Source organism: Caulobacter sp. GW821-FHT11E11 (assembly GCF_058808315.1).
Genome location: NZ_JBXARO010000008.1, coordinates 1 through 54,927, shown reverse-complemented (window position 1 = coordinate 54,927; position 54,927 = coordinate 1). Strand labels below are relative to the sequence as shown.

The 54,927-nt window shown below is 65.6% G+C and carries 56 protein-coding genes; 33 read left to right on the top strand and 23 right to left on the bottom strand.

The features are described from left to right. The first annotated feature begins 24 nt into the window (after positions 1–24). The gene (locus tag AC1RR5_RS19830) at positions 25–525 is read left to right on the top strand and encodes a helix-turn-helix domain-containing protein (protein ID WP_492924230.1); all 501 of its coding nucleotides are present in this window, start codon (positions 25–27) and stop codon (positions 523–525) included. Here the strand turns inward: AC1RR5_RS19830 and AC1RR5_RS19825 are convergent. Further along, positions 453–2,264: an ATP-binding cassette domain-containing protein gene (locus tag AC1RR5_RS19825; protein ID WP_492924228.1), complete on the bottom strand. Its 1,812-nt coding sequence runs from the start codon at positions 2,262–2,264 to the stop codon at positions 453–455. The two genes, AC1RR5_RS19830 and AC1RR5_RS19825, sit on opposite strands and share 73 nt — an antisense overlap. Before the next feature lie 212 nt (positions 2,265–2,476). Between AC1RR5_RS19825 and AC1RR5_RS19820 the strand changes: the two genes are divergently transcribed. Continuing rightward, entirely contained in the window at positions 2,477–3,145 is a 669-nt protein-coding gene (locus tag AC1RR5_RS19820; protein ID WP_492924226.1) for a GntR family transcriptional regulator, read from the top strand. Between the two features lie 13 nt (positions 3,146–3,158). Here AC1RR5_RS19820 and AC1RR5_RS19815 read toward each other — a convergent pair whose 3' ends face one another. After that, positions 3,159–3,803, bottom strand: a complete 645-nt coding sequence (locus AC1RR5_RS19815) for a GntR family transcriptional regulator (protein WP_492924224.1) — start codon at positions 3,801–3,803, stop codon at positions 3,159–3,161. Between the two features lie 584 nt (positions 3,804–4,387). Here AC1RR5_RS19815 and AC1RR5_RS19810 point away from each other — a divergent pair. Next, positions 4,388–6,811 (top strand): HigA family addiction module antitoxin, encoded by a 2,424-nt coding sequence (locus AC1RR5_RS19810; protein WP_492924222.1) that lies wholly within the window; start codon positions 4,388–4,390, stop codon positions 6,809–6,811. Continuing rightward, a complete protein-coding gene (locus AC1RR5_RS19805; RefSeq protein ID WP_492924220.1) occupies positions 6,808–6,990 on the top strand; it encodes a hypothetical protein in 183 nt (60 codons plus the stop codon). Before AC1RR5_RS19810 ends, AC1RR5_RS19805 begins: the two co-directional genes overlap by 4 nt. Before the next feature lie 21 nt (positions 6,991–7,011). Here AC1RR5_RS19805 and AC1RR5_RS19800 read toward each other — a convergent pair whose 3' ends face one another. The 5 genes from AC1RR5_RS19800 to AC1RR5_RS19780 all read right to left on the bottom strand — a co-directional run bounded on the left by AC1RR5_RS19800 (position 7,012) and on the right by AC1RR5_RS19780 (position 13,908). Then, the gene (locus AC1RR5_RS19800; RefSeq protein ID WP_492924218.1) at positions 7,012–7,683 is read right to left on the bottom strand and encodes a hypothetical protein; all 672 of its coding nucleotides are present in this window, start codon (positions 7,681–7,683) and stop codon (positions 7,012–7,014) included. Next, complete coding sequence (locus AC1RR5_RS19795; protein ID WP_492924216.1) at positions 7,664–10,744, bottom strand: HsdM family class I SAM-dependent methyltransferase; 3,081 nt, start codon at positions 10,742–10,744, stop codon at positions 7,664–7,666. The genes AC1RR5_RS19800 and AC1RR5_RS19795 overlap by 20 nt, the downstream gene beginning before the upstream one ends. Beyond that, positions 10,741–11,274, bottom strand: a complete 534-nt coding sequence (locus AC1RR5_RS19790; RefSeq protein ID WP_492924214.1) for a hypothetical protein — start codon at positions 11,272–11,274, stop codon at positions 10,741–10,743. The genes AC1RR5_RS19795 and AC1RR5_RS19790 overlap by 4 nt, the downstream gene beginning before the upstream one ends. Positions 11,275–11,725: 451 nt before the next feature. After that, complete coding sequence (locus AC1RR5_RS19785; protein ID WP_492924212.1) at positions 11,726–12,667, bottom strand: toll/interleukin-1 receptor domain-containing protein; 942 nt, start codon at positions 12,665–12,667, stop codon at positions 11,726–11,728. 485 nt (positions 12,668–13,152) lie between these two features. Beyond that, a complete protein-coding gene (locus tag AC1RR5_RS19780; protein WP_492924210.1) occupies positions 13,153–13,908 on the bottom strand; it encodes a hypothetical protein in 756 nt (251 codons plus the stop codon). A gap of 768 nt (positions 13,909–14,676) precedes the next feature. Here AC1RR5_RS19780 and AC1RR5_RS19775 point away from each other — a divergent pair. Genes AC1RR5_RS19775 through AC1RR5_RS19765 form a run of 3 tightly spaced genes read left to right on the top strand, consistent with a single transcriptional unit; the run spans position 14,677 to position 15,771 of the window. After that, a complete protein-coding gene (locus tag AC1RR5_RS19775; RefSeq protein WP_492924208.1) occupies positions 14,677–15,159 on the top strand; it encodes an Hsp20 family protein in 483 nt (160 codons plus the stop codon). Positions 15,160–15,170: 11 nt separating this feature from the next. Then, positions 15,171–15,446, top strand: coding sequence for a hypothetical protein (locus AC1RR5_RS19770; RefSeq protein ID WP_492924206.1), 276 nt, complete (start codon positions 15,171–15,173; stop codon positions 15,444–15,446). A gap of 25 nt (positions 15,447–15,471) precedes the next feature. Continuing rightward, the gene (locus AC1RR5_RS19765; protein ID WP_492924204.1) at positions 15,472–15,771 is read left to right on the top strand and encodes a DUF2188 domain-containing protein; all 300 of its coding nucleotides are present in this window, start codon (positions 15,472–15,474) and stop codon (positions 15,769–15,771) included. A gap of 7 nt (positions 15,772–15,778) precedes the next feature. Here AC1RR5_RS19765 and AC1RR5_RS19760 read toward each other — a convergent pair whose 3' ends face one another. After that, positions 15,779–16,141 carry a CZB domain-containing protein gene (locus AC1RR5_RS19760; RefSeq protein WP_492924202.1) on the bottom strand — a complete coding sequence of 121 codons (363 nt, stop codon included), beginning with the start codon at positions 16,139–16,141 and terminating at the stop codon, positions 15,779–15,781. A 310-nt stretch (positions 16,142–16,451) separates the two neighbouring features. Between AC1RR5_RS19760 and AC1RR5_RS19755 the strand changes: the two genes are divergently transcribed. Further along, the gene (locus tag AC1RR5_RS19755; RefSeq protein ID WP_492924200.1) at positions 16,452–16,664 is read left to right on the top strand and encodes a hypothetical protein; all 213 of its coding nucleotides are present in this window, start codon (positions 16,452–16,454) and stop codon (positions 16,662–16,664) included. Positions 16,665–16,859: 195 nt separating this feature from the next. Here the strand turns inward: AC1RR5_RS19755 and AC1RR5_RS19750 are convergent, their stop codons facing one another. The 3 genes from AC1RR5_RS19750 to AC1RR5_RS19740 all read right to left on the bottom strand — a co-directional run bounded on the left by AC1RR5_RS19750 (position 16,860) and on the right by AC1RR5_RS19740 (position 19,147). Further along, entirely contained in the window at positions 16,860–17,531 is a 672-nt protein-coding gene (locus AC1RR5_RS19750) for a response regulator transcription factor (RefSeq protein ID WP_492924198.1), read from the bottom strand. A 76-nt stretch (positions 17,532–17,607) separates the two neighbouring features. Beyond that, a complete protein-coding gene (locus tag AC1RR5_RS19745) occupies positions 17,608–18,627 on the bottom strand; it encodes a FecR family protein (protein WP_492924196.1) in 1,020 nt (339 codons plus the stop codon). Continuing rightward, positions 18,617–19,147, bottom strand: a complete 531-nt coding sequence (locus AC1RR5_RS19740; RefSeq protein ID WP_492924194.1) for an RNA polymerase sigma factor — start codon at positions 19,145–19,147, stop codon at positions 18,617–18,619. The genes AC1RR5_RS19745 and AC1RR5_RS19740 overlap by 11 nt, the downstream gene beginning before the upstream one ends. 431 nt (positions 19,148–19,578) lie before the next feature. Here AC1RR5_RS19740 and AC1RR5_RS19735 point away from each other — a divergent pair, with 431 nt between their 5' ends. From AC1RR5_RS19735 to AC1RR5_RS19725, 3 genes are all read left to right on the top strand, one after another. After that, complete coding sequence (locus AC1RR5_RS19735) at positions 19,579–19,827, top strand: 2-oxoglutarate dehydrogenase E1 subunit family protein (protein ID WP_492924192.1); 249 nt, start codon at positions 19,579–19,581, stop codon at positions 19,825–19,827. 23 nt (positions 19,828–19,850) lie between these two features. After that, complete coding sequence (locus tag AC1RR5_RS19730) at positions 19,851–20,861, top strand: GlxA family transcriptional regulator (protein ID WP_492924190.1); 1,011 nt, start codon at positions 19,851–19,853, stop codon at positions 20,859–20,861. Positions 20,862–21,209: 348 nt separating this feature from the next. Continuing rightward, complete coding sequence (locus AC1RR5_RS19725; RefSeq protein WP_492924188.1) at positions 21,210–24,251, top strand: TonB-dependent receptor; 3,042 nt, start codon at positions 21,210–21,212, stop codon at positions 24,249–24,251. A 58-nt stretch (positions 24,252–24,309) separates the two neighbouring features. Here AC1RR5_RS19725 and AC1RR5_RS19720 read toward each other — a convergent pair whose 3' ends face one another. Continuing rightward, the gene (locus tag AC1RR5_RS19720) at positions 24,310–25,239 is read right to left on the bottom strand and encodes an enoyl-CoA hydratase/isomerase family protein (RefSeq protein ID WP_492924186.1); all 930 of its coding nucleotides are present in this window, start codon (positions 25,237–25,239) and stop codon (positions 24,310–24,312) included. A 304-nt stretch (positions 25,240–25,543) separates the two neighbouring features. On the opposite strand from AC1RR5_RS19720, the gene AC1RR5_RS19715 reads away from it, so the two are divergent. Together AC1RR5_RS19715 and AC1RR5_RS19710 are read left to right on the top strand one after the other, a co-directional pair. Further along, a complete protein-coding gene (locus AC1RR5_RS19715; protein ID WP_492924185.1) occupies positions 25,544–26,839 on the top strand; it encodes an epoxide hydrolase family protein in 1,296 nt (431 codons plus the stop codon). A gap of 11 nt (positions 26,840–26,850) precedes the next feature. Continuing rightward, complete coding sequence (locus tag AC1RR5_RS19710; RefSeq protein ID WP_492924183.1) at positions 26,851–27,801, top strand: alpha/beta fold hydrolase; 951 nt, start codon at positions 26,851–26,853, stop codon at positions 27,799–27,801. Here AC1RR5_RS19710 and AC1RR5_RS19705 read toward each other — a convergent pair. From AC1RR5_RS19705 to AC1RR5_RS19685, 5 genes are read right to left on the bottom strand one after another with little or no spacing between them, the layout of a single operon-like run. After that, positions 27,777–28,592: an SDR family NAD(P)-dependent oxidoreductase gene (locus AC1RR5_RS19705; RefSeq protein WP_492924181.1), complete on the bottom strand. Its 816-nt coding sequence runs from the start codon at positions 28,590–28,592 to the stop codon at positions 27,777–27,779. The two genes, AC1RR5_RS19710 and AC1RR5_RS19705, sit on opposite strands and share 25 nt — an antisense overlap. Positions 28,593–28,619: 27 nt before the next feature. Then, positions 28,620–29,693 carry an NAD(P)H-dependent flavin oxidoreductase gene (locus tag AC1RR5_RS19700; protein WP_492924179.1) on the bottom strand — a complete coding sequence of 358 codons (1,074 nt, stop codon included), beginning with the start codon at positions 29,691–29,693 and terminating at the stop codon, positions 28,620–28,622. Next, positions 29,693–30,301, bottom strand: coding sequence for an ATP-binding protein (locus AC1RR5_RS19695; protein ID WP_492924178.1), 609 nt, complete (start codon positions 30,299–30,301; stop codon positions 29,693–29,695). Before AC1RR5_RS19695 ends, AC1RR5_RS19700 begins: the two co-directional genes overlap by 1 nt. A 36-nt stretch (positions 30,302–30,337) precedes the next feature. Further along, positions 30,338–30,793 carry a helix-turn-helix domain-containing protein gene (locus AC1RR5_RS19690; RefSeq protein ID WP_492924176.1) on the bottom strand — a complete coding sequence of 152 codons (456 nt, stop codon included), beginning with the start codon at positions 30,791–30,793 and terminating at the stop codon, positions 30,338–30,340. Positions 30,794–30,838: 45 nt separating this feature from the next. Next, the gene (locus AC1RR5_RS19685; RefSeq protein WP_492924174.1) at positions 30,839–31,870 is read right to left on the bottom strand and encodes an MBL fold metallo-hydrolase; all 1,032 of its coding nucleotides are present in this window, start codon (positions 31,868–31,870) and stop codon (positions 30,839–30,841) included. A gap of 218 nt (positions 31,871–32,088) precedes the next feature. On the opposite strand from AC1RR5_RS19685, the gene AC1RR5_RS19680 reads away from it, so the two are divergent. The 9 genes from AC1RR5_RS19680 (at position 32,089) to AC1RR5_RS19640 (ending at position 38,687) form a co-directional block, all read left to right on the top strand. Further along, the gene (locus AC1RR5_RS19680) at positions 32,089–32,802 is read left to right on the top strand and encodes an SDR family NAD(P)-dependent oxidoreductase (RefSeq protein ID WP_492924172.1); all 714 of its coding nucleotides are present in this window, start codon (positions 32,089–32,091) and stop codon (positions 32,800–32,802) included. 13 nt (positions 32,803–32,815) lie between these two features. Next, positions 32,816–33,055 carry a tautomerase family protein gene (locus AC1RR5_RS19675; RefSeq protein ID WP_492924170.1) on the top strand — a complete coding sequence of 80 codons (240 nt, stop codon included), beginning with the start codon at positions 32,816–32,818 and terminating at the stop codon, positions 33,053–33,055. Next, complete coding sequence (locus AC1RR5_RS19670) at positions 33,052–33,486, top strand: OsmC family protein (protein ID WP_492924168.1); 435 nt, start codon at positions 33,052–33,054, stop codon at positions 33,484–33,486. The genes AC1RR5_RS19675 and AC1RR5_RS19670 overlap by 4 nt, the downstream gene beginning before the upstream one ends. A 254-nt stretch (positions 33,487–33,740) precedes the next feature. Continuing rightward, complete coding sequence (locus AC1RR5_RS19665) at positions 33,741–34,730, top strand: alpha/beta fold hydrolase (RefSeq protein ID WP_492924166.1); 990 nt, start codon at positions 33,741–33,743, stop codon at positions 34,728–34,730. 20 nt (positions 34,731–34,750) lie between these two features. Continuing rightward, on the top strand, positions 34,751–35,287 hold the full coding sequence (locus AC1RR5_RS19660) for a hypothetical protein (protein WP_492924164.1): 537 nt from the start codon (positions 34,751–34,753) through the stop codon (positions 35,285–35,287). Positions 35,288–35,290: 3 nt separating this feature from the next. Continuing rightward, entirely contained in the window at positions 35,291–35,914 is a 624-nt protein-coding gene (locus AC1RR5_RS19655) for a cysteine hydrolase family protein (protein ID WP_492924162.1), read from the top strand. Continuing rightward, a complete protein-coding gene (locus AC1RR5_RS19650) occupies positions 35,911–36,744 on the top strand; it encodes an enoyl-CoA hydratase/isomerase family protein (protein WP_492924160.1) in 834 nt (277 codons plus the stop codon). The genes AC1RR5_RS19655 and AC1RR5_RS19650 overlap by 4 nt, the downstream gene beginning before the upstream one ends. A gap of 29 nt (positions 36,745–36,773) precedes the next feature. Beyond that, positions 36,774–37,382 carry a VOC family protein gene (locus tag AC1RR5_RS19645; protein ID WP_492924158.1) on the top strand — a complete coding sequence of 203 codons (609 nt, stop codon included), beginning with the start codon at positions 36,774–36,776 and terminating at the stop codon, positions 37,380–37,382. A gap of 24 nt (positions 37,383–37,406) precedes the next feature. Then, a complete protein-coding gene (locus AC1RR5_RS19640; RefSeq protein ID WP_492924156.1) occupies positions 37,407–38,687 on the top strand; it encodes a carbohydrate porin in 1,281 nt (426 codons plus the stop codon). Between the two features lie 35 nt (positions 38,688–38,722). Here the strand turns inward: AC1RR5_RS19640 and AC1RR5_RS19635 are convergent, their stop codons facing one another. Further along, positions 38,723–39,475: an SDR family NAD(P)-dependent oxidoreductase gene (locus tag AC1RR5_RS19635; RefSeq protein WP_492924154.1), complete on the bottom strand. Its 753-nt coding sequence runs from the start codon at positions 39,473–39,475 to the stop codon at positions 38,723–38,725. 83 nt (positions 39,476–39,558) lie between these two features. Then, positions 39,559–40,152 (bottom strand): NADPH-dependent FMN reductase, encoded by a 594-nt coding sequence (locus AC1RR5_RS19630; protein WP_492924152.1) that lies wholly within the window; start codon positions 40,150–40,152, stop codon positions 39,559–39,561. Between the two features lie 510 nt (positions 40,153–40,662). On the opposite strand from AC1RR5_RS19630, the gene AC1RR5_RS19625 reads away from it, so the two are divergent. The 7 genes from AC1RR5_RS19625 to AC1RR5_RS19595 all read left to right on the top strand — a co-directional run bounded on the left by AC1RR5_RS19625 (position 40,663) and on the right by AC1RR5_RS19595 (position 48,734). Next, positions 40,663–43,023 (top strand): TonB-dependent receptor, encoded by a 2,361-nt coding sequence (locus AC1RR5_RS19625; RefSeq protein WP_492924150.1) that lies wholly within the window; start codon positions 40,663–40,665, stop codon positions 43,021–43,023. 4 nt (positions 43,024–43,027) lie between these two features. After that, complete coding sequence (locus AC1RR5_RS19620; RefSeq protein WP_492924148.1) at positions 43,028–44,392, top strand: spinster family MFS transporter; 1,365 nt, start codon at positions 43,028–43,030, stop codon at positions 44,390–44,392. Positions 44,393–44,556: 164 nt separating this feature from the next. Then, positions 44,557–45,537: a helix-turn-helix domain-containing protein gene (locus tag AC1RR5_RS19615; protein WP_492924146.1), complete on the top strand. Its 981-nt coding sequence runs from the start codon at positions 44,557–44,559 to the stop codon at positions 45,535–45,537. A 47-nt stretch (positions 45,538–45,584) separates the two neighbouring features. Further along, positions 45,585–46,832, top strand: coding sequence for a metal-dependent hydrolase family protein (locus tag AC1RR5_RS19610; protein WP_492924144.1), 1,248 nt, complete (start codon positions 45,585–45,587; stop codon positions 46,830–46,832). Then, positions 46,829–47,152 carry an antibiotic biosynthesis monooxygenase family protein gene (locus AC1RR5_RS19605; RefSeq protein ID WP_492924142.1) on the top strand — a complete coding sequence of 108 codons (324 nt, stop codon included), beginning with the start codon at positions 46,829–46,831 and terminating at the stop codon, positions 47,150–47,152. The genes AC1RR5_RS19610 and AC1RR5_RS19605 overlap by 4 nt, the downstream gene beginning before the upstream one ends. 402 nt (positions 47,153–47,554) lie before the next feature. Continuing rightward, positions 47,555–47,821 carry a hypothetical protein gene (locus tag AC1RR5_RS19600; protein ID WP_492924140.1) on the top strand — a complete coding sequence of 89 codons (267 nt, stop codon included), beginning with the start codon at positions 47,555–47,557 and terminating at the stop codon, positions 47,819–47,821. Positions 47,822–48,068: 247 nt separating this feature from the next. Further along, positions 48,069–48,734: a hypothetical protein gene (locus AC1RR5_RS19595; protein WP_492924138.1), complete on the top strand. Its 666-nt coding sequence runs from the start codon at positions 48,069–48,071 to the stop codon at positions 48,732–48,734. A gap of 129 nt (positions 48,735–48,863) precedes the next feature. Here the strand turns inward: AC1RR5_RS19595 and AC1RR5_RS19590 are convergent, their stop codons facing one another. After that, complete coding sequence (locus AC1RR5_RS19590) at positions 48,864–49,448, bottom strand: TetR/AcrR family transcriptional regulator (protein ID WP_492924136.1); 585 nt, start codon at positions 49,446–49,448, stop codon at positions 48,864–48,866. Positions 49,449–49,553: 105 nt separating this feature from the next. On the opposite strand from AC1RR5_RS19590, the gene AC1RR5_RS19585 reads away from it, so the two are divergent. After that, positions 49,554–50,291, top strand: coding sequence for an SDR family NAD(P)-dependent oxidoreductase (locus AC1RR5_RS19585; RefSeq protein ID WP_492924134.1), 738 nt, complete (start codon positions 49,554–49,556; stop codon positions 50,289–50,291). A 136-nt stretch (positions 50,292–50,427) separates the two neighbouring features. Here AC1RR5_RS19585 and AC1RR5_RS19580 read toward each other — a convergent pair whose 3' ends face one another. After that, positions 50,428–50,793, bottom strand: a complete 366-nt coding sequence (locus AC1RR5_RS19580) for a bleomycin resistance protein (protein WP_492924132.1) — start codon at positions 50,791–50,793, stop codon at positions 50,428–50,430. A 122-nt stretch (positions 50,794–50,915) separates the two neighbouring features. Then, complete coding sequence (locus AC1RR5_RS19575) at positions 50,916–51,554, bottom strand: hypothetical protein (RefSeq protein ID WP_492924130.1); 639 nt, start codon at positions 51,552–51,554, stop codon at positions 50,916–50,918. Positions 51,555–51,735: 181 nt separating this feature from the next. Here AC1RR5_RS19575 and AC1RR5_RS19570 point away from each other — a divergent pair, with 181 nt between their 5' ends. Then, positions 51,736–52,248, top strand: coding sequence for a TetR-like C-terminal domain-containing protein (locus tag AC1RR5_RS19570; protein ID WP_492924128.1), 513 nt, complete (start codon positions 51,736–51,738; stop codon positions 52,246–52,248). Positions 52,249–52,850: 602 nt separating this feature from the next. Here the strand turns inward: AC1RR5_RS19570 and AC1RR5_RS19565 are convergent. After that, positions 52,851–53,747: a PTS sugar transporter subunit IIA gene (locus AC1RR5_RS19565; protein ID WP_492924126.1), complete on the bottom strand. Its 897-nt coding sequence runs from the start codon at positions 53,745–53,747 to the stop codon at positions 52,851–52,853. Between the two features lie 432 nt (positions 53,748–54,179). Here AC1RR5_RS19565 and AC1RR5_RS19560 point away from each other — a divergent pair, with 432 nt between their 5' ends. Together AC1RR5_RS19560 and AC1RR5_RS19555 are read left to right on the top strand one after the other, a co-directional pair. After that, a complete protein-coding gene (locus AC1RR5_RS19560) occupies positions 54,180–54,614 on the top strand; it encodes a thermonuclease family protein (protein WP_492924124.1) in 435 nt (144 codons plus the stop codon). A 173-nt stretch (positions 54,615–54,787) separates the two neighbouring features. Then, on the top strand, positions 54,788–54,927 hold a 140-nt coding region (locus AC1RR5_RS19555; protein ID WP_492924767.1), incomplete at its 3' end, for a DnaB-like helicase N-terminal domain-containing protein.

Here is a 54,927-nt window from a genome sequence, read left to right as displayed (position 1 = left end):
GGCGCCAGACACGAGGAATTCCCTATGGACACCCATCTCCACGACGCGCGCGACCCCGTCGACGTCTTCGTCGGCGGCCGGGTCCGCACGCTCCGCAAGGCCCATCGCTGGAGCCAGCAGGGTCTCGCCGCGCGGCTGGGCGTCAGCTTCCAGCAGATCCAGAAATACGAGAAGGGCGCCAACCGGATCAGCGCCTCGATGCTCCATCGCATCGCGGCCCTGTTCAGCCTGCCGGTCGGAGCTCTGTTCGACGGCCTGTCGGATCCTTCCGCTCACGGCGATGCGCCGCCCTACGGCGAAGCAGCGCCGGGCCTCAGCGCGCTGCTGGGCACCGAGGAAGGCCAAAGCCTGGCCGAGATTTTCCTGCGGATGCCCGCGTCGCTGCGCGGTCCTTTGCTCGCCATCGCCCGCGCCATGGCTTCGGCGGCCCCCTTGCTGACCGCCGAAGCCGTTCAACCGGACCAGGCCTCCGTCAGCGAAGCGGCGTCGCCCGCCAAGCCCCGGCTGGCCGTGTCGGCCGTCTGAGCGCGCCATAGCCGGGCGTAGAGACCGCCGGCCGCGAGCAGGGCGGTGTGGTCGCCACGCTCGACGATCCGCCCCTGGTCAAGAACCAGGATCTCGTCGACACTGGCCAAGGCCGACAGGCGATGGGTGACGATCAGGCAGGTGGCCTGGCGCGCCAGACCGGCCATCCCGCTCCACACGGCCTGTTCGGTCCGTGGATCAAGAGCAGCGGTGGCCTCGTCGAAGATCACCAGCCGCGCACCGCGCAACGCCGCCCGGGCGATGGCCACGCGCTGCTTTTCGCCGCCCGAAAGCTTGAGGCCGCGCTCGCCAACCCGACTGTCGAGCCCCTCAGGCAATCGGTCGAGCAGGGGCCCCAGACGGGCGGTCCGCGCCGCCGCCAGGATCGCTGCGCGATCAGCGCCGTCGCGGGCCAGGGCGATATTCTCGGCGATGGTGTCGTTGAGCAAGATGGTGTCCTGGGAGACCAGCGCCACGTTCTGGCGCACCGCCGCCAGCGGCATGTCCGACAACGGCCGGCCATCAAGCCGGATCGTTCCGCTCGACGGTTCGAAGAACCTGAGGATCAGCCGCAGCAACGACGACTTGCCCGCGCCCGAGGGTCCGACGATGGCGATCCGCGCGCCCGGCCTGGCCGCGAAACTAACCTGGTCGAGCACCACCCGTTCGCCAAAGCCGAACGACACCACCTCGAAGCTCAGCGCTGCCGGTCCGTAGGCTTCGGCCTCGTCCGCGGCATCGGCATCGGCATCGGCCATCGCCGGCTCGGCCGGTCGCGCAAGGAGCGCCAAAAGGCGCTCGAGATAGGCTTGGCCCTGGCCGATGTCGCGCACCGCGAAACCTAGCATCTCGATGGGCCGCACCAGCTGCAGCACATAGGTGTTGACCATCACGAAGGCGCCCACGGTCATACGCCCCTGACTGACGGCCAGTCCCGCCAGACTGAGCACCACGCCAAGCGCCAATGCGAAGACCATCGCGACGGCCAGGCCATTTTGCAGACGGCGGTCGAACACCGCCCGCCAGCGCCGCTCGGCGATCGCCAGCAGCATGTCGTGGCGGCGCACATAGCGGGCCTCGGCCTGGTAGGACTTGATCGCCTCGATGTTCATCAGGCCGTCGGCCATCACTCCGCCCACATCGATCTGGGCTGCCGAGACGTCACGGGCGGCCCCCTGGATGCGCGAGAGGCTCCAGGCGAACACCGCCGCATAGGCGATCAAGGCCGCGAACAGGGTGAGCCCCATGGCCGACCCGAGCACCGCGGCCAGCACCCAACCGGCCACCAGGATCTGCACCAGGATCGGCGCCACCGAAATCGCCAGGTGCATGAGGATCAGCCGTGCGCCGGCGACGCCTTCGGACAGGGTCTGCGACAGGCCGCCCGACTTGCCGTCGAGATGGACGCCGAGCGGCAAGGCCAGGAGGTGGGCGAAGGCCTGGTTGTTCAGGCGCCGGATCGCCCGCTGCTCGCCGGTCGCGTAGGCCAGCGCCTGAGCCTGCTCGCAGAGGCGCTGAAAGAGCAGGGCGCCGACATAGGCCAAGAGCGCCAGCGAAACACCCCCCCTCGTCGAGGCCTGATCGACAAGGGCCTTCAGGGCCAGCGGCGCCAGACCGGCCGAAAGTCCGCCCAGGCATACGACCAGGACGGCCGCCCCCAGCCAGAGACGCACCGGCCCGTCGGCGACACGCCGGCCCCAGTCCAGGCCAAGACCGAGCTGGGACCGCCAGGTGCTCATCGAAGGCGACTGAGGTTGGGTCACGTCACGGACGCTATCGCCGCGTGTCCCCTACGACGACGATTATAATCTTCCTCACCGCCAGCCGCAGGGCGCCCATTGATCCGATGCCTGACTATCGAGACGCGAAATGCTAACGCCGGATGTTGCCCATAGGTTGTATTTCGCTTACGCTTAGCCATTGCGCGTGCGGGTAAGCTTAAGGACAAGCGATGGCCCGATATCTCATTGCTCGGGAAATCGCCGGCAAGTCCGCGACCGCTTTCGAGCATCTGCGCCAGCTGGCGCTCGACGGCGAGCTGCCGCTCGGACGGCGCCTGGCGCCTCAGGACCTGGCCAGCTATTTCGGGGTCAGCGCCTCACCAATCCGCGACGCCTTGATGCGGCTGTCGACCGAAGGGCTGATCTCGTGGCGGATGAGCCAGGGCTTTTACGGCAAGCCCTTCGAGGTCGACGAGCAGCGCCAGCTGCTCGAAACCCTGCTGGCGCTGGTCACCAAGGCCCTGACGCTCCTGGTCGAACACCCGCCCGTAGAGATCCTGCGCCCCTTGACAACCCTCGACGTCGCGGACACGACGCCGATCGCGGCGCTGGAAGACCAGCTCGTGGGCCTTGCCGCGGCCAGCGGCAACCTCGTCCTGGCGCAGATCGTACGCTCGCTGCTGGATCGCACTCACCTCCCACGCCAGCTGGACGCGGAAACGTTCCAGGGACCCGATCAGCCGGCCGAGGCCCTGCGCCGGGTCGGCGCCGCGCTGCTGGACAAGGACTTGCCCACCGCCGAGGACGCCGTGTCGCGATTGGTGGCCGGCCGCATCGGCCGCCTGCCGGCGCTGGTCGACCAAGCCAATGCCAGGGGCTTCAGGGCCAGGCTGCTTTAGCCTGAGAGGCGGACTAGTTGGTGCTCGGCGCGTCCTCGCGCTGAAGCATGGCCACCAGGGCTGGAACCCAGCGCTGGCGGCGCTTGTGGTAGGCCGTGATCGCCTTGTCGAGGCCGCCAACGGCACCGCGCGCGGCAAGGTCCTTCAATCCATCGAGTTCAGCCCGAAGATCGGGGATCAGCCGTGGCTCCAGGCGCCGCGCCAGTCGCAAGCGTTCCGTCGTCGCCACGATGGCGCGGGCATATTCTTGATTACAAGCCGCACCGATCGAGGCGAACAGTCGCTCGGTCTCGGCCAGAACGGCTGCATCGTTGGACGGGGCGCCACGCGCCGACGGGGTCTCGCGCCCCTCGCCAAATCCAGGCGCGAGGACCGCAAGCTTCAAGGCGTGGCTGAGTAAGCCCCAGGAAAGGTCATAGAGCGCTCTCAGGCTGGTCTCGGTAACGAGCGGCGCCATGAACCCTTCGTTGGACCGCGCGTCTATGAAACGCTCGCCGGCCAGGCGATGCAGGGCGGCGCGCACAGGGGTTATGCTCCAGAAATAGCGCTCGGCCAGGACCGCCGCGTCGAGACGCTCCCCCGGCCGATAAGCCCCTTCGAGCAGTTGCGCCTTGATCGTGTCATAGGCTTGATCGCTGATTGAAAAACGTCCCACCACCACAGGCGCTCCGGTTCGGATCGACCAGCAGCGACCGCGTACGCCGGCGCGTCCCCACCGATACGATCATGTGGATCCCTTGCGGCCCCCGATCCCCAATCGCAACCTAGAGCTTTAGCCACGCCTCGCCGGACGGGAAGCAATATTTTAAATAAAGGCCAGTCATGGAAATGTCAGGTACTCGACTCTATCGAATTCGCCTCAATCAACGCCCGAACCAGCAGCACACGATCTACAGAATTTCCAAGAACGGGAGATCTTTCACGAGACGAATACAATCGACATCATCGGTGCAACTTCCCACCCCGCTCGAGCGAGCGTCCGAGAGCGACAAGTTCGAAGCCGCCCATGCTGAATGCGCGCTTAGCTCCAGACCAAAGGCTGCCTGTATGTCGCGTAGTGACTCATCGCCGACCTTAGGAAGGTCTGCTTGTTGGTAAGCGTCCACCGTCTGTGTCGATCCGGGTGACGTGACACCTGAAATCAAACCACCGATGCCTTACCGAGAACGACACGATTCCGCATTGACCTATGACGCTGTGCGTTATAGTGACTATGACGCATAACGTCATAGGGTCGTGCTCATGCCTCCTGCCTTCCAGACGCCCGGCCAGATCCTCAATGACGAGTTCATGGAGCCGCAGGGGTTGAGCCAGAACGCCCTCGCGCGGGCCATCGACGTCCCGCCCCGGCGGATCAACGAGATTATCCTAGGTAAGCGGAAGATCACCGCCGACACCGATCTGCGCCTCTGCCGCTACTTCGGCCTGGAGGCTGGCTTCTGGCTCAAGCTTCAGGTCGAAACGGACCTCGGCGCTCAACGCGCTTTGTTGAAAGAGGCCCTTGAGCACCTGCCTTCGGCGGCTGATGGCGATGCGACACGCGGTGGGATCTATGCGCGGCTGGCCGCCCGTCGGCAGGACCGGCCCGAGCTTCAGCAATGCATTCAGGAGGTGTTGGAGCAAATCGAAAGCCAACCCACCACCAGCAGTGCGCCCGGAATGCTTCTTGGCCGGATTCAATCCGGCAAGACACGCGCTTTCATCGGCGTGATTGCCAAGGCCCTCGATCGCAAGTTCGACATCGCGGTTGTGCTGACTAAGGGGACTCGGACGCTGGCGGCCCAGACGGTTGCTCGCCTGAACGCCGACTTCGCTGATGAAATCGACAACGACGAGCTATTGGTGTTCGACATCATGAAGCCGCCGGGCCGTCTGATTAAAGGCGACCTGAAGAAGAAGCTGATCATTGTAGCCAAGAAGCAGCACGACAACCTCGACCGCCTGATCCGCCTGTTCACCGAGGACTACCCGGGCCTGGCCGCCGCCAACGTTCTGCTGATCGACGACGAGGCCGATCTGGCCAGCATCCGGTTCGTTCGCAAGCGCGAGGATGACCGAATTGAACAGGGCGCGGTCGCCGCCCGGCTCGAAACCTTTCGGACGGCCGTGCGGTCTTTGGCCTTCCTGCAGGTCACGGCGACGCCGTTTTCGCTCTACCTTCAGCCCAAGGACTACCCCGACATCGACGGCGAGCCGATCTACAAGCCGATGAAGCCGGCCTTCACGGTGCTCCTGCCTCAGCACGAAGGGTATGTGGGCGGTGACACCTACTTTGGCTTGAAGGATGACAGCGCGATGGAGAACCATCTCTTCGTCGCCGTCACCCCAGAGGAGCAGGACGCGCTTCGCGAGGCCGACAAGCGCCGCATAAAACCCGCCAACGTCCTGAAAACCGCCAAGGCCGCGGGCATCGTCCGCGCCGTCGTCACGTTCGTCGCGGCGGCGTGCATCCGGCAATGGCAACAACGACACGCCGGCGCCCGACCGACCAAGTACGCGATGGTGGTCCACAATGACACCCAGCGATCGGCCCACGACTGGCAGGACGAGGTCGTCAACTGGATCCTGACCGCGATCACCGAGGCCAGCGAGGGCGACGACGCCAGCGTGCGGGAGCTTTTCTCGACCGCCTATGAGGATCTGGCGCGATCGATCGCTGCCGCAGGCGGCCAGATGCCGGATTTCGAGTCCGCGTACGAGATGTTCGTCGAAGCCTTCCAGGGCGAGGAGGTTGTGGTCGAGCGCGTGAACTCGGACGGTGACGTGATGGCCCTGCTCGACGACAAGGCAGAACTACGCCTGCGCACCGCCTTCAACGTTTTCATCGGCGGCAACATCCTGGATCGGGGCATCACCATCCCGAACCTGATCGCCTTCTACTACGGCCGAAACCCTCAGACGACGCAGGCCGATACGGTGCTGCAGCACTCTCGGATGTACGGCAATCGCCCTCGCGCGGACGTCGCGGTGACGCGTCTCTATACGTCGCCTCTGGTCTATGACCGCATGTACAAAATCAACAGCTTCGAGGTCGCGCTACGCGAGGCCTTTGAGCAGCAGGTTCACGATCAGGGCGTCGTCCTGATCCGCGCCGATGAAACCGGCCGGATCCGTCCGTGTGGCCCCGACAAGCTGATGCTCAGCGAGGTCGTTTCGATCCGAGCCGGAAAGATGTACCTGCCGTCCCGGTTCGAAACCGTCGGCGCCAAGGCCGTCGCCGCGAGCGCCGCAGCGGTTGGCAAGCTGATCCCGACCTCGATCGGCTCTGGCGACGGCGACACGACGATTGATCTCGACCTGGCCTTGAAGCTGATCGACGCCGCCCGGCCGGCCTTGGATGTCCCGCCCAGCGCCTTCGACTGGTCGGCCATGTCCGCGCTGTTGAAGTTCTATGCCGGCCGGGCCCAGGACCGCGTCGATCTCGTCGTCGCCCGAAATCGCGGCCTCGATCGTGAGCTGTCGGGGGACAAGTCGGGACGGTCGATCGTCGGCGTCGCCCTGCGCACCAAGCTCGAGCAGGTCCCGCGCCGCCGTCCCGCGCTCGTGATGCTTGAGCAACAGGGTCGGGCGGACCAAGGCTGGTCGGGGGCGCCGTTCTGGTGGCCCGTGCTGGTTGCACCGCTCGATGTCGAGCCCTGCGTCTTCGCGTCGAAGGTGGCGGCATGACCGGGTCTTCCCTTGAGCCTGAACGCGCGCTGCGCCGAACCAAGCCCACGAAGCTGAAAATCAAGGTGCCATGGCTGCTTGAGGCCCAGGGGGAGGGCGCGGTTTCAGTCGTCGCCATGGTGGTGGTGGTTGCGCTGCTGGTTGGCGTCTGCGCGTTTATCGGCAGGCTTCCGTTCTGAGCCGGGTGGCCGGCCTGTCTCTCAGTTGGTCGGCGCCGTGACCGGCGCGGCCTGAACCATGTCGACCAGAATATGCTTGAGGCTGATGGGATGGTGCCCTGACTGGAGAAGTTGGCCTTCGTAGACGGCCAGGGAGCGGGGGTAGGCTCCTAGATCCTTTAACGCCGCCGCCTCGCCGTAGACTTGGCGGATACGGCCGTCGATATGACGTAGGACGTTGGCGGCGGGCTGGGCCAGGACATAGCCCAGCATGAAACCCCACTGGTGCCCGGCGGCGTATTTACCGCTGGCGAAGCGCTCGACACCTTCGGTCACATAGCGCGTGTTCAGCCCGGGATTGTCGGCGCTGACGCGCTTGCACTCGATCGCGACATAGGCGCTCTCATCACCGAACTGATGCATGAACTGGAGCGTAATATCGATACGCCCGAGAATCCCTGGGCCGTCGGACGACATGTCGTCCAGTTCATGCTCTCCGAGCACCTGCAGGTTCGTCAAGCCGAGCTTGCGCTTGATCCGCTTCATCGCCTTGCGGACCACCTGGGTCGTTGGAACCTCGAGCATACCTGGTGACACCGACGCCCTGGCCTCGTCGGCGCCTCGACAGACCAGGTCGAGCACGGTGGCAAGCTGGTCATCGGAGAGCAAAAAGGCCGGATCGCCGTATGGAACATCAGGCGTGAGGAGCGACATCGCGCCTCCGGAACCAATGGTCGGCCAGGATGATGTCGGCGTCGTTCAGCCCCGTGCTGGGGCTCCAGTATCGCGCCTCAGTGGGCTTGAGGATGTAGACATCCCCGTCTCCATAGATCCTCAGTTCGCGCCGTTCGTTCAGATAGGGCGCCGTCTCCCCGGAAAAGGCGCCACGCAACAAGCCCGCTAGGGCGGTCATATCGTCCCGATCCCCCTTCTGAACGGACTGGCGTTCCGGAACAGCACCGGACTTCATCACGAATCGCACGGCCGTCACTCCGGGCACCCCGGCGGCCCAGTCCGTCCGCTTGAGCGGCTGTTCGTAGATTCTTGCCTCCAGGTGCCGCTCACCCTTGGCCCGCAAATAAGCGTTGACCGTGGCGGCAACCTGCTCAGCGTAGCCGGTGATCGTCTCGTCATCGGGCGGCAGGACGAGATCGCCGCGCGCCTTACGGTTCTCGAAAATCATGTGCCGCGCGCGCTCGACACTGCCCGAGGCCAGGACGCGCTCTTCGGCCTCGAGGTCGTAGAGGTCGTAGACGGCCTCATCCAACGCCAGCAGGCGATCCGGGTCATCGGGGCGGGCCGCCGCCTGCCGTTCGGCGGTGATGACCGCCTCGAGCAGGTCGGTGTCGATCTTGGTCAGATCCGGGACCCGTAAGGATAGCAGATCATGCGGCTCGACGGTCGGCCGTTCCAGACCCCAGGTCGGTCCGCCAAACGCAAATTGGAAGGCCGTGAGACTGGAATTCAGGATCCCGGACAGAACCCGCGCAAGACGCGCGTCGGCGTCACGGAAGGAAACGCCGTAGAAGTTTTGCGTATAGAGCACTGCATCGTCGTGGACTGCCGCGCTGAAACGCCCGCGTTGCGCGCCTGTGTCGTTGCCAACCTTCGCACACAGCAGCAACGGCCCCTGGAAAATCCCCTCGCGACGCGGACGATGCAAAGTCTTGTGCGCGAAGGCCGGCAGCTCCGCCTCGCGGAGTCGAAAAGGGGTAAAGACGTCTGGCGTGACCACCTTGAGGCGCTGATAGGCAGCTGGCGGCGTATTGGCGTCGCCCTTGACCTGGAACCCCTGGCCACGATGGTCTGGCTCAGTGCGGCCCAGCGCGTCGAGCACTGCGGCGAAACTGGAAAACTCCGTTTCCAATCGCTCGATCAGCCACCCGTCCCGGACGGTGCCGAAGGTCGCGGCCTTAAGAAACGGCGGCGTACGCAGAACGCGGTCGAGTGGAACCGAGCGAATTTCTCCTGGCCCGACCTGGAAAACGCCCGTCCGACGGAAATCCGGTGTCCAGGGTATGGATCCGACAAGTAGTCGCGCAGGGTCATTGGCCAGTGCGCACCGGGAAAAGAACAGCAAGGCCGGTCCGACTGCGTCCGGAAAAAGCTCCTCGCGCCGCAGGTAGGAGAGATTGACCAGTGCCGCCGGCGACAACTGCTTGAGCACCTCATCGCGCGCCTCGACCGCGTGGATGTCCTTCGAGAAGAACGGCGTGGCCTTCATGATCATGGCGATGCGGCCGTCGTCACCGGCAAGCCTCGCCGCCAAGCGAAGAAAGGCCTGATCCGGGCTACGCCGGGGCCTAAGCGCCTTCTGGTCTCCCCGCCGACGCCGAGCCGAAGTCCCTGCCTGACTCACAAAGGTCCACGGAGGATTGCCGACCACGGCGTCGAACGGCTCTGCCATCAGCGAGGGCGGCAGGGCCTCACTCAGGGAATCGGCCTCGAAGAGGTTCTGGTCGATGAGACGATGGAACTTCAGGTCGGCGACATCCGCGATGGGTTCCTGATCCAGCTCCAGTGCCGCGAGGTAGAGGCTGAACGCGGCGATGCCCAGAGCTGAGCGGTTGATATCGACGCCGAACAACTGGCCATACAGGATCTGCCGGACCACCTTACGAGAGGCGGGTTTGTCGCCGCAGGCCTTCCAAACCAGTCGACGGAAGGCCTCAACTAGGAAGGCGCCCGAGCCGCAAGCCGGATCGATGACACGGGCGTCAGCCGCCAAGCCTTCGAACACGGGATCTAAGGTCAGGTGCACCAGTTCGACTGGCGTGTAGTGAAGGCCTTGAGACTCGGCCTCGTCCGCTGCGCTCGAGCGCGCGAATTGCTGATAGATCGAACTGATCAGATCGACCGGGATGGCGTTGAAGCGGAAATTGAACAGCCGCCCTTGCCCGTGTCGTCCCGGGATCAGGCTGCGCCCTTCGATGAACTCGCGGATCAGCGCGAGATGGCCGGCCGTAAGATAGTCCCGCTCGGCCCCGGGATCATCCATTGGGAACAAATCGCCATTGAACGTGGCGCGCAGCCAATCGAACAGCGCGAACGCGGAGTCCGGGGTAGCGAACATCTGGCTCAGGTCAGCCCGAATGTGCGGCGGCAAGAACGGCTGGGCCAGTCCACGATCAAGCAAGTACCACGTAAAGATACAGCGCCCGATGAAGCGCTGCGCCAGATCGACGGCCAATTGACGCTCGTCGCCATTGTCGGCGGGGGTCAGTTTGGTCAGCTGACGTTCCAGAGCGCTGATTTCGGCCAGCAGTTCACGATCGACGCGATGGCGCCGATCGATTTTCTCGCCGATTCCGCTGGACCAGAACGCGCCGGTCTCAGTTGCCAGACGTCCGCACGTCGCATCCAGCGCCCTAAGGCGCTCGTCGGAATCGACCGCGAACTGCTCGAGCGGCGGCGGCGCTCCCGGCGAAAATGGCCCTGGCGTCGGCGGTGAGGCGTAGCAGTCATAGAGGCGAACCGTGGTGGGAGAGATCACCCACAGGAGCGGTGCAACCCCGATGTTCCAAGCCGCTTCGTGCCAGCCTCGCAATTGCTGGTCGGTGGGTTCGGTGTCGCCGGCGTCCTTGAAAATGCTCGTCGGCGCGCTCTGCGCGGCGAAGACCGCATCGGCGTTAAGGCCCACTCGCTCGTCGTGAAAGAGGGTCCGCAGACGACCCGCGCTCAAGTCCGTGCCAAGCGTCAAGCCTGGCGCGGCGCGGCCGGATCCGACGAGGTAACCGGTAGCCGTCAGCACCCGTGTGAAGGCTTCGCTCGTCATGCCGAACGCCGAAAACGTGATGTGGTCCTAGGCGCCGGGGGCACGACGCGCCGCTCGTCGGTTGGGTTGGCCACGGCGACTGCAGGGAAGAGCTCAAGCTGTCCCTGGGCGGCCGCGGGATCCGGCAGAGCGAAACCTGCTGAGAGGATCAGCAAGTGCGGTTGCAGACTGATGATGATCGCATCGCTCAGGAGCGGACCGGGAGCCTCATCGTCGATAAGCGTCCAGCGCTCCCCCCCCTGCAACGCGAGCGAACGTCCCCAAAGTGCCAAGAAGGACATGCCAAGCAGGTTGCTGCGCAGGCTGTCGAATAGCGGGATGTGCGCCTGTAGTTCGAGATGGAAATGATCGCGCAACATAACGGCGAGACGCAGCAGGAGAATGGTCTGCCAGCTATATTGCGCGGACGAACCTTGGCGCTTGGGTGGGACGTCCGCCGGAATCAGGGCACGACGGCTCGTCCATTCGCGGAGCGTGGGGCCAGTTAGGCCAGTTAGCTCGATGGCGACCCGTGTCGGGACGTAGCGCATTTTTTCCTCAAACTTCGAGTCTCGCTCCCGAACTTTAGAGAGTTCGGGTAACACACCCGACCTTTTCGGTAAACGCTGCGTCACTCTCGGTCGCATGCTGCCGAGGATTGGTGGGTGATGCACGGCACGGCCGTGACGGAGGGTCAGCTTCACAGAAAGGGTGCCGGTCGAAGGTCCAATTCCTCGAGGTCCATCACCGGCCGACCTGGAACTGAGTGAGGAACAGCCCTCTGACGCTGTGGGGAACTTCTAGTTCTTGGAGGCACATCAACGACGGCTCTTGGCGCCGGCTGGCTATTCATAGCCGTCGCGCACGTCGGTGCGGTTGCAGCGCGGGCAGTGAAGTGAACCGGTGCGACGCCGTTCGTCGCGCGCCCGCCGGGATTCTTCCCGGGTGAGCACTTCGGCTTCGAATCGCTCCCCGCAGTTATTGCAGCGGAACCGGCGCCGCTCAGTCATATTCCACCCCGGCGCGTTCCACGAACTGGTTCCAAAGCCATTCGGCCGCCTGCCTGCCTGACAGTTTCGGCGCCTCGTTGCGGCTGCCCCACAGGTTATCCGTGGTGAGAAAGAGGTTGTACTCATCGGCCTCGACGCGGATTCCGCCGTTCGAGCTGTTACCGCTGGCGTGGCGCTCGTAGACGTAACTGATGTCGCCCAGCATGCGCTGGCCTCTGCCATTGTGGACAGTGATGTGCGCTTCACGGTGACTGCGCGAGGCCCGGTTCACCAGCGAGCAGGTGAACGCGGTAGGCGACATTTCCTCGAAGCTCGTGCGCAGGTCGTCGCTCGCCTGAGCCAGTTCGGTGGCGGCAGCGCGGAAATAGTCCCGCAGCGTGGCAAAGGCCTCATCCGCGAATGCGGCGCGCTCGATCGTGTCGAAATCCCGTTTCAGCTTCACGCGCCGGGGAGCGTTGCCTTCGACTGGCGCGGTGGCAGGGGCACTTCGCATGGCTGGTGAAGTGGTAAGGCGACGCAGGCCGGTGACGATGTCGAGGTAGGCGTTGTTGGCGTTGGTCCATTCCGAGACGGGCTTGCCCTCTTTGGGAAGGGCCATGAATTGACGGAACGGCGTTGCAAGCCAGTCGCAGGGCTCGATGATGACCGGGACGATCCGAAGCTTTTCCGCTTGCGCGAGGGCCAGCGCGTGCTCGAATTCCTTCTCGTAGCAATAGTTGGACGCCAGATAATCTGGGCTGAGTAAGGCGAGGAACAGATCGCTGCTCTCAAGCTCCGATCGGATCGCCTCGTCCAGTACCGCGCCGGGCAGAATGGCATGATCGAACCACGCGCTAATCGCCTGATCGCGCTGCAGAACGGCGAGATGCTTGTGAAGCCGTTCGAGCGCCTTCTCGTCTGCGTGCGAATACGAAATGAAGGCGCGCATCGCCATGAACTCTCCTGTGTTGACTCGCCGACAATGCGATAAGCGCGTTCGCGAGGCAAGAAAAGTTCATCATATGTTCCAGGATATGCGACCATATTCCCACGCTCGCTAGGCGCGAAATGAGCCGCTGGGACCGATGAGGTCAACGTCCAACACGGGTTGCTCCCGCCACTGTGCTTGGCGCGCTGAATGTCGTGTTTCTGGAGCGGCGACAACGGCGGCAAATGGCGCTGCGCTGACAGCGACACGGACTCGGGGAGGGCGCCTTGCCGGCGTCGAATGGCGAGTTCCTGCGGTTTCGTGCCCGCGGATGCGGTTTCGCGTCCACGCTGGCTGGCGGGTTCATCGGCGCGGCGTAAGAGCATTGGCGGCTAGCCTGCATCTATGAGTTCAATATCCGGCGAGCCGCGCTGCTTGATTGTTTTGTCGCCGGCCTCCCATCGCCTGGTTCTTGATAACGTGCTGCTCACGCAAGAACCCGCCGATCGCGCTCAGAGCGCTTCCAGAAGTCGCTTGGCGCGCGCGAAGCCCTGGTCGGCCGACTTCGTCAGCCAATAGCGCGCTTTGACGGGATCGACGCCAACCCACTGATCGCCGTCCAGGTACATTTTACCAAGCTGGTATTGCCCGTGCGGATTGCCCTCCTCGGCGGGGGCATAGAGGAAGTCGACCTGCAAGGTCTCGGTGTCGATCAGCCACCAGTCTCGCTTGTTGCTGTGCCAGAGCAGGGCGTGGCGATCGTCCTGCCAGACGAGCTTGCTCGCCGCCGTGTCGATCTTGCCCAGTCCGATCGGCGAGGCGAGGAATGGCGCCCAGCGCGTCTCGCTGTCCTTGGCCGTGACGGTGAAGCCGAGTTCGAGCTGGCGCCCGGTCCGCCACTCGACGCCGACAGCGCGGGTCCTGCTGGCGTTCCATTTGGGCTTGGTCCAGACGCCGTTAAAGCGATGATCGGCGTCCACTACCCTGCGATAGACCGCCTCAAGCGCGTCCAGGTCCCATCCGCGGTCCGCCCCCAGCGCGCGCAAGGCGTGATGCGCCTCGCCTAAATGGCGCGCATGGAGGGTCGGCAGCGCGTTGACTTCCGGATGCTCGCCCAACGGATGTTCATAGCGCAGCACGTCGAACAGGTCTTCGCCCCGGCGCTCCGAGGCCGGGGCGATGAGGATCACCTTGCCAATTCCGTTGGAGGCGACCTTGCCCTTCTGCAGCCGATAGGCGTAAGCCGTCGCCGCCTCGCGGACGCGCAAGCGCGTCCTCGTCGCTGATCGCGGCGTACTCCCCTGAATAGTGGGACTCCACGGCCCGCAAATACTTGCCCATCTTCGATCCTACACCTAGCCGTCCGACGGCTTTGCAAACCCGTAGATTGTCGACAGCTAAGACAGCTGCCCTCGCCGATCGCCCGCACCATCACCTCTCGAACAACTTTGTCACGCCCGTATGTTGACGGCTCTCGAAACGCTTTGCGACGGCATAAGGCGCTACGCGAATGAGGCGGCGGAACGAGTGAACATCTAACAAGGGCGAACAAGGCGGACCTGCGCCAGCCAGGGAATGTCTGGTTCCTGGAGGTGTGCCAGAGTCCGCTCGTGGCGCTCACGAGCCAAGCGGACCGGCCTCTTGTTCGCGAACCTGGCGTTCACGCTCTGCGGCGAGGTCGTCCCAGGTCTGGGCCAGGCGAGCAATGACCTCCCGCATCCTCGCGTCGGGCGCGGACTTTGCCAGGTCCCGGGCCTTCGAAGCCTGATCACGATAGTCGGACGCTGTTTTCATTCCGCAGCGGCTAGCACCTGCGACGCGCGATCACCGCCCAGTAGCCGACGTTAGGAACGAGACAGGCTCGACGGCGGCAAGCCCAAGTACGAGCTGATTTTTTGCCTACCGACGTCTTGACGACTTTTGACGATCGCCTAACTCATCGCGTGCTTGCCGGGCGCCGACAGGGTCCGGCCCCTGGGGCGCGCGGCGTTTGTCCTAGCGCCCCTCATGTCCAACTTGCTTTCGAGGAGATGGAAATGAGCACCGCGTTTGACTTCACACCGCTCTACAGCTCGATGATCGGCGTCGACCGCATGGTCGAGCTGGTCGAGACCGCCCTGCGTAGCGGGGCGAGCGCGAGCTATCCCCCGTACGATATCGAAAAGACCGGCGAAGATGCCTATCGCATCTCTCTGGCGCTCGCCGGCTTCGCTCCGAGCGACCTTGAGATCGTCGCCGAGCCCAACCTTCTGATCATTAAGGGCCAGCGGCCGGCCCGGGAAGGGCAGGGCGCGCGATCCTTCCTGCACCAGGGCCTGACCCAGCGGGCCTTCGAACGGAGGTTCGAGCTGGCCGACTACGTGGTGGTCAAGGACGCCAGCCACGCCCACGGCGTCCTGTCGATCGATCTGGCGCGCGAGGTGCCGGACGCCTTGAAGCCGAGGTCAATTCCCATTGGCGTCGGCACGGCCTTGCGGGCCTTGGACGTCAAGCCTGCCAAGGCCCGCAAGGCCGCCTAGGGAGGCTCGCCATGCGCACGGACTCCCATCTGACCGACCGGGCGCGTCCCTGGCCCGTGCGGCCCGCGGTCGGCTTCCTCCATCCGTTGGAGGTTCTCAAGGACGAGGAGCTCGACCCCGCCGAGAAGCGCGAGATCCTGGCGGCCTGGGCCTCGGACGCCAGCGCTGTGGAGCATCGACCAAGCCAGAGATGGCTCTTGGGAACGCCCGCGCCGGTTCCGCTCAGCGAGGTGTTGTCCGCGCTGAGCCGACTGGACCGCGACCTGGATCGCGACGCGCGCCCTTGAGTTGGGGCGGGCGGCCGGCCAGCTGATGGTCGGCCGCCAAACTCTCCCGCTTTCCTATTCCTACGTTGTGATCATGCCCTGCTTTATCTTTGTCGAGCCGTCGGGCGACGGCTGGATCGTCCGCGGCGATCTCGACGGCGGTCCCCTCGACTTCACCACTGGCGCCCGCGCCGAACAGGCCGCGCGCGACCTTGCCCACCGGTTGGCCGACGCTGGCGAGCCGGTCGTCCTGGAAATCCGTTTGCGCGATGGCGCGCGGGCCGGACGCTTCCTGTTTCCACCCTACGGGGGCGAACCGGGGGCAATCCCTGCGCAGCGCGCCTAGCCGCGGACTAGGCCGCGAGGGAGGAGGCCGCTGTCCGCATCCGGCGCAGCGCCGCCTGCAAGTCGGCGAGCGCTAGGGCGAAGGACGACCCGTTGCGCAGTGCTCTCTGGGCGTCGGTCCATTGCCCGCGATGGATCTGGTCGGCGACCAGGCCAGCCTCTTGGTGGAAGGCGCGATGGGTCTCGAGCAAGCTCAGGAAGGCATGGTTGCCGGCCCAGCGCCTGGCGCCCTCGCCATGCAGCCAGCAACCGGTCGGACAAAGTTTGTCCGAGCGCAGGGCGTTGGGATCAATCGGGTGGCGCTCGGTGACGGCCGCGACGAGCGCTTCGCGGATCTGGGTGTGTTGGTGTGCTTGTTCCTGGAAATCCATGGCCAAACCTCTCGGCTCAATCCAATGGCGGCGTTCTCGCGCAGGATGGTTTCCGGCCGGTTTTCAGGCGGCCTTTTTCCACAGTTTTGATCGAGGTGGGGATGAGCGGCGGTCTCGTCCAACACGCCCACTTCAGGTCAAAAACCTTGAACGACGGTAGCAATCGCCGCGCCGCGCTAGCCTGCCGAGCGGCAGACGCGCTCGATGGCGACCTCTACATCGTTGTCCGCAAAAAAGCTGAAGCGGCGCTGTCGGAACGGGCTTGCCGGCGGGGTGTTGATTTTCGGTCCACCCCACGCAGGAGAGCATCATGGCCGATCAAGCCAACGAACAGAACCGCCAGCCGCAGCAGCAGGATCAGAACCCGCAGCAGCGCTCGCCGCAGCAGCAGAACGAGCAGCGCGACAACCAAGGCCAAAAGACCGGCGAGCGGATCGACACCGATGGTGACGGCCGCACCCGCGACCCGAACGACACCCGTGCGACCGACGACGGCGGCCGTGGCGAGCCCGTTCAGCGCTGACCAGCAGCCGAGCACGTGAGAAAGGCCGGGCAAGACGCCCGGCCTTTTTTCGTTTCTTGAGACCAGTGGCGACCTCTGCGGGTCCCGCGAATCTCTCCGCTCCCGTCGTCTAACGCGATGCAACGCTACGTCGGCTTTCTGGAGCGATTTGAAGTTCCGCCTCTGGCGCAAGGATACCTTTGTTCGCCCTTGATCCTACCAGTACGCGCGGTCTGCGTTTAGGGCGTCTGCCATTCGAACAAGATCTGGAAGGCTCTTGGCGGCCATCTTTCGCATGACCGAACCGCGATGCGCCTTGACCGTAATTTCGCTGATCCGAAGTTCTGCGCCGACCTGCTTGTTCAGCTTGCCGGCTGTCACAAGCCCCATCACTTGACGCTCCCGAGCGGATAGCGTGACAAACCTCGATCGAAGCGTCTCCAGCTGCACGCAGAGGGAGCGGTGTTCGCGATTTGCGTCGATGGCCGCGTTGACGGCGGCCAGGATGGCCTGCTCGCGAAAGGGCTTTTCCACAAAATCCACGGCCCCGGTTTTCATTGCGCGCACGGCCATCGCGACGTCGGCGTCGAAGGCGGTCAGCACCACCGGATAGCGGCGGCCGAGTGCGCATTCGGAGGCCGCGGACGCCTGGGTGTCCAACACCAGGCATCCGGCAATATCCTCATGGGACGTCGCCAGAAAGTCACTGACCTCGTCATAGGTGCGGCAACTCAGCCCGGCCCGCACGAGCAGGTCGCAAAGACGGCTCCTCGTGACCTGGTCGCGATCGACCAGATGCACGATCGCGGCCGCCGGCGCGCCTCCAGACGCCGATATCTGACCAGGGTTCGCGGAAGTTTCGGCGGGGAACGCTTCGAGGCCGCTCATGCTTCATCTCCGATCCAGTGCGCCCTGAAGACGCAGGCGGATCGAAAATCCACATCAGCCTTTCGCGGGTGGGAGATTATTTTTCGAGGACGAGTTCGATGCCGTCCTGCCGCCGGACCGTCCGCAGTCCATGCAGTTCGCCCAACGTCTCCGCGAAGCGCTCGGTTTGGCCGGCCCGGAACTGACCCGATACGTGCAGGGAACCGACCTTGGGGTCGCGGACAATAATTTGGGCTTGAGAGTAGCGATTCATCACCGCGGCGGCCTCGGCCAGCGGTTGATGGTCGAAGTCCACGAGGCCCTTGCGCCAGTCGGCCTCGGTCTGATCCGGCTCGCTGATCGTTTGGACCGACGCCTGGCCACGCCGCTCGACGTACTGCTGACCGGGTTGCAAGTCGATGGGAACAGCGCTCGAGTTCAAACGCGCGACTTCGACGCGCCCCTCCAGCAGCGTCACCGTCAGGACTCCAGCCGCCAAGTCGACGTTGAAGCGGGTGCCGAGGTCAACCACCCGGTGCTCGCCGGCCGTAACCACGAAGGGGCGCGTCTGGTCATGGATGACGCCGAAGGCCGCGCGACCGCGCTTCAACTCGATGGCGCGGACCTTGCCCCCAAATCGGCCGGTGGCGGCGCTGTCGGCGTCCAGGGTCATGGTGCTGCCGTCGGGAAGGGTGAAATCCTTCACCTGGCCGCGGGCGGACACATATTCGACCGCTGAGGTCGGGGCGGGCCCTGGGGGCGCCGAGCCCGAGGATTTCCAAACCGGCGCGAAGAACAGGCTTGTCCCGATGGCGACGAGCACGACCGCCGCGGCCGCAGCCAGCCGCCAGTCAGTCCAGCTCGACGCCCGGGGCGCCCGCGCGTGAGCGCGCATCGCAGCGAGGATTTCATCGTCTCCGGCCTCGGCGAACGCTTCCCAGGCGCGTTCGGCGCTGGCCAGCGCCTGTTGATGGGTGGTGTCCGCCGACAGCCAGGCCGTGAAAAGCGCCTGCTCCTGCGAGGTCAAGCCCTCGGCCCGCCGAGCCACGAAGCAGGCCGCGGCTGCAGCGGGCGGAAGCCTCGCAAGACTGTCTTGCGTGATCGCTTCACGAACCACGGCGTTTTTCCATTTCCAGGCTCAGGTGCTGGACCGCCCTCATGATATGTTTCTCCACCGCGCTCACCGAGATTCCGAGATGCTGCGCGATGTCGCGCTGTTTGCGGCCTTCCAACCTGCACAGGATGAAGATCGTCCGTGTACGTTCGGGTAGCGAAAGCAGGGCCGCCGTGGCCGCGTGCAACTCCTCCTTCCCGGCTAGGACGCGCTCGGGATGGAAATCCTCATCGCCATGCCGCTCCTCGTCCAAGGGAATATGGAGCGCGCTCATGCGCGCCGACCGCCGCCGTGCGCTGTCGGCGATGACGCTGGCGGCCGTCTTCAGCAGATAGCCGCCGATGTGTTCCACCGGCTCGGTGCTGTTGCGGGAAACGATGCGGATGAAGACTTCCTGCACCAAGTCCTCGACGTCGGCCGCGTTGCGAATCCTGCGGTGGAAGTAGTTCGTAAGCCAGCGACGGACGGGGGCATGAGCCCGAGCCAGATCCTCCGCGTTGGTTTCAGCTTCGCCCGGCGACATCGCGCAGCATGGTCTCATAGGAAAGCGGCCCATGACAATTTCGTTTCGCCGGCATCAAGCGACTGTAGAGCTCCGATCATGGCCGTCCGGAAGGGGGCCGATACCAAAGTCTAATTCCAATCCCGGCTCGCCGGCGTCATGCTTCCAGGCGACAGGAGGGGTTTGTCTCGACCACGAGAGTGACTTGAATGGATCTTATCTGCCTGCGCTCAGGACCTAACGCCAAGGCGGGAGGCAACCAGGCGACCGGTCGTTGCCGCCTCGGGACGGCCGACCGCGACGATGCGCTCTGATCGGAGGGTGAGCGTCACACGGCTTGGCTGTATTTGCGCCCTCTATGTCCGTTCCTTCACCCTGAAGGCCATATCGGGCGGTTACGCCCTCAACTACATCGCAACTCGAGATCATCAGCGCGCTGTCCTTCTACCAGGATGGCGACGCGGGGCGTCGAGTTGGCCGGTCGACGTCGCAAGACACGGCTGGGGATTTCGAGGGTGTCCACCGATGAGCCAGACGACCAACCGTCATCTCTTGAGGTAGGTCCGCCCGTTTACGACGGCGCCTACATTGAAAATATGCGGTCGCGATACGAGGAAGACCCGAACTCCGTGCCCGAGGGTTGGCGCAAGTTCTTTGATCAATTCCGAAACGCTACGGGCGATGTGAAGCCGACGAGCTAGGCCCCCGCTGCAGGACAGAGCTTATGCGCGTCGCTATCCTCGCCATTCCGGGCGTCCAGATGCTGAATGTCGCCGGGCCGATGGACGTCTTCTCCACGGCCAACCGCGTCCTTGGGAACCCCGACGCCTATCATGTGCAGGTCGTCGGCCCGACCCTGGATCCGGTGATCGCGCACAACGGGATCCGGTTCCTGCCGGACGCCTCGGTCAAGGAAGAGCTCGACGATCTGGACACCCTGCTGGTCGCCGGCAGCCCGGATATCCGCAAGTACGAAAACCATCCCGAGTTGGTGGGGTGGGTCGCCAAGGCGGGCCGCCGCGTCCGGCGCATAGGTTCGACCTGCACGGCGGCCTTCATCCTGGCGAACGCGGGCCTGCTCGACGGCCGGCGTGTGACGACGCACTGGAACTGCACCAACAGGCTCGGCGAAATGTTCCCCAGGATCACGGTCGAGCCGGACCGCATCTATGTGAAGGACGGCCCGGTCTACACATCAGCGGGTGTGTCGGCCGCGATGGACCTGGCCTTGGCCATGGTCGAGGAAGACCACGGACGTCCTGTGGCCTTGCGCGTCGCCAAGGACCTGATCCTGTTCCTCCAGCGACCAGGGGGGCAATCGCAGTTCAGTGTGCACCTGGCCGCCCAGGCGTCGGAGATCGGGCCGATACGCGACGTGCTCGAGTGGATCCTGTCCAACCTGACCGAGCATCTATCCGTTGAAAGCCTGGCCGATCGTTCCGGCATGAGCGCCCGGAATTTTGGGCGGCTGTTCAAGCGTGAGACGGGAATGACGCCCGGCGACTACGTCGAGGCGGTCCGCGTGGAAGCCGCGCGCCGGATTCTGGAGGAGAGCGACCTGCCGCTGAAGCGGATCGCCAGCTTGTGCGGTTTCGCCGATCAGAGCGGCCTGCGACGCGCGTTCATGCGACGCCTCAATGTCAGCCCCGCGCAATATCGACAACATTTCCGAGCGGAACAGCCCGCTGGAGTCAAAATTCCGCATAAGTCGATGCGCGAGCAGAGCAAGGTCTAACACCAGGCGCGCCAAGCGGACGACATCGCCGAGCGTATGGGTCGACGATCTCGATCAATAGATTTGCAACAAGAACAACGGAGCGCGCCACCTACAAAAAGTCGTCGATGGGCTGCCTGAGGTGGTTTAAAAAATGAGCGCTCGTGCGATCGTTAGACAAGCGCCTGGCAACTCAAAGCGCCGAGTCTTTGCTTGGTCTGGGATGAAATCGAGAGGCGATGCCCGTCAATGTTGAGTTTCGGCAAGTAATCGCCAAGACGGTCGCATCCGTCTGGCGGATGGAACGCTGACCAAGGGGGCGAGCCGGGGGGTCTGGAGCCCCGACCAATCGGGACGGGTGGGGGCGAAATGGCTCGGCCGCTGACAATTGAAGGGTGGGGCGGCGCGCGTTCGGCGCGGCCTGGTCTGGCGGCGTTGGCGTTGGCGTTGATGATGGCGACGCCGGCGTTGGCGCAGCCCCCCAAACCGATCAAGATCGAGGCAGGACCCCTGTCCCGTACACTGCAGGAGATCGCTCGCCAGGGCGGTGTCGAGTTGCTGTTCGACCGCGACGTCTTGGCGGGAAAGCGGTCGAAGAGGATCGAGGGCCGGTTGACGCCCATGGCGGCCTTGCAGGCGGCGCTCGCGGGGACGAACCTGAGGGCCAGGCGCGCCGCCTCGGGGGCGTTGATCGTCGAGGCGGCGGACGCCCCGCCCCTCGCGCGGCCAGACGTCTCGGTCTCCGAGCTGTTGGTGATCGGTCGTCGAAGCCAGAACGCCGACATCCGCCGACAGGAAACGGACATTCAGCCGTACAGCGTCTTCACCGGCAATCAGATCGCTAATGCTCACGTCGATCAGATCGGCCAGTTCTTCGATACCCGGGTCACGTTCCAGACGCGCCCACAAACCGTGGTTTGGGGGTTGGACGGTGAGACCAACTCGCAGATCGGCCTTCGCGGCCTGGGCTCCGACCAGACGCTCGTCCTGATCGACGGGCGGCGCATGCCCGATATTCCCAGGACGACGGTGGGCACCCGGTCGACCCAACCCGACCTCAACGCCATTCCCCTTCATGCGATCGATCGCATCGAGACCCTGACCGGCGCCGCAGGCGGCATTCACGGCTTTGGCGCCCTAGGCGGGGTGGTGAACGTCGTGCTCGCTCACAATCGGCCGGGAGCCGAAGCCCACGTGACCACGGGGCTCAGCACGCGCGGCGACGCGGGCAGGGCGGCCTTCGAGGGGCGGGTGGAATTTCCACTCAACGACGGCGCCACCGATGTGACACTCGACGTCGCCATCTCTCGCTCGCGGCCCCTGCATACGGGGCAGCGCGGCTTCCTGGCGCGGGACCAGCGCGCGGCCTACAGGCTCGATCCGGTCGACGCCGTCGACAACTATCCAGCCAGCGGCAATTCCGTCGTCGTGTATGCGAGCCGGCCTGAAGCCTTGGTCCTAAAGCCGGCATATGGCGGCGCTGCACTGGGAGCGTCCACCACCTTCATTCCCAGTCGCTTCGAGGGTTCCGCAGGGGATCTGGTCGCGGCGCTGTCGAGCCATGCGGGCCAGGTAGATCGCGGCCTGTCGGACGGCGAAGCTGAGAAGGATCTTACCGCGACGCCCAGGATGGGCTCCTTGCTGGTGAACGCCCGTCATCAGTTCGGCCAAGGTTTCGAGGCCTATTTTGACGGCGTCATGCTGTGGGACGAGGGCCGCCGCGCACAGCCCAACTACAGTTCCACCGGCACGCTACGCCTAGCCGGGTCATCGCCGCTCAACCCCTTTGCTCAGGACATCGTCGTCGCTTTTCCGCTGACGGAGCAGAGCGGAGAAAGCACGAGCGGCCTCATGAGTTCGCGGTACATATTCGGCGTGGCCGCGCCCTTGCCCCTGGGGTGGAAAGGCGCCGTGGAGACGATCTGGGGCGAGACGCGATATCGACGCTCGTCGTTCATCCAGCAGAACGCCGTTTCGTCCACCGGCGACGACCTGGATCCCTTCACGAGCTGGAGCGCGTTCGAGACCGCGCTGCACGCCTATCAGTCGACCGGCTCCTTCCGGTTCCAGGCCAAGACGCGCTATAGCGACCAATCGCTGAGGCTGGCGGGGCCGCTTTTCCCGTCGCTCGGACGACCAGCCACACTCACCCTTCTGGCGGAGCGTCGCCGCCAGGCCATCCCCCGATATCAGGTCTTCGCCGAGGGCGATTACGCATCGTACGGCGGCGACGTCGCGCCGCAATCGAGCACCACCACGTCGTTGTACGCCGAACTCCGGTGGCCGATATTCACGGATCAGGCGCCTTTGCCGTGGGTTCGCGGACTGGAGACGCAGCTCGCCGTCCGCACCGACCGCCAGGCTGACGACTTCTACGCCCTTCCCGCGGACCCGGGGTCTGAACATCTCCATGCCACACACTCGGGCGTCTACTACACGGCGGGCGCCAAGGTCTCACCCCGACCTTGGCTCATGCTGCGCGGCAGCTTCGCCACGGGCCAGACACCGCCGGCGCCGGAGGACCTGGTCGCTCAGGATATCGACGGCCTGTTCCGCTACAGTGATCCCAAGCGTGGCGGGACGCAGAACCGGTTCATCTACACGGTCGGCGGATCGCCACTGCTCAAAAATCTGCGCGAGACGACCCTGTCGGTCGGTGCGGTGCTGACCCCGTTCGGCCCTGATGTCCTGCGCCTGTCGCTGGACTACTCACATATCCAGCAGACACGGGGCGTGCAGTTTCTGAACGGGAAGACCAACTTCATTCTCGCGCACGAGGACTATTGGCCTGAGCGGGTGCAACGGGGGCCGCTGACGGACGCGGATCGGGCGCTGGGTTATACGGCGGGTCCTATCACGCGGATCGATGCGACGGCGTTCAACGGGGCGGGCCTGGATGCGAAGACCCTCGACGCGCGGCTCGACGGGTCCGTGGCTCTAGGGGACAGTGCGCTGCATCTCTATGCCGCCACGACCTACAACCTGAGCCATGTCGCCACGGCGCTGTTCCTCCTGAAGACCCAAACCGTGGGGTTCAGCAACGGCCCGCTCGAATGGCGTGCGAACGCCGGCGCCGATTGGTCGGTTGGATCCCTGACCCTCGGCGCCAATCTTCAGTATTACAGCCGCTATCGCCTGGATGTGTCGTCAGTGACCTTCGATCTTTACAACGATCTCCAGGGGGCCAAATACATTCCGGCGCAGTCCTATCTGGACCTGTTCGTCCGCAGGGCCTTCGAGGTCCGCACTGGGGCGATCGACAGGCATGTCCGTGTCGAGCTAGGCGTCAGCAACGTCCTGGACGCTTCCCCGCCACGCGTTCTGTCGCCCGCATACTACGGCGGTGGCTACAGCGCCTTTGGCGATCCGCGACTGCGACGGGTCGAACTGACGGTGAGCGCGCAGTTCTAACGGTCTTGCCAGGCGCGCTTTCTGGGAACTGGTCCTTCGTCGCGCGATCGGCCCGCGCTCAGGGCGTTGGCCGATATTTGGCGGTGTTCTTGTTGAGGTCTCGCTCCAGCGGTCCGTCCTGTTGCAGGCCCTTGGCCACCAGCGCCTTGACCCGCGCCTGGGCGGCGGGGCGTTGAACGGACGTGATGAAGGCGTCCCATCCCTGGCGGATCTCGGCGTCGGGCGGCAGGCTGGCCTCATCGACCAGATGCTTGGTGTCGACGATCGCCTGCTGGTCGAAGCTTGCGATCCGCTTGGCCAGAGCATCGACAAAGCCGTCAAGCTCGGCGTCGGGCAGGGCGCGGTTCACGTAGCCGTAGCGTTCGGCCAGCGCACCGTCGAACGCCTCGGCGCCGATCAGGATCTCCAAGGCGCGTCCACGGCCAACCAGACGGGGCAAGCGCGCCATGGGGCCGCCGCCCGGGACGAAGCCGGCGCCGACCTCGAACTGCGAAATCCAACCCTTTTCTCGGCTGATGAACCGCATGTCGGCGGCCAGGGCGATCTCGCTGCCGATGCCGCTGGCCCGGCCTCGGATCGACACGATGGTCACCGCCTTCAGCCGGGCGAGGCGGACCATGAAGTCGGGCACCGGATGCATGCCGGTGGGGCCTGGCGCCATGCCGGTGGACTGCTCCAGCGGCTTGAGCAGGTCGTAATGGGCCATGAAATAGTCCGGGACGGCGCTGTCGAAAACCACCACCTTGACGTCGGGGTCGGCCTCGATCTGGTCCAGGATCTGCGTCAGACGGCGGACCTCGGCCGGGCCGACGATGTTGAGGGGCGGGCCGTCGAAGGTCACGCGCCAATAGGCCGGGCTCGGCTTGGCCAACTGGATCCGCGCCGCGACGTCGGCCGATGGCGTGCGGGGCGTCTGAGCCAGGCCGTGGGCCGGCCCGCAAAGCACCGCCGAGGCCAGGAGCAGGGCGCAAGCCTTCACCGTGTTCATGATCGTCTCCATGTCCTCTTCGCCGGGGGGCGGGAGCGGCACGATCAGAACCAAGGATCGACGGGCAATCCATTGGACGAAGGTGTCGGCGAGACCATGGTAGGGGCCGGCCACCTGCGCGCCGACAGATTCGGCCCTCGACCTGGTCGGCGACTTTCGCATGGGAAAGGGGGGCGCGCGGCGAGCGCGGGACGATACCTTGGTCTCCTCGATACCATGGTCCAATAGCCAGGCGTCGGTTCCGCTCGACATGCTCTGCCGCGACGTGAGCACGCCGTCCCGGCGGCCTAGCGGGAGACCCGTCATGCAACCCCAACCCCTGTCCTCCACGCGGAGGGACGTCCTGGCGGCTTCGGCCGCGATCACCGCCGTGGGCCTGGCGGCGACCGCCGCGAAGGCCGCCGCGCCCGCGACCGGCGGCGCGGCGATCCGCCCGTTCAAGATCCACATTCCGGAGGCGGCGCTGGTCGACACCAAGCGGCGCCTGAAGGCCACGCGCTGGCCGGAGAGGGAGACCGTCAACGACACCTCCCAAGGGGTGCGGCTGGCGACCATCCAGGCGCTCACGCGCTACTGGGCCGACGAGTACGACTGGCGCAAGTGCGAGGATTATCTCAACAACCTGCCCAACTTCCTGACCGAGATCGACGGTCTGGACATCCACTTCCTGCACGTCCGCTCCAAGCACGAAAACGCGCTGCCGATCATCATCACCCACGGCTGGCCGGGCTCGATCATCGAGCAGTTGAAGATCATCGACCCCCTGACCAACCCCACCGCCCACGGCGGAACCGAGGCCGACGCCTTCCACGTCGTGATCCCCTCGTTGCCGGGGCACGGATTCTCGGCGAAACCGACGACCACCGGCTGGGATCCGATCCGCATCGCCAAGGCCTGGGCCGAGCTGATGGACCGCCTGGGCTACGCGCGCTACGTCGCGCAAGGCGGCGACTGGGGCAACGCGGTCACCGAACAGATGGCCTTGCAGCGGCCGCCCGGCTTGGCCGGCATCCACACCAACATGCCCGCCACCGTGCCCGATGACGTCGCCAAGGCCCTGCAGTTTGGCGAGCCGCCGCCGGCCGGCCTGTCGGCCGACGAGCGCAAGGCTTTCGACCAGCTGGCCTATTTCTACAAGCACGGCCTGGGCTACGCCAACGAGATGGCCAATCGGCCCCAGACGCTCTACGCGCTGGCGGACTCGCCGGCCGGCCTGGCGGCCTGGATGCTCGACCACGACGAACTGAGCTACGAGCTGATCGCCCGGGTGTTCGACGGGCGGCAGGAGGGGCTGTCCAAGGAGGACGTGGTCGACAACGTCGCCCTCTACTGGCTGACCAACACCGCCGTCTCCTCGGCGCGCCTCTACTGGGAAAGCAAGCTGGCCTTCTTCGCCCCCAAGGGCGTGGCCATCCCGGTCGCCGTCAGCGCCTTCCCCGATGAGCTCTACCAAGCTCCCAGGAGCTGGGCCGAGCGGGCCTATCCCAAGCTGCTCGACTATCGGCGCCACGACAAGGGCGGCCACTTCGCCGCTTGGGAGCAACCCCAGGCCCTGACCCAGGACCTGCGCACCGCGTTCCGATCGCTGCGCCAGGCCTAGGCGCGGCTCCGATGGTGGACGAGCCCCCCGCGTTCACCCTGCCGTCGACCTCCGCGAGCGTGCGCTATCGCCGCGTGATGGTCGACGGCCTGAGCGTTTTCTACCGCGAGGCCGGGCCGAGGGGCGCGCCGACCATCGTCCTGCTCCACGGATTTCCGTCGTCGTCGCGAATGTTCGACGCATTGATCCCGCTGCTGTCTGTTTCACACCATGTCATCGCCCCCGACTATCCGGGATTCGGCCACAGCGACGCGCCGCCGCCCGGCGCCTACGACTACAGCTTCGACCAACTTGCGCTGACGGTCGGCGACCTGCTCGACGTGCTGGGCGTCGAGCGATACGCCCTCTACCTGCAGGACTACGGCGGGCCGGTCGGCTTTCGCCTGATGATGGCCCGGCCCGACCGCCTCGACGCGCTGGTGATCCAGAACGCCAACGCCTACCGCGAAGGGCTGGGCGCGAAATGGCGCGGCATCGCCCGCTACTGGGCCGATCCGGTCGCGCACCAGGACCAGCTGGAGGCCTTCGTCTCGCTGGATAGCGCGCGGCGGCGCCACGTCGCCGGCAGTCCTCACCCCGAGCGCTATAATCCCGACAGCTGGACCGACGAGTTCGCCGCGCTGTCGCGCCCCGGCGCCCGGGAGATCCAGGCCCGCCTGCTCTACGACTATCGCACTAACGTCGCGGCCTATCCGACCTGGCAGTCGTGGCTCCGCGTCCACAGGCCGCCGACCCTGGTGCTCTGGGGGCGGTACGATCCGTCCTTCATCGTCGCCGGGGCCTTGGCCTACCGGCGAGATCTGCCAGAGGCGCAGATCCACCTGCTCGACGCGGGGCACTTCGCGCTCGACGAAAAGCTCGACGAGATCGCCGGGCGGATGATCGCGTTCCTGGGCACCCTGCCCGAAGAGAACGGGGCGCCCGGCATCGGAACGGCTCAGGCGCGCGGCGAGACCTCGTAGCGGGGCGCGGGCCTCGATCGCGACAGGTCGGGCATCATCGCCTGGCGGGCGTCCTCGTAGGCCTGCCAGGCGGCGGCGTCGATCAGCGACGGGATGGTGACGAACTCTCCTTGGTCCAAGCCCGCCAGAGCGGCGTCGACGGCGTCGTCGACCGACATGACGATCTCGGGGGGCAGATGCTCGACCGGTTGGCCGGCGATCGCCCAGAAATCGCTGGCTACCGCCCCGGGCGCCACCACCTGGATGCGGATGTTCTGGTCCTGCAGCTCGTGCTTCATCGACTGGGAGAGGGCCAGGACGAAGGCCTTGCTGGCCCCGTAGACGCCGTTGAGGATCTCCGGCGCGATCGCCACGATCGAGGCCATGTTGATGATCGTCCCCCCGCCGCGGGCCACGAAGCCGGGGGCGGCCGCGTAGTTCAGGCGCATGAGCGCCTCGACGTTCAGCGCGACCATCGCGCTCATGGCGGACACATCGGCCTTGAGCAGCGGGCTGGCCGAGCCCACGCCGGCGTTGTTGACCAGCAGGGTGATCGCCGGATCCTGGCGCAGGCGATCCTCCACCATCGCCAGGCCCTCGGAGCGGCCAAGGTCGGCGGCGAGGACTTCGACGGCGCGGCCGGTCTCCTGGACGATCTCATCGGCCAGCGCCTCGAGGCGATCCTGGCCGCGCGCCACCAGGATCAGGTCGTGACCGCGCCGCGCCAGCCGGCGGGCATAGGCCGCGCCCATGCCCGACGAGGCGCCGGTGACGAGGGCGACGCCGGGGCGGGGCGTGGAGGATGTGGACATTGGAAGGCTCCTGTCTCTGTTGCGGGTCTAGCCAAGCGGCGAGGCCTGACGGGCCAGGTCGAGCTCACGCGCCAGGGTCGCGACCAGTTCGGCGGCGGGCAGCACCCGGGCCAGGGGCGCGCCCTGTCCGGCCCACTGGGCGCCGTAGCCGCCGTCGCCGTGCGCCCGCGCCGCTGCGGCCAACGCTTTTCCGGCATCGTAGGCGATCGGATAGTCGGGCGGCGCCAGTCCGGCCAGGGCGGAGCCCAGCCGGGTGAAGCCGTTGGGCAGGCAGCGCGCCGGCCGTCCCGAGAGCAGGGCGGTCATCTCGGTCGCCAGGGCCGCAGGGCTGAAGAGGGCGGCGCGATAGGCCGGATCGGCGCCCGACTCCGGGCAGGCGACGAAGGCGGTGCCCAGCTGCGCGGCCACCGCGCCCAACTGAAGGACTGCTGCCAGGCCCGCGCCGTCCATCACGCCGCCGGCGGCGATCACGGGGACGTTGATCCGACCGACCAGGAGGCGGGTCAAGGCCATGACGCCGAGCCGTGCGTCGCGGGCGTTCGGATCGAACGCGCCGCGGTGACCGCCGGCTTCGTAACCCTGGGCCACGACGGCGTCGACGCCGGCCGACACGGCCTGCTGGGCCTCGTCCAGGGTGGTGGCCGTGGACAGAAGCACGATCCCTGCCGCCTTTAGGCGGTCGATCGTGCGCGCCGGTGGAAGTCCGAAGTGGAAGCTGACGACCTTGGGCCGGGTTTCGACCAGCAGGGTCAGCATGTCCGGATCGTCGAAGAAACTGGTGTAGATCTCGCCGATCGTCGTTGGCGGCTCGACGCCGAACCTGGCGAAGGCCGGCCGCAAGGCGTCCAGCCAGGCCTGCTCCCGCGCCGTGTCGGGAACGGCGTGGCGATGACAGAAGACGTTGACGTTGAAGGGGCGCGCCGTGGCCAGGCGGACCTCCTGGATCATCCGCCGAGCGATCGCGGCGTCGACGGCGCCCACGGCGATCGAGCCCAGGCCGCCGGCCTCGCTGACCGTCGCCGCCAGTCGAGGCGTCGAAGTCCCGGCCATCGGCGCCTGGATGATCGGCAGGACGACGCCGATCCTTTCCAGCAGCGTCATCACAACACCTCCATGGGCGCGCGCAACCGAACCCGGCAGCCGCGCTTGGTGATGCGCCAAGCCACCGAACCGCCCAGTTCGCCGACGAGCGCGTGGACGAGACCAATGCCTCGCCCCGGATGCAGCGGCGCGCTGGCGCAGCCGTCGTCATGGACTACGCAGACGATGTCGCCGCCGTCGCGCGCCATCTCGACCGAGATCGTTCCGCCCCGACCGGCCAGTCCGTGCCGCGCGGCGTTGCGGACCAATTCGACGATGATCAGGCACAGCCGCCAGGCGCGGCCCGAGGCCAGCCACAGCTCCTCGGCCCGGATGGCCAGGTGGACCCGCCGTTCGGCGAGCGAGGCGCGCGACAAGGCCGCGCACACCGTCCCGACATAGTCGGCGAGATTGGCTTGCTCGCCGATCGGCGGCAGCAACGCCCGGTGGGCCTCGGCGTGCGCGCGCAGGCGGTCGGCCGCCCTGCGAAGCGCCGCCCGCGCCGGGGCTTCGGGGGCTTCGGCGGCGACCAAGACCAAGCTGGCGATGGCCTCGGTATATTCGTTGCAGACCCGGTGGCTGACTTCTTCCAAGAAATGCAGCGGGACGGTTTCGCTCTCGGCGCGCATGTTCGAACTCCTGGCCATGCTCGGCCTTGGGCGCGGTCAGCCCGCGACCTTGCCGCCCCGCCGCCAGACCTTCGGGGTGCATCCGACGATGTCGTGAAAGACCCGGCTGAAATGGGCTTGGTCGGCGAAGCCCGCGCCCAGGGCGATGGCGCAGAGGTCCTCGCCCGAGGTCTCCATGGCACGCTGGGCGAAGGCGACGCGGCGCATCCGAATGTACTGGGCCGGAGGTGATCCGAACGATGTTCGAAAGCCGCGCGAAAAATGGCTGGCGCTGAGCCCGGTCATCGCCGCCAGCTCGCCGATGCGCAAGGTTCCGCCAAGGTGGCGCTCGATGTGCTGGCGCACGCGCCGCACCCAATACGGGCTGAGGCCGCCTCGATGGTGGCGCGCCGAACGGCCGACGTGGTCGTTGTCGGCGCGGGGCGGCGTGGCGACAAGGTTCGGGAAGGGCGTGCGCCCAGCGTGGGCCCAGGCGGCCTGGAGTCCGATCATGATGGCCTCGGAAAAAGGATCTGCGTCGCGGCGCGCCGCCAGGCTTCAGTCGATGCGCAGGCTCTGCTCCATCGCGTAGCACTGGTCCCAGATGTAGACGTCGTAGCCGCCCAGGCGTGATTGCCACTTGGGCGAGACGGTGTTGACGCACTGGACGACGACCCGGTCGATATAGTTGTCGAAGCCGGCCCAGGGATTGCCCGCGTCGGCGGGATTGGTCTCGGCACCGAACTTGGTGGTCTGGAGCGCCGTGCCGGCGGCGGCCTTCACGTCGTTCATGAACTCCAGCTGGGTGCGGACGTCGGCGTGGGTGCCCACGCGCGACACGTGGCCGCCGACCAGGGTCTCGAACGGGACCTTGTCGATCTCGGCCACCTGGTTGAAGTAGCCGCGCACGTCCTGGGCCAGGGCCCAGCGTCGCCACGGCATCCAGCCGGGGAACACCACGTCGATGACCATCAGCACCTTCTGCCTGGGCGCGTAGATGAAGATGTTGCCCGGCTCGTGCGCGACGCCGTGGTAGCTCAATTCGAGGACCTGGCCGCCCACCTTCAGCGTGTAGCTGTCCTTGAAGGTCACGGTCGGAAGCGGCCGATTGGGATCCTTGGCCGCGATCAGCAGGCGCTTGGTCTCTTCCTGGGCGATGATGATCGGATGCCCGCCCAGTCCCGCCGCGCCGCCGATGTGGTCGATGTGCGAATGACTGTAGATGAGATGGGTGATCGGCTTGTCGGAGACCTCGGCGATGGCCGCCTTGAGGTGCGCCGAATAGGACGGCGGGGCGTCGACCACTACGACGCCGGTCTCATAGACCAGGAACATCGACTGATAGGCGCCCTCGGTGACCATGTAGAGGCCCTGGCCGAGGTCCTGGATGCGATAGCCCTTGGCCGGGTCTACCGGCGACCCCTTCGCGCCTTCGGGCAGGTCCAGGTACTTGTCGACCCGCGCCCCGATCGGGGCCAGCAGGGGCATGTGCTCATAGGGCGCGCCGGCCTGGCCGGGCGGGGCCTGATCGGCGGCCCGCGCCTGGCCGAGCGCCCCGAGGGCGAGAGCCGCGGCCGCCAGCCTGCCCACCGAGCGCGCGCCATGCCACTTTGAAGTGAAGCCAAGGTTGTTTGACATATGAACCTGCCGTCTTCATGCATCGCCATGACCTGGCGTCCTGGAGGGGAATGAAAATCCGGCTTTGGCCAAGTTGATATTGGACCTTGGTATCGGCGACACCATCGTATGGATTGTCGGATCGCGGTGATGCGGCGCTCATTCTTCGAAACAGGAAGATGAGGTCCGCCATGAACCATTCGCCGAAAGTCGCCGTCATCACGGGCGCGTCCCAAGGCATCGGCGCCAGTCTGGTCGAGGTCTATCGCCAGGCCGGATACAGCGTCGTCGCCAATTCCCGTTCGATCAAGCCGTCGCGCGATCCCGGTGTCTGGGCCGTCGCCGGCGACATCTCCGACCCGGACGTGGCTGCGCGTGTGATCGCCCAGGCGATGGAGCGGTTCGGCCGCGTCGACACCCTGGTCAACAACGCCGGCGTCTTCACCGCCAAGCCGTTCACCGAGTTCACGGCGCAGGACTGGGCCGTCAACATCGGCGTCAACCTGGCCAGCTTCTTCCACACCACCCAGGCCGCGATCCGCCACATGGCCGCCCAGGGCGGCGGGCATGTCGTCCAAATCTCCTCCAGCCTGGTCGACCAGCCGATCAGCGGCGTGCCGGCGGTCCTGGCCTCGCTGACCAAGGGCGGTCTGAACGCGGCCACGCGCTCGCTCGCGATCGAATACGCCGACCGCGGCGTGCGCGTGAACGCCGTGTCGCTCGGCGTGATCCGCACGCCCATGCATCCGCCGGAAACGCACGATGCGCTGGCCGGCCTGCACCCGGTGGGCCGCATGGGCGAGATCGGCGACGTGGTCCAGGGCGTCCTCTATCTCGAGAACGCGGCGTTCGTGACCGGCGAGATCCTTCATGTCGACGGCGGCCAGTCCGCCGGCCGCTGGTGAGCGAGGCGCCTACATGCCGATCGTCAACATCCTGGTGACCCGCGAGGGAACCGCCCCCGATCGTCCCGCGCCCACCGCCGAGGAGAAGGCCCGCCTGATCCGGGGCGTCAGCGACCTGTTGCTGGAGGTACTGGGCAAGCCGCTGGAGTCCACCTTCGTCACCATCCACGAGGTCGAGTTGGAGAATTGGGGATGGGGAGGGCTTCCGGCCCTCGATTACCGCGCCCGGCGCGCGTCGGGAGACCAGTCATGATCCGCAAGGCCAACGCCGCGTGGCGCGGTTCCGGGCGGGACGGCGAGGGCGACCTGACGACAGCCTCCGGAGTGCTGATGCACAGTCCCTATTCGTACCGCACGCGGTTCGAGGACAACCCCGGGACCAATCCCGAGGAACTGATCGCCGCCGCCCACGCGGGCTGCTTCACGATGGCCCTGGCGTTTCGCCTGCAGGCGGCCGGCCACGTGCCGCGAGCCTTGTCGACCGAGGCGGCCGTCTTTCTGGAGCAGGACGCCGCCGGCTTCGCGATCACCCGGTCGGCCCTGACGCTGCGTGGGGACGTGCCGGGCTTGGACGAGGCGGCGTTCCTGGCGCTGGCGAGGGAGGCCGAACAGACCTGCCCAGTGTCAAGGCTCATCAAGGCCGAGATCGCCTTGGAGGCGCGCCTGGTGCATCTCGATATTTAATGTCGAAGCATCGGTCGTTCCGGAGCGGTCAATACCATGGTGCAATGGAACTATTAGACGCTTTGATATTCAATTTCATAGAACAAGAACTCAAAGAGGTCGCGTCGATGTCTCTAGGAAGCTTTAGATCGACGTCCTGTCCCGCCTGGATGGCGCGCGCGTCCGACAGCCCCGACTAGGGCGGCTGGCTCGCCGCAAAGCGCGTCGGCGGGACATCCCGTCCGGCGGCCTCCCTACCGCAAGGACCCCATGCCATGTCGCCTTCGATCAAGCCCACGCGGCGCGCCTTGCTGAGCGCCGCGGCGATGACGGCCGTCGCCTCGGAGCCCGCCAAGGCCGCCGCGCCAGCCTTGCCGCCGCTGCGGCGCGTCACGGCGGGCGACCTGGAGATCGGCTACGTCGAATGGGGCCCATCCGCGGGTCCCGTGGCCGTCCTGCTCCACGGTTGGCCCTATGACGTCAACGCCTTCGCCGAGGTCGGGCCGATCCTGGCCGCCGCCGGCCTGCGGGTCCTGGCGCCCTATCTGCGCGGGTTCGGGTCCACGCGTTTCCTGTCGGCGGACACGATGCGCAATGGCCAGCCGAGCGCGGTGGCCTCCGACACCAGCGCGATGATGGACGCCCTGGGCGTGCGCAGCGCTGTCCTGGCCGGCTTCGACTGGGGCGCGCGCAGCGCCGACATCATCGCCGCCCTCTGGCCCGAGCGCTGCCGGGGCCTGGTCTCGGTCAGCGGCTACCTGATCGGCGGCCAGGCGGCGGGCGCCAAGCCGCTGGCGCCGGAGGCGGAGCTGCAGTGGTGGTACCAGTTCTACTTCGCGACCGAGCGCGGCCGCGCCGGCTATGAGCAGCACCGCGCCGAGTTCGCCAGGCTGATCTGGCGGCTGGCCTCGCCCAAATGGGCCTTCGACGAGGCGACCTTCGCGCGCTCGGCGGCCGCCTTCGACAATCCCGATCACGTCGCCATCGTCATCCACAACTACCGTTGGCGCCTGGGCCTGGCCCAAGGGGAGGGGCGCTTCGACGCCCTGGAACAGCGCCTGGCCGCCGCCCCCGTGATCGGGGTGCCGACCATCACCCTGGAAGGCGACGCCAACGGCGCGCCCCATCCGCCCCCCACGGCCTACGCCGCCAAGTTCACCGGCCGCTACGCCCACCGTCTGATCGACGGCGGGGTCGGCCACAACCTGCCGCAGGAAGCGCCCCGGGCCTTCGCCCAGGCGATCATCGATCTGGCCCGCGGCTGAACCCTGAAAGGAGCCTCCCCATGGAAGACAACATCATCGTCGACTCCAGTTTCACGGCCGTGATCAACGCGCCGCTCGAAGCCATCGACATCCCGGCTTGGTGCTTCAGCCTGCCCGACAGGGAGTATCAGGGCTGCTCGCCCGCCCACGTCGCGGCCGGCGCGACCACGGCGCCGGACGGCACGCGCATGTCGATCAATGTCGAGGTGATCGGCGGCACGCCGATGGTCCAGCACTACGTCGAAAAGCTCGCCGAGCCGCACCATCTGGTGCTGGAGTCCGTCTCCGACCTGTTCACCCCCGCCGGCCGCACGACCATGGTGGTGATGTGGGAGCTGACCGTCACGCGCATCGACGACCAGCGCAGCGAGTTCACCAACCACGTGAGGACCTGGCCCACGGAGGACTTCAGCGCCTATCTGGACCGGCAGGGCATCCCGTTCGACGTTTTCCGCGCCCAGCGCCAGCCGTTCAGCCTGGCCCACAACGCCGGCGAAACCCCGCTCTTCGCCGCCAGCATCGAGCGCTACGCGCTGGCCCGCGCCTTGAGGGCCTGAGCCATGACCTTCGATGCCAAGACGACGGCCGTCCTGCTGGTCGACCCCTACAACGACTTCCTCAGCGAGGGCGGCAAGACCTGGCCGCGTCTGAAAGCGATCGCCGAGGAGGTGAACCTGCTCGATCACCTGCGCACGGTGGTCGCAGAGGCCCGGGCCGCCGGCCTGCAGATCGTCTTCGTGCCCCACCACCGGTGGGAGCCTGGCGACTACGAGCACTGGCGCCATGCCACGCCCTACCAGCGGGCCGGGGCCCAGCGCCAGATCTTCGCCAAAGGCTCCTGGGGCGGGACGTTCCATGACGACTTCCAGCCGCAAGAGGGCGACATCGTCGCCAAGGAGCACTGGGGATCGAGCGGCTTCGCCAACACCGACCTGGACCTGCGGCTCAAGCAGGCCGGGATCCAGAGCGTGATCCTGATCGGGTTGATCGCCAACACCTGCATCGAGGCCACCGGACGCTTCGCCATGGAGCTGGGCTACGAGGTCACCCTGGTCAAGGACGCGACCTCGGCCTTCACCCCCGAGGCGATGCACTCGGCCCACGAGATCAATGGGCCGACCTATACCCGCGCCATCGTCACGACCGAGGCGCTGGTGGGTCAGCTGCGGGAGATCGCGCGATGACCGGGGCCCGCCACCTGATCGTCGACCGGTCCGAGCCCGGCGTGTGGCGGGTCACCCTCGACAATCCGCCGATCAACATGCTGGCGCCCGCCGGCATCGTCGCGCTGCAGGATCTGGTCACGGAGATCGACGCCGACGCCGGCGCCAAGGTCGTGATCTTCCAATCCGAGGACCCGGACTTCTTCATCGCTCACTTCGACACGGCCAAGGCGGCGGACCTGCCGCCCGGGCCGGGACCCAGCGGCCATTCGCCCTGGATCGACGTCGTCGTCCGCTTGGCCCGCTCGCCGATCGTCAGCATCGCCAAGATCCGTGGCCGCACGCGCGGCGTGGGCAACGAGTTCGTTCTGGCTTGCGACCTGCGCTTCGCCAGTCGGCAGAAGGCGGTCTTCGGCAATCCGGAGGTGGGCGTTGGCCTGCCGCCGGGCGGTGGAGCGCTGGAATGGCTGCCGCGTCTGGTGGGCCGCTCGCGCGCCCTGGAGATCGTGCTGGGCGGCGAGGATTTCGACGCCGATCAGGCCGAGCGCTACGGCTGGATCAACCGCGCCGTCAATGACGAGGCGCTCGACGGCTTCGTCGACGCCCTGGCCGCTCGCTTGGCCTCGTTCGACCGCCAGACCCTCGGCGACCTGAAAGCCCAGGTGAACCGGGTCGGCGTACCGACCGGCGAGGAACTCGAGACCAGCAACCGGATGTTCTTCGAGGCCCTCGGGCGACCGGCCGCCCAGGCGCGGCGCGCCCGGCTGGCCGGACTCGACTACGGCCAGCGCGGCGACTTCGAACTGAACTTCGGCCGATACCTGCCCAGCCTGCGGCCCGACCAAGCCTGACCCGATCGTGCAAGCCCAAGGAGGCTCTGATGTCTGACTTCAAGCTCGAGGTGGTCGTGATCCCGGTGGCGGACGTCGACCGGGCCGACACCTTCTATCGGGGCCTGGGCTGGCGCGTGGACGCCGACATCGCCACGCCCGGCGGCGGCCGGATCCTGCAGTTCACGCCGCCGGGCTCGCCGGCTTCGATCCTGATCGGAACGGGCCTGACGCCGTCCGCGCCTGGCACGGCGCAGTTCCTCCACCTGATCGTTCCGGACATCGAGGCGGCGCGGGCCGAGCTGGTCGCCAAGGGCGTGGACGCCAGCGAGGTCTTCCATGACGCCGGCGGAGGCTACAACCGCTTCGATCCCGCCGTGCGCGCTCGCGGACCCGATCCGGAGCGGCGCACCTACGCCTCCTTCGTCGCCTTCAGCGATCCGGACGGCAACGGCTGGGTGCTGCAGGAGATCACCGCCCGCTTCCCCGGGCGCATCGATTTCGGCGTGACCAGCTTCGGCTCGGTCGCCGACCTGGCCGCCGCGCTGCGACGCGCGGCCGACGCTCACGGGGAGCACGAGAAGGCCAACGGCGGCCCGGACGCCGACTGGCCCGACTGGTACGCGGCCTACATGGCCGCCGAGCAGGCGGGCGGCTGAAGACCCGACGCGGCCGAGCACATCATGAAACGCCACGCATGGATCCTGGCCGCGCTGGCTTGCGCGCCCGCCGCCGCCAGAGCCCAAACGTTCGACCCGTCGGCCTACGTCCTGGGCGACTGGGGCGACGCGCGCGCCAGGCTTCATGATCGCGGCGTCGACGTGCGGCTGACTTATGTCAACGAGTTCGCGGCCAATAGCCGGGGCGGGGAGCGCCACACCGCGTCCTATGCCGACCAGATCATGGCCGGCGCGGATTTCGACCTGGAGCGCATGGCCGGCGTCGCCAGCGCCAGCCTGCATGTCACGCTCACCGACCGCAACGGCGTCGACCTCAACGCCAAGGCGGGCCTGGAGACGCTTCTGAGCCCCCAGGAAATCGTCGGATACGGGCGCACCACACGATTGGTGGAGCTCTACTACCAGCAGACGCTCTGGGACGACCGCATGATCGTCAAACTCGGGCGCCTGCCGATGAGCGGCGACATCTTCCCGTTCTCCTGCGAGTTCCAGAACCTGACGTTCTGCGGCGCCGTGCCAGGCTACATCATGCCCAACTGGTTCACCTGGCCCGCCAGCCAGTGGGCGGTGTCGGCCAACACCCGCCTAGGTGACACGCTGCGGCTGGAGACCGCCGTCTACCAGGTCAATCCCAGCTTCACGCGAAACGACCAGGGCCTGGAGCTCGGCAATCCCAGCGGCACGACTGGCGCCCATGCGGTGGCCGAGCTGACCTGGACGCCGCGCCCGAAGGCGCTTGCCGGCGTCTATCGCATCGGCGTCTGGCGCAACACCGGCGCATTCGAGGACCTTCACCGCAATCAGGCCGGCGGCCCGAGCGGTCTGGACGGCGGGGCGCCGCGGAGGCTGAACCATGCCAGCGGCGCCTACCTGATGGCCCAGCAGGCCCTGTGGCGGGACGCGACCGACCCGCGTCGCGACTTCATCGTCTTCGCCAACCTCGTCCGCTCCGATCGGGACGTCTCCTATGTCGGGCGCGTCTGGGAGGGCGGCTTCTTCTGGACCGGACCCCTGGCCTCGCGGCCGCGCGACACCCTAGGCCTGGCCGTGGGGCGGCTGAGCATCAATCCGGCGTCACGCCTGCGCGTGGCGCGGGAAAACCTGCGCCGAGGCGCGAGCACCGCGATCCCGCGCGTCGAATATCCGATCGAGCTGTTCTATGGCTGGAGGGCGACGCCGGTGATCACCTTGCGTCCCAACATCCAATACATTCGCGATCCCGGCGGGGTTTCGACGAGGAGGGACGTCGTCGTCCTCGGCCTGAAGACGACCGCGAACTTCTGAGGCGGCCGAGGTCCGCTCCCCGTACGGAGCTCGACCTACCAGGCGGTGACCCCGCCCTCGATCGGGATATTGGCGCCTGTGACGTAGGAGGCTCGATCGGAGGCGAGGAAGAGAGCCACCTCGACCACTTCCTCAGGACGACCCCAGCGTTTGAGAAGGGTGCGCTGGGCGATTGCTTCGCGGGTCGCATCGTCGAGATCGCCCTCGCGGGTGACGATCGGCCCAGGACTGATGGTGACCGCGCGAATGCCCAGCGGACCGCCCTCCACGGCCAGTTGCCGGGTCAGGCCCGCCACGCCGGCCTTGGCGGCGACGTGAGCGGCCATCGGCGGCTGAGGGGCCCCAATCATCGCCGCCATCGAAGCGACATTGATGATGACGCCGCCGCCGCGCGCGACAAGATGCGGCCACGCGAACTTCGTGACGTGGAAGGCGGTATCGAGCTCCACGGCGATGGTCGCCCGCCAGTCCTCGATGGACATGTCGGCCACGGGCGCGAACCGCGGACCGCCAGCGTTGTTGTAGACGATATCGATCCCGCCGTAGCGGTCGGCCGCCGCCCTGACGAAGGCTTCCGCCTGGCCAGGATCAGTGAGGTCCACCGGGGCGAAGCCCGACATCTCCCCGCCGGCCGCGCGGACGCCGCGCACGGTTTCCTCGTTGTCCTGCGGGCGCAGGTCGCAGCCGACGACCTTCGCGCCCTCCCGGGCGAACGCGAAACAGGCGACCCGTCCTTGGCCGCCAGCCGTGCCGGTGATCAGGGCGACCTTGCCGTCAAGCAATCCCATTGGGCTTTCCTTCGCCACCTTGGCTCGGCCCCGCGAAGACGCCGGCATGGCCAACTATCGAAGACGCAACGGCCGCGCCGCGATCATTTCGCGCCTTGATCGCGTTCACCGCCGACCAATTCCGCCCAGCGCGCAAACGCGCCGATCACGCGCAGCAGGAAGTCGCGCGCGGGCGCCGCGGTCACCCGGCCGTCGCCGTCGAACAGGCTGGCGACCTCGGGAATGTAGGCCTCGGGCTGCTGCATCACCGGCATGTTCAGGAAGACCAGGCTCTGGCGGATGTGATGATTGGCGCCGAACCCGTCCAGCTTGTAGGGCGAGGCGCTGACGACGGCGGCGGGCAAGCCGTCCCAGGGGCTGGGATAGTCAGGCCGCGAGCCGACATCGATCGCATTCTTCAACGCTCCCGGGACCGAGCGATTGTATTCCGGGGTCACGATCAGGACCGCGTCGGACTCGGCGATCTCGCTCCGGAACCTGGCCCAGGCCGGCGGGGGCGTGGCGTCCAGGTCCTCGCTATAGAGTGGCAGGTCGCCGATCTCGACAATCCGACAATCGAGCGTGCTGGGCGCAAGCGCGATCAGGGCGCGCGCGACCTTGCCGCTGTAGGACGCCTTGCGAAGGCTGCCGACGAGAACGGCGACCTTCAGCGGCGGGCGCGATGAGATGGACGTCATGGCTCTTCTCCCAAGGACGCACGCGGCCCTTCGCCTACGCGCTCTTCGGATGGAGCGTCGGGCAGGTCGCCGCCCGGTGAAATTGGACAAAGGTATCGACGATACCTTGGTCTCGACGCATCGATGCGGCCGAGATTTTTGGCGTTTGAGTGTGCGTGTGGCTAGCACCAGTCGATGAAGAGGCGATGGTAATCGTCCGCACCGGCCTCTGAACGCCCGGAACCTGGAGACACGCTAACGTCCGCTTTTGGCGCTACCACGCCGAAGTCGAACGTCATACCGGCGAGAGTTTGGAGCAACGCGGCCGTCGGACCCCGCACAATTGTAAGGCGCCGCTCGCCCTATGCCATTGGGTACTGGTCGTCGACGTGATCTTTTCGCACGATGTTATGACATCCTCGCACGCCGACGCATCCTCCGTATCGGACCGCTTTTCCCTTCTCGATCAATCGCCCATGCGTGATCGCAAAAGAGGGGAAACGCATGGAAAATCAGTCTCGAAAATTCGCTTTGGCGACCGTCAGTGCCCTGGCGCTGCTGCCGACCCTGGCCCTGGCCCAGACGGCTCCGGCCCAGGAGGTGTCGCAGGTCGACGAGGTTGTGGTTACCGCCACCCGCCGCACGACCAATGTGCTCGATGTGCCCGTCGCGGTGTCGACCTATGACGCCAAGGCGCTTCAGCGGGCGGGCCTGGCGGACGTCAAGCGGTTGCAGTCGATCTCACCCAGCCTCAACGTCACCACCACCCAGGGCGACAGCCAGGGCGCTGTCATCCGCGTCCGCGGCGTGGGCACGTCGGGCTCCAACCCTGGCCTGGAATCGGCGACAGGCGTCAGCATCGATGGCGTCTTCCGCAGCCGTTCTAACGTCTCGCTCGGCGACCTGCAGGGTATCGATCGCATCGAATTGCTGCGCGGTCCCCAGGGGACCCTTTTTGGCAAGAACACCACGGCTGGCGTCGTCAACATCCTGACAAAGGCGCCAGCTTTCGTCCCTGGCGGCGAAGCTTCGGCGATGTTCGGCAACTACAGTCTCCAGGAATATGCCGCGTCGGTGACCGGCCCGATCGCCGGCGACTCGCTCGCCGGGCGCCTCGACGTCCTTTACTCGCGCCGCGATGGTTGGCTGAAATCCCGCTACAACAGCCAAACCTACGCCGACCGTCAGCGAGAAGGCATTCGAGGCCAACTCCTCTGGATCCCGAGCGAGGATCTGAAGTTCCGCCTTATCGCCGACTACACCAAGCGCGACGAATCCACCGCCAATCCGCCGACCTATCGGGTCGTGGGGCCGACCGGCGCGCTGATCGGACTCTACGGCCCAACGCCGGTGGCGGAATACGAGCCTAAGAGCGACGCGCCGCAGATCGATAATCTCAGTCCGCGCGTCGATCGCTATGAGGAGATGGGGATTTCCAACGAGGCGACGTGGAAGATTGGTCCCGGAACCCTGACCAGCATCACCGCCTATCGTGTCGCCACCCCAAATCGCAGCTTCGACGTCGAAGGCAGCCCGGCTGACCTGCTGCGCGACATCGACGACGGCGAGCGCTACGAGACGTTCACTCAAGAGGCCCGTTACCAAGGGATCGCTGGAAAGCTCGACTACTTGGTCGGCGCTTTCTACAGCCACGAGAAGATCGAGTCCCGTGACACGGTGAAGACCGCGCCGAACTATGACAGGTATATCGTCGGCCTGCTCGGCGGCGTGAACTACCTGACCATGTTCACCGGCCTGCCGCTGGGCTCCAACTACCAGCCCAATTCCGGCGAGACCGATGTCTTCCACCAGAAGTCTCACAGCTTCGCGGTCTTCACGCACAACAGCTACAAGGTCACCGATCGTCTCACCCTTACCGGCGGTGTCCGCTGGACGACGGAAACCAAGGCGCTCGAGGCCAATCTAAAGAGCACGGGCGATGGCTGTGCGGTCGCGCTCGCCAAATACGGACCCACGCTAGCCGGCATTCCGGCCAGCCTGCAGTCGATCATCTGCGCCACCGCGCAGGATCCACGCTTCGCCGGCGTCTGGACGGGCGATCGCAGCGAGAACGAATGGTCGGGCACGGCCTCTCTCGGCTACAAGTTCGCCGAGCGCCTGAATGGTTATCTCTCCTACTCCAGGGGCTACAAGGGCGGCGGTTACCAGTTTGACCGATCCGGCCTGCTCAACAGCGGTCCCGCCGCCAACCAGCTGTCGTTCGCGCCCGAGTTCGCCGACTCTTACGAAGCTGGTCTAAAGGGCGTCTTCTTCGACGGCGTAGTCCGCGGCAATGCGGCGGTCTACTACACCAAGATCACCGACTATCAGTTCAACTATCTGCGGGTCTTGCCGCTGCAGACGGTTCGGGTGACCGCGAACCTGCCTGAACTCGTCAGCAAGGGCGCGGAGCTGGACGGCAGTTTCCGACCCACGCGCAACCTCACGCTCAGCGGCGCTGTCAGCTACAATGAGACCGCCTATGGCGAGGAAGGCTTCCCGACGGGGCTGACGCAGTTGCAAGGCAACGTCGCGCCTTACGCGCCGCGTTGGACCGCGCAGGGGTCGATCAACTACGAGCGCGAACTGCCGGGTTCGGACCTGCGAGCCTTCGTCTATCTCGACGCCAATTGGCGTTCGAACACCAATCTGAGCTTCTCGGCCACGACCACGCCGATCTATTTCCAAAAGGGCTACGCCTTGGCCAACATGAGGCTTGGCCTGGGCCCGGCGGATGATCGCTGGGGCGTGGAGCTTTGGGCCCGCAACCTCTTGGACAAGCATGCCTGGAGCGGCCTCTACACGGGCACCGCCCAAGCCGGCTCGGTCGAAGGCTTCTTTATCGAGCCGCGCTTCTACGGCGTGACGCTCCGCGCCAAATTCGGGGGCTGACGCCTTGTCCGCCGTCCGTTCTGGCAAGGATGCGAGCCCGGGCGCCGCGCGCGCCTGGGCGCTCTTCCTGCTCTTGCTCATCTACATGTCGAACTACATCGACCGCAGTATCGTCTCGGTTCTGCAGCAGCCTATCAAAACCGAGTTAGGGCTTGCGGATTGGCAGCTCGGCATGTTGGGTGGCACGAGTTTCGCGCTGTTCTATAGCCTGTTAGGGGTGCCGATCGCGCGTCTGGCCGACCGTGGCCGTCGCAAATCGATCATCGTCGCAGCGGTGGCCGTCTGGTCGCTGATGACGGCGCTGTGCGGTTTGGCGCAGAGCTATCTTCAGCTATTCGCCGCGCGGGTCGGAGTCGGCGTGGGAGAAGCCGGCGGCGCGCCGCCGGCTCACGCACTGCTCTCGGATTATTTCCCGCCCGAGCGACGGGCCACGGCCCTGGCGATCTACTCGCTTGGCCTGCCCTTAGGTGCGGTGATCGGCGGAGTAGGGGCGGGGCTGATCGCTCAGCACCACGGCTGGCGCGTCGCCTTTTTCGCGGCCGCCGCGCCGGGACTGCTCCTGGCCATCCTTGCGCACACCACGCTTAAGGAACCAGTGCGTGGCGGCCTTGATCTTCGAGACGCCGCGCCCGAAAGCCAGAGCTGGTTGGAAGTCGCCCGCGCAATCATCGCAAAGCCTTCCATCGTTCATATGATCGCTGGATCGACGCTTGCCGCATTCGCTGGCTATGGGGTCAGCGGCTTCAACGGCGCTTACTTCATGCGGCAGTTTTCGCTGTCGATCGGAGAGACCGGCCTACTGCTTGGGCTGGTCGGGGGGTTATCGGCGACAGTAGGGACTTTGCTTGGCGGCTTGATCGCCGATTGGGCGGGCAAACATGATGCGCGGTGGCGTCTGGGTTGGCCCGCGGTGGGCCTGTTCGTGGCCGCTCCGCTCTACGCATCCGCCTATCTGGCGGGTGAGGCGCGCCTGGCGGCAACTCTGTTGGTGCCGGGAGCTATCCTGCATTACCTGTATCTTGGGCCAAGCTATGCGGTACTGCAAAACCTCTCACCGCCAGCCTCCCGCGCCACGGCGCTGGCGCTCCTCTCGCTGGTCGTCAATTTGATCGGACTAGGCCTGGGTCCGCTCTGTGTCGGAGCCCTGAGTGATCTCCTAGCATCACGTGCTTTCGGAGCGGGAGACTTCAGCGCATGTCGCGCAGCTATTGACCCTGATCTTACGCTTCGCTGCGCGCGGGCCAGCGCGCTCGGCCTTCGCGAAGCGATCCTGCTGACGCTCTCACTCTTCATCTGGGCCAGCCTTCACTTCGCGCTCGCCGCGCGGCGCTTGCCCGAGGATCTCGAACGCCTTGAGGTCGGCTCATGACCCAACCGGCTCTTTCGCCGTCACCAACGCTCGTCCCACGACAGCCGCAGCAACAGCTAAGGCGGTCCCCATTGCACTCTGTTCGACAAGCGTCGGCCTGTTCGTCAGTTTTCTCGAACGGTGATGATGATAGGCTAGGGCGTTGCCCTATCCGGGAGCGGCCCATGAAAACATGGATCGACCAGCACGAACTCGTTCAGCTCGCCAAGGTGCAATCGGGCGATGAAATTCTGCGCGATCTTCATCGTGGCGACGCCAACGACAGCTTCAAGGGTAAAATCGAGTTTGTCCCGGTCGAGGAGGGATTGTTCTGCTCGATCAATACCTGGAGTTCGCAGCAGGAAAGCTCCGACCGCACCGTCGTGCGCAACTCCATCGGCCTGCAGTTCGTCCAGATGGGCCATGTGCGCCAGAGTTTTCGTGGGCATGGTCGCTATCTTCACACAGGCGCGCGGGTCTGTTTGACGACCTTTCCCGCTGAGACCCGCCAGGTGCGGCACTATCGAGCTGGGCTTGATGTAAAGTATATCGGCGCCTGGATCGCGCCCGAGCTCCTGGTCGATAAGTTTGGCCTGTCGGTCGACAGCTTGCCCGAACCGCTCGCGGCGTTCTTTAAGGGGGAAGCTTCGGCGCCGTACTCATTGGCCTTGCCGCTGGCCCCTCGCCTTTGGATGGGGCTCGATGAGGTGTTCTCCAACCAATATGCCGGCAAGCTTCGCGACACCTACCTGCGAAGCAAGATGACCGAAATGGTCTGCGAATTGGCGGCATCCCTCGGGCGTATGAACAAGCCCAACCGTCCGGTGGAGGAGAGCGCGCTGTCCTCGCGCGAACAGATGCTCGTCGAGGCGGCGGCTCACGTCTACTTGCGCGAGCTGCGCGATCCGCCTTCGGTGGACGTCCTGGCCGCGCGTATAGGCCTCAACAGGAACAAGCTGACAGCCGGCTTTCGGCTGATGTTCGACTGCACGCCGCACGAATATTCCAAGCGCCATCGCATGGACTGGGCGCGCCGGCTGCTTGACGACAGCGCCTTGTGCATCGGCGAGATTGCTCAGGCTGTCGGCTATGGCTCTCCGTCGGCGTTCAGTCGTGCGTATTCAGACTACTTCGGATTCCCACCGTCGGCGCGCGGCGATCGCTGAAGCGACCGCGCGGCCTCCAAGCTCATTCTAATCAGATAGGACGGACAATGGTCGACATGATCATCCGTAACGCGCGTCTGCTCGACGTCGAAGCTGGCGAACTGCGTGACGGCGCCTCACTCCGCGTCGAAGGCGACCGGATCGTTGAGATCGCCCTGGACGGCGCCGATCTGCGCGGCGGTCCGGACGTGCGGGTTCTCGATGTGGCGGGCAGGACCCTCATGCCAGGGCTTATCGACGCCCACGTCCATGCCGCCATCACCACCATGGACATGGCCGCCATGGGACGGCGCCAGACATCCTGGATCGCCATCGAGACCAAGTTCGTGCTTGAGGGCATGCTCAAGCGTGGGTTCACTACAGTGCGCGACGCTGGCGGCTTGGATGCGGGTATCTCCAACGCCCTGGAGCGGGGGCTGGTCAATGGTCCGCGGGTCTTCCGATCAGGCCGCGTGATCAGCCAGACTGGCGGTCATGGCGACAGCACCGCGGCCAGCGATCATCCCCAGCTGTGCGCCTGCTCAATCCGCAGCACGAGCTTCGCCCATATTGCCGACGGTCCCGACGCAGTGCGCCGCGCCGTGCGCGAGGAGCTCAAAACCGGGGCGCATCAGATTAAGATCATGGCTGGCGGCGGCGTGGCCACGCCGTCCGATCCCATCGACTCTACTCAGTACACCCACGAGGAAATGGCCGCAGCCGTTCACGAGGCTAAGGCCCGCAGGACCTATGTCCTGGCCCACGCCTACATCCCCGAGGCTATCATACAAGCCGTGAAGGTCGGGGTTCGCTCGATCGAGCACGGCAACCTGATCGACGATGAGGCGGCCCGCGCCATCGCCGAAGCGGGCGCCTATCTCGTGCCGACCTTGGTCACCTACGATCAGATCGCCGAGGTCGGACGAGCGATGAGGTTTCCAGAGGTGTCGCTTAAGAAGCTGGGCGATGTTCTCCACGCGGGGGAAGCGGCGCTGGATATCGCGCGCCGCAATGGCGTGAAGATGGGGTTCGGCACCGACCTCCTGGGCGAAACCCACAAGGCTCAATCCAAGGAGTTTCTTCTCCGGGCTAGGGTGCTGAGCAACATCGAGATCATTCGCTCGGCGACGCTCGTCAACGCCGAAATGATGAACCGGGCTGGAGAACTGGGCGTGCTTAAGGTTGGCGCCTTGGCCGATCTCCTGGTGGTCGATGGCGATCCGCTCGCCGACATCTCCGTGTTGACCGGGCAGGGCGAGCGCGTGGTCCTGATCATGCGCGGCGGCCAAATTGTCAAGGACGAGGTGATGGCGTGAAGACCCTGCGCAGCGTCATCGAGTTTCGTGTAGTCCCCGGCCAAGAAGCGGCCTTCGAGCAAGCTTTCGCCGACGCCCAGATGCTGACGCGTCCCGCGGCGATCGACGGATTTTACAGCGCCGATCTGATCCACAGTCTGGAGGACCCGAGCCACTACATGGTTATCGGGTCTTGGGCGACGATGGAGGCCTACGAGCAGTGGCAGACCGTCTCTATAGAAGGCGCTCCGCCCGAGCCGCTGAAAAGGTTAGCCGCGACCCTCGTGGGCCCTCGTCCCGGTAGGCTGTTCGTCCTAGCGCAAACAAGTGGGCCTGCCTGATCAAACGCGTGGCCCGTTGCCTGCGACGCAGCCAGCATGCGCTTGTAGAGGTCGCGGGCTCAGGCCAACATCGCGCCTCGATCGAGCGATCTTGGCTCCTATCCCCGCCAGGCTTTCTCGTTTGGCGCCGCCGGACGCAGGGCGTTTGGTGGCTGCCATACTACGCCGGTCCAGCGCTTTGGTCACAAGCGATGGGGAGGACCGGCAACGCCATGGCGCAGAAAGAGGTCTGCGCCAAGGGCGGCGCGTCCGGCGCGCGCTTTGGCGGCCGGACGCGCGGACGCCCAAGATGGCGGGACCAGCACAGCGCCGTATGATGGGCTAGGACGCCAGACGGAGTGTGCTGATGCTGCCGGCTTTGGCTCGGTTCTCCTAGGCGTCCGCCGACAAGGGCGGCAGGTCGTGGCCCATCTGGGCCGCACCTCCGCCGTGGACAAGATCCGCGCGCTCGAAAACGCGGGCGTAGTCACGTCCCGCCAGCGTAAGGCCTGGGTGAAGCTGCGCAACAAGGTCATGCACGGCAGCCTCGTCTCGCCTTACTCGAGCCAGACCGAAGACGATCGGCTGATGGCGTTGGCCGAGATGATGCACGCTCTCACGCGAGAACTCCTCCGGCGCAGAACCGCCCAGGCACCGGCTAGCGAATCCGGTGACAACGAGGTGAGTTAGGCTTGGACCTTGTTCGGAGGCTGCAGACAGGTGTGAGCTGATGACGCTGGGTTGCCGATGTCGTTTACTCTCCTCGCGTTGAACGTCCAGTCTCTGGAGGTCCGCCAATGTCAGCAATTGGCGCTAGCTGGTCAGTACCTGGACCTAGAGATCGGCGGGGGGGCGAGGCAGCCGCTCACCAGTTGCTGCGAGGCGCAAACCCGGTAGGCTTTACCAAGCCGGCTAGACACTCACTCGCGAGCTTCCAATGGTAGCCAAGCCCGATCTAAACGATCAACACCGCGAACAGTTGATCCGAGAGAACGACCAAGCCTGGAGTCACTACCGGCATCTGTCAGAGACGCAGATGAAATATTTCGACCGCTTCTTTGTCGTTCTGCTCGGCACCATCGGCTTCATCATCAGTATCTTCGAGAAGCTGACCGCTGCTGACCGTCCCGGCCGGTTGCTGCTCGTGTCGCTCCTCCTGCTTTTCGTCTCCATCGTGCTTGTTTCGATCATTCGTAGCGTCAATCGCGAGGGGCATGTCGCCAGGGCGTACGGCGACTTTATGCAAGAAGCCAGCATGACACTCTTCCACAGCGACTCATCTAACCCGACAGTCTGGCGCATCCATCATTGGCTTCCGTCCGATGTTCAGATGGGCATGACGAGTAAAGACGCCGAAATTTTCACAATGATCTTCATTGTCTTCCTATTCGCGCCAGCACAGGCGTTCATCCAGATGCAAATCGGTCTCCGGTTCTGGATGACTCCGCTATTCTATATGCCCGGAGTATTCACGCTGCTCACCATAGCCGCCACTGGCGGGCTAGCGATCAGGACCCGGCAGGGGCGCACGATCCAAAACGCTAAAAGGCCGAAATTGGACTGGCCACCGCAGATCGAACCACCCCCTTCAAGGGTCGACTAGGGTCGATCTCGCACCTGGGCTTGGCACGCTGAATGTCCGGTTTTCGAAGGTGTACCAATGTCAGAAACTGGCGCAAGGTCGCTTTGGAAGCCGCTATCGACCGCCTCTGGGGTTGATCGTCCAAACGGTTCAGGCTCGACGGCGCACAAGAGCCCGTAATCCCATGCTGGCGATCTTCTTCAACTCGCTTCGGCTTGCGCCGCCGCGCGCAGAGACCTTCAGTCCAGAGCGCAGGGTTAGGAGCATCTTGGCGGCGGTTTCGGCGTCCAGCCCCGGCTCGAACTCTCCCGCCGCCACGCCATCGCGTACGCGCTCGGCGAAGGCGGCGATCACCGCCAGGCCGGCCGCGTCGTTCTGGGCGTTGATATCTGTATCCGAGCGGCTGAACTCGACGATGGAGCCGACGCCCAGGCAGCCGGTCTCGACGTCGGCGCTCGAACCCAGCCCCACCAACAGCGCCGCCTCGATCCCCTGGGCCGCGGTCCCCCCGGCCAACGCCTCGCGCATCTGGGTCAGCGAGTTGGCGGCGTAGCGGCGCAGGGCTTCCAGGAACAGCCGGCGCTTGTCGCCGAACGCGCCGTAGAGGCTCTGGCGGGCAATGCCCATGCCTTCCAGGAGGTCGCTGGTTGAGGCGGCCTCATAGCCATGGCGCGCAAACACCTTGATGGCGCTGTCGATCGCCTCGTCTCGGTCGAACTCGGAAGGTCTGGCCATGGCAGCATCGTACCATTCTGGACCGGTGAGTCCAGAATGTTCTTGACCAATCGATCTGGAATGGTTCATGGGTTCTGGACTGATCAGTCAGAAATAGGAATTCCGATGTCCAATACCTTCTCCTCCCCCGCGCCCGCGCTTGTGTTCGGCGGCTCGCGCGGCATGGGCGCCGCCATCGTCCGCCGGCTCGCCGCCGAGGGACGTCCCGTCGCCTTCACCTATGTCAGCTCGCCCGGCAAGGCCGCCGCGCTAGCCGCCGCAATCGAGGCCGACGGCGGGACCGCCCTGCCGATCCAGGCCGACAGCGCCGACGCCCAGGCCGTGCGCGCCGCTGTCGAGACGGCCGTCGCGCGCCTCGGCAAGCTGGGCGTGCTGGTCGTCAATGCCGGCGTGCTGATGGCCGGGACCATCGACCAGTTCGCGGTGGAGGACTTCGACCGCATGTTGGCGGTCAACGTGCGGGGCGTGTTCACGGCCATCCACTACGCCGCGCCGCACCTGCTGGACGGCGGCCGCATCGTCACCATCGGCAGCAACACCGCCGAACGGATCGGCTCGCCCGGGTCCAGCGTCTACGCCATGACCAAGGCCGCCGTAGCCCAACTGGTGCGGGGCGCGTCGCTGGACTTCGCGCCGCGCGCTATCACGGTCAACAATGTCCAGCCTGGTCCCATCGAGACCGACATGACCGCTGACCTGATGGACTACATCACCCCAAAGCTGCCCCTGGGCCGCATTGGCAAGGCCGACGAGATCGCCGACCTGGTCGCCTGGCTGGCCGGTCCGGGCGCGGGCTACATGACCGGCGCCAGCCTGACCATCGACGGCGGCTGGACGGCGTAGAAGGAAAGTTGGCGTACGCGCAAACTCAGGCTCGCCCCAAGGTCGGCGTCTTGGTGGCGAGCCAACGTCAGCAAATGGCGCGACCCGGGCCTTACTCCAGACCATTGGACCGACAGGGCGGGGGAAAGGTCGAGGCTCAGTTGGGCGCTTGAACAAGCCTGATCAGGCTGCCGTCTGGATCCACCATCGCACCAACAAGTCCGCCCCAACTCTCCAGCTTAGGGCGATGAGCAGATGGCCGGCCCTCGGACCTCTCGGGCACACCCGCCGCGAGAATGGCTTCGAAAAGCGGCGCTATGTCTTGCATCCTGAGGCAAGATCCGAAGGCGCTGCCTGCAGGATCGAAGTCTGGAAACAGGAAGAACTCCAGGATCAAATCACCTCGCTTGAGGATCATCCATCCTGCGTCGCGCCAAGTCTCGACAAAACCAAACCCGCCATAGAACCGTGAGGTCACGTCGAAGTCGCGCGACGGGAGGTTAGGGGTTGCGGTGTCGGGCATAGGTGAAGCTCCACGAATACGAGCGGCTTTGGCAATATTGGCGGTCGGCGTCCATGGGGCGCCACGAGTGTCTGAAACGGATCGAGCGCGGAAGAGAGCGCTGGCGCGGCGCCCGCGGGACGTTACGCCGGATCTCTATTGTTGACCTCTCGGCGCATTGCGAACGCCGAGACGATCGACCAGGCGCCGATTGCCAGCGTCGCGAACAAGGCGCCGTGCAAGTCCGGGCTCCAGGTTCCCGTAGCCAGCCAGGCAAGAAACAGCCCCGATACGGCCAAGCCGCCAATGGCGACGCGGCGCCCTCCGGACCGTCCCGCCCAAGCCAGACCGTAGAGCCCGACACCGATCGCGCCCAAAGCATAGTGGATGGCGGCGAAGCCCTGATTGATCCAGTAGGTCTGGTGGCGCAGCGCTCGGAGAAGGCCAGGCGACATCTCGCCATCGATAGCGGCCTGAGAGATCTGGGGTTGAACCAGGCCGCTCATGACGCCAGCGCCCATGCCGGCCATCAGGCTGAACGTCATGACGCAAAGCGCCAGCACCGGCAGGGGGCGCGAGAGGTCGAGATGACGCGACGTCTCGAAATAGCCGTAGGCGAGGAGGGGCGCGATGATCAGGCCGGTCCAGTGCACGGCGTCGTTGAGATCGATATGGCCCAGGCTGGGGCCGCCCGTATGTGACGGATGAACCGCCATCAGGCCGATATAGGCCAGCCAGCCGATGATCAGGGTCATGGCTCCGGCTTTGGTGGTGTTCGACATCTCGCGCTCCAGGTTCGGCTGAAGGCTTGTCGTTGGCACGGATCGCGCGGAAAACCAGCGGTGGCCCGCCGCGTGGTGACGGGATCGGGACAATGGGGCCGGAATGTCCGGAAATAGGGTTGAGCTGAAACCGATCGATCACCGTGCGGCGCGGACGCGGGGGCGCCTGTCGCACGCCTTGATGACGCTCGGCACGGTGGAGAACTTCGACCGCATCCGACTTGGCGATCTCATTCGCACGGCGCGCATCGGTCGCTCGACCTTCTATGCGCACTTCCAGAACAAGGACGACCTGGTCTGCAGGGCCTTCAGCGACATGATCTCGCTGTGCGAGCGGCGCAATCGCGAAGGTGGGCGAAACGATTGTCTTCCGGTCGAGCCTCTAGTCCTTCACGTCGCGGGACAGCACGAGTTCGCCCTGGCGATCGCGCGATCCAGGACACTCGCACCCATGCTGGCGGCCGGCGAGGACCGCCTTCGTATCATCGCCAACACCAATCTGACGGCCGCCTATCCGCAAGTCCGGCCGGAGGTTCGTCGACAGGCGGCGGCGTTCCTGGCGGGCGGCCTGATGGGGCAGATTCGTGTCTGGCTCGACGCGGGTCTCACCGGCTCACCTGAGACCCTGATCGACACCCATCGGGCGCTGGCGGCTGCGACGCTTTCGATGCTTGGGAGCAACCCGCTGGCCTGAACGGATCGCTCGCCACGCCGCGGCGGAAGGTTCGGGCTAGCGCGTCACCTCGAACCGGCAACGGCCGGGCATCTCGTGACCCTCGGTCATGATCTCCCACGAGACGGTGTGACGATCGGTGGGTGTGTGGGGGCGACGCCGGCTCAGGTCAGACTTAAGGCAAGGCCAGCGGCCACCCGACCAGGTCTCTTGGAGCAAACTGCTGCCTGCCGATTGCGGAAAAGCGTCAACGCCGCAGGCCGATCTCAAGGTCGTGTTACTAGAGCGATGCCAAAGTCCGGTTATGGCGCGATTCAGTAGGCAGCCACTCAAACCTAAGCTTGCGCGGCGCGGCGGGCCTCCCCTTGACTATCTTTTGCACGAGCTCTTGTGTTCGAAAGTCGGCGCAGTCGGCGCAGTCGGCGCAACAATTCATAAGTGATTGTTGCCGCGTATTCGGTCCTTCAACTTGACTTTTTTGGTCTATGCCGCGTCGCCACGACGCCAAGTGAATATCAACCGTCGCGAACTGTTTGCGTGAAAGACATCTTTTAAGAACCGCATGGATACCTCGGCGGCCTTGCGAATTCGAAGGCACCACCTGCCGCCATGCGCGGCCCGGCTTACTTAACTAGCTCTGCAAGTAACGAAATTAAGCTAGGCAGGGACTTTTCGAGTTTCAATGCCTTGGCCGTCAAGCCAATGAATAGAGCTGGCCCTATGATTTTAGCCGCGCTCTCTATGGCTAAGTCTAGCCCCTTGTCTAGCTTACCGCTGAGCCAGCGGCAGAACTTTTGCAAGGCGGCGAAAAGACGTTCCAGGATTTTCATACAGAGCGCGACAATGTCTTCTCGCGGCCTGCTTTTGCCGATCTCGATTTCCAAGATCGTGAGCGCTAGCCTCGCCTCTTCCATTTCCGGATAGGGAACAGCTTCGAACCCGTACGCTGAATTGTGCCCGATGCCCGGGCCTGAAGCACTGACCGCCATCAGGTGCTCGACGATTTCGCGCAGGTCGGCTAGGTCGTCTGCGACTTGCTTGAGAGATCCTTGAATGTCTGGAGCAGGGGGCGGAGGTGGTTCGAGGTGAGTGTTGGCATACGAAGCGACGCTGATGTATTTTCGGCCAGCCTCTTGCAGTTCCATCACGCACGTTGCGAGGTCGCTCCTCTTTTGCACACTCGCGAACTTGATCATCATGGGAATATTGACGCCAGAGATGACCTCCGCCCCATAAATCTCCATCATCGAGATGCACAGATTGGAAGGGGTTCCGCCGAACATATCCGTTAGCAGGACAACGCCGGCGCCTCGATCGACCGATTGTACTGCGGAGCGGAGCCGATCCTTGATAAGCATCACATCGTCATCAAGCTCGAAGCAGATCGTTTGGCAATTCGCGATAGGTCCAACGACCATCGCCGTACTTTTTAGAATTTCTTCCGCAAGACGACCGTGAGTGACGACGACCAGCCCGATCAACGCTGTTTCCTTTTCGGACTTCTGGACATCCGTCTTCACTAGTACAGCTCCCGCCGAGGTCTGAGCACAAGCCTAGACGCCGAAATTTAACTGGCCGCCAAAGATAGGGCTACCGCATCCGAAGCCCGACTAGTTCGAAGCCGGTCACTCCAAACTAGCTGCTGAATGTCCATTTCCTGGAGGGCGACCAAAGTCCGTTGATGGCGCACCCCTGCTGCCGCAGCGGCGGTGTTATCAAACCCGTACGCCTCCAACCTCACCAGCGAGCGGTTGCAGCGCAGCGATCTCTACGTCGGACAGGGTCATCGTAGCGGCGGCGACATTTTCCTCGAGCCGTTGGCGACGCCGCGTGCTGGCGGAGACCGAACCGGCCTGATCGTCTCGCCGGCGCTTCAAGCCCTGATCAAGGTTGACGGCGACGACCAAAGACCACCCTTCTGACGCCGCGCGAACCGGACTAGGGGAGGGCCCATGCTGCTCGCCGCCGTCTCTTCCGCGATTATCGCCTGCACCGCGCCGACCGTTCATGACGGCGATACCCTAAGGTGCGGGGCCGATCGCATCCGGCTGTTCGGCGTCGACGCCCCGGAGGTGCGACGCGGCCAGACGCCCGCCGAACCCTTCGCCTATGAGGCGCGCGACGAACTCTTTCGCCTGACGCGCGGGCGGGTCGGCTGCCGGCCGGTCGACCGCGACCGTTACGGGCGCACCGTGGCCAAATGCTGGTCCAGCGACAGTCCGGACCTCAACGCCGCCCTCATCCGATCCGGCTTCGCCACCGAATACGGGCGCTACAGCCAGGGCCTCTATGGCGCCGCCGAGGCCCAAGCCCGACGCGCGGGGCGAGGTCTTTGGGGCTTGGCCGGCGACAAGGCCTCGACCCCTGCGCGTCCGCGCGCGCGCTAACCGCGGCGCCGAACGGTCGTCGCCAGCGCCAGCCGCCGCGTTCCGAGGCGGCGCGCCTGGCCGGATCCAGAGTCTGCCCTTGTCGGCCCGTTGGCGACGATCGATTCACGCGCCTGGGCGAATCCATACAGACTTATCCACAGCCGCCCTGAGAGCCGCTGTGAGGTTTGTCGATGAACGCCACCGCGCGTGCTGTCGCCTTCGAGCCTGAGCCCACGCCAAAGATCAACGTGGCGCCGCACAACATGGAAGCCGAGCAGGCGCTGCTCGGGGTGCTGCTGTACGACAACGCCGCCTACGAGCGGCTGACCGA

Bases quoted from the DNA above. Each gene is read 5' to 3' on its own strand.
- AC1RR5_RS19580 (WP_492924132.1), bottom strand. From the start codon at position 50,793: ATGCCCGACACCGCAACCCCTAACCTCCCGTCGCGCGACTTCGACGTG.
- AC1RR5_RS19820 (WP_492924226.1), top strand. From the start codon at position 2,477: ATGGCCCGATATCTCATTGCTCGGGAAATCGCCGGCAAGTCCGCGACC.
- AC1RR5_RS19645 (WP_492924158.1), top strand. From the start codon at position 36,774: ATGTCTGACTTCAAGCTCGAGGTGGTCGTGATCCCGGTGGCGGACGTC.
- AC1RR5_RS19705 (WP_492924181.1), bottom strand. From the start codon at position 28,592: ATGTCCACATCCTCCACGCCCCGCCCCGGCGTCGCCCTCGTCACCGGC.
- AC1RR5_RS19615 (WP_492924146.1), top strand. From the start codon at position 44,557: ATGAAAACATGGATCGACCAGCACGAACTCGTTCAGCTCGCCAAGGTG.
- AC1RR5_RS19795 (WP_492924216.1), bottom strand. From the start codon at position 10,744: ATGACGAGCGAAGCCTTCACACGGGTGCTGACGGCTACCGGTTACCTC.
- AC1RR5_RS19650 (WP_492924160.1), top strand. From the start codon at position 35,911: ATGACCGGGGCCCGCCACCTGATCGTCGACCGGTCCGAGCCCGGCGTG.
- AC1RR5_RS19610 (WP_492924144.1), top strand. From the start codon at position 45,585: ATGGTCGACATGATCATCCGTAACGCGCGTCTGCTCGACGTCGAAGCT.
- AC1RR5_RS19715 (WP_492924185.1), top strand. From the start codon at position 25,544: ATGCAACCCCAACCCCTGTCCTCCACGCGGAGGGACGTCCTGGCGGCT.
- AC1RR5_RS19805 (WP_492924220.1), top strand. From the start codon at position 6,808: ATGACCGGGTCTTCCCTTGAGCCTGAACGCGCGCTGCGCCGAACCAAG.
- AC1RR5_RS19765 (WP_492924204.1), top strand. From the start codon at position 15,472: ATGGTCGGCCGCCAAACTCTCCCGCTTTCCTATTCCTACGTTGTGATC.
- AC1RR5_RS19730 (WP_492924190.1), top strand. From the start codon at position 19,851: ATGCGCGTCGCTATCCTCGCCATTCCGGGCGTCCAGATGCTGAATGTC.
- AC1RR5_RS19725 (WP_492924188.1), top strand. From the start codon at position 21,210: ATGGCTCGGCCGCTGACAATTGAAGGGTGGGGCGGCGCGCGTTCGGCG.
- AC1RR5_RS19790 (WP_492924214.1), bottom strand. From the start codon at position 11,274: ATGCGCTACGTCCCGACACGGGTCGCCATCGAGCTAACTGGCCTAACT.
- AC1RR5_RS19695 (WP_492924178.1), bottom strand. From the start codon at position 30,301: ATGCGCGCCGAGAGCGAAACCGTCCCGCTGCATTTCTTGGAAGAAGTC.
- AC1RR5_RS19760 (WP_492924202.1), bottom strand. From the start codon at position 16,141: ATGGATTTCCAGGAACAAGCACACCAACACACCCAGATCCGCGAAGCG.
- AC1RR5_RS19630 (WP_492924152.1), bottom strand. From the start codon at position 40,152: ATGACGTCCATCTCATCGCGCCCGCCGCTGAAGGTCGCCGTTCTCGTC.
- AC1RR5_RS19710 (WP_492924183.1), top strand. From the start codon at position 26,851: ATGGTGGACGAGCCCCCCGCGTTCACCCTGCCGTCGACCTCCGCGAGC.
- AC1RR5_RS19660 (WP_492924164.1), top strand. From the start codon at position 34,751: ATGGAAGACAACATCATCGTCGACTCCAGTTTCACGGCCGTGATCAAC.
- AC1RR5_RS19740 (WP_492924194.1), bottom strand. From the start codon at position 19,147: ATGTCGCCGGGCGAAGCTGAAACCAACGCGGAGGATCTGGCTCGGGCT.
- AC1RR5_RS19830 (WP_492924230.1), top strand. From the start codon at position 25: ATGGACACCCATCTCCACGACGCGCGCGACCCCGTCGACGTCTTCGTC.
- AC1RR5_RS19635 (WP_492924154.1), bottom strand. From the start codon at position 39,475: ATGGGATTGCTTGACGGCAAGGTCGCCCTGATCACCGGCACGGCTGGC.
- AC1RR5_RS19770 (WP_492924206.1), top strand. From the start codon at position 15,171: ATGCGCACGGACTCCCATCTGACCGACCGGGCGCGTCCCTGGCCCGTG.
- AC1RR5_RS19680 (WP_492924172.1), top strand. From the start codon at position 32,089: ATGAACCATTCGCCGAAAGTCGCCGTCATCACGGGCGCGTCCCAAGGC.
- AC1RR5_RS19655 (WP_492924162.1), top strand. From the start codon at position 35,291: ATGACCTTCGATGCCAAGACGACGGCCGTCCTGCTGGTCGACCCCTAC.
- AC1RR5_RS19785 (WP_492924212.1), bottom strand. From the start codon at position 12,667: ATGGCGATGCGCGCCTTCATTTCGTATTCGCACGCAGACGAGAAGGCG.
- AC1RR5_RS19825 (WP_492924228.1), bottom strand. From the start codon at position 2,264: ATGAGCACCTGGCGGTCCCAGCTCGGTCTTGGCCTGGACTGGGGCCGG.
- AC1RR5_RS19700 (WP_492924179.1), bottom strand. From the start codon at position 29,693: ATGACGCTGCTGGAAAGGATCGGCGTCGTCCTGCCGATCATCCAGGCG.
- AC1RR5_RS19775 (WP_492924208.1), top strand. From the start codon at position 14,677: ATGAGCACCGCGTTTGACTTCACACCGCTCTACAGCTCGATGATCGGC.
- AC1RR5_RS19810 (WP_492924222.1), top strand. From the start codon at position 4,388: ATGCCTCCTGCCTTCCAGACGCCCGGCCAGATCCTCAATGACGAGTTC.
- AC1RR5_RS19750 (WP_492924198.1), bottom strand. From the start codon at position 17,531: ATGAGCGGCCTCGAAGCGTTCCCCGCCGAAACTTCCGCGAACCCTGGT.
- AC1RR5_RS19670 (WP_492924168.1), top strand. From the start codon at position 33,052: ATGATCCGCAAGGCCAACGCCGCGTGGCGCGGTTCCGGGCGGGACGGC.
- AC1RR5_RS19665 (WP_492924166.1), top strand. From the start codon at position 33,741: ATGTCGCCTTCGATCAAGCCCACGCGGCGCGCCTTGCTGAGCGCCGCG.
- AC1RR5_RS19640 (WP_492924156.1), top strand. From the start codon at position 37,407: ATGAAACGCCACGCATGGATCCTGGCCGCGCTGGCTTGCGCGCCCGCC.
- AC1RR5_RS19590 (WP_492924136.1), bottom strand. From the start codon at position 49,448: ATGGCCAGACCTTCCGAGTTCGACCGAGACGAGGCGATCGACAGCGCC.
- AC1RR5_RS19735 (WP_492924192.1), top strand. From the start codon at position 19,579: ATGGCGACGCGGGGCGTCGAGTTGGCCGGTCGACGTCGCAAGACACGG.
- AC1RR5_RS19585 (WP_492924134.1), top strand. From the start codon at position 49,554: ATGTCCAATACCTTCTCCTCCCCCGCGCCCGCGCTTGTGTTCGGCGGC.
- AC1RR5_RS19690 (WP_492924176.1), bottom strand. From the start codon at position 30,793: ATGATCGGACTCCAGGCCGCCTGGGCCCACGCTGGGCGCACGCCCTTC.
- AC1RR5_RS19575 (WP_492924130.1), bottom strand. From the start codon at position 51,554: ATGTCGAACACCACCAAAGCCGGAGCCATGACCCTGATCATCGGCTGG.
- AC1RR5_RS19755 (WP_492924200.1), top strand. From the start codon at position 16,452: ATGGCCGATCAAGCCAACGAACAGAACCGCCAGCCGCAGCAGCAGGAT.
- AC1RR5_RS19675 (WP_492924170.1), top strand. From the start codon at position 32,816: ATGCCGATCGTCAACATCCTGGTGACCCGCGAGGGAACCGCCCCCGAT.
- AC1RR5_RS19595 (WP_492924138.1), top strand. From the start codon at position 48,069: ATGGTAGCCAAGCCCGATCTAAACGATCAACACCGCGAACAGTTGATC.
- AC1RR5_RS19560 (WP_492924124.1), top strand. From the start codon at position 54,180: ATGCTGCTCGCCGCCGTCTCTTCCGCGATTATCGCCTGCACCGCGCCG.
- AC1RR5_RS19720 (WP_492924186.1), bottom strand. From the start codon at position 25,239: ATGAACACGGTGAAGGCTTGCGCCCTGCTCCTGGCCTCGGCGGTGCTT.
- AC1RR5_RS19800 (WP_492924218.1), bottom strand. From the start codon at position 7,683: ATGTCGCTCCTCACGCCTGATGTTCCATACGGCGATCCGGCCTTTTTG.
- AC1RR5_RS19570 (WP_492924128.1), top strand. From the start codon at position 51,736: ATGACGCTCGGCACGGTGGAGAACTTCGACCGCATCCGACTTGGCGAT.